Consider the following 55,804-nt stretch of genomic DNA (forward strand, 5'->3'; position numbering starts at 1 on the left):
TTTCGGATTTATTAAAAAAACCTAATCCCGCAGGGTTGCCGGCTATATTGCTAGCATCTCCACCCAGAGAAGCGTGATTGCCGCCTACTCCTTGAAAGCGTGCACTTCCACTTTGAGTAATGTCCGAAAACTGAAGGGCGGTATTGGAATATAAGCGGCTTTGGGCGTATGCTTGTCCCGTAAATACTCCTAAGGCAGCGACTAATAAAAGGTGATTGTGGGTTTTCATGGCAGATTTGTGAGTGATTATGAAGCGTCTAATTGATTGTCAAATATACATTTATGGACGAATAAAAAACCTCGCTATTCCATAACAGCGAGGTTCTCTATTTAACATACTATTGGTCATTTTTCTGTTTGATTCACAGAGTACTCGCTTATGATATTAGTTACGAGGACCGCGCGACGAGCCACTACTTCCTGAGCTTGATCCGCCGCTGTAGCTGCCACCACCACTGCTGCTGCTACCACTCCAGCTACTACGTCCGCTACTGCTGCTGTTGTTATTGTTCCAGCTATTGTTGTTGCTGCTACCACTATCCCAGCTGCTTCTACGGCTGCTTCCTTGCGATGAGTTAGAGTTCCAGCTGTTGTTGCTGCTTGAGCGTTGTGAATTGTAAGACCCGCTTGATTCGCCATAGCTGCGGGTAGCGCCTCCGCGAGTTCCTGACGAATAGCCGCTGCTTTGTTGGCTATTGCTGTAGCTACTTCTACCACCCGAATTGTTGGAATAGCTATCATAGCTACGATTGGCTCCCCCTCTTGGGCGTGAGTAGTAAGCCTCACTACTTGAAGTACTAGTACTGCTGCCGCTACGGTCAGTGGGGTCATATCCTTGACGACGTGGTTCGGTATAGCGAGCACTGTTATTAGAGTTGCTGTTGTAAGCATTGCTAGAACGACCTACACGATTGTAGTAATCGGTACCAGTACGACGACGACCATCTACGATTTGAATGTTGTTGGAAGGGCCATTGTACCAGGGGTTACCAAAGCCGCCACCGTAGAACCCGTTACCATAAAATCCATTACCATAGCCCCATCTGTCAAATCCGCCATAGCCCCAGCTCGAATAAGGAGACCCCCAGCCAAAGCTCGAATATCCCCAAGGCGAAAAGAAGGGGTCATTCCAAGCATACATAGAGCCCCATCCCCAGCTGTTCCAAGGGTTGTTCCATCCCCAAGAATTCCAGCTGTTCCAAGGGTTATACATTCCAAATCCATAACGATTTCCAAAATAGGTACTCATACCATAATTGAAACCCATCATGAAAGAGGTGTTGGAGTTCCAGCTATTCCAGCCCAATCCACCGTAGCGATAGGGGTTATTCCAGAAGCCGCCCCAGTTGAGATCCCAAGCAGCGTCGCGCCCAGCACGATAGCCCTCCGAAAATCCTGCACTGTAACCAGCATCAGGGCCGATGTTACGAGCAATACCACGTGAGCTTAGATAAGACTCGTCATAGTAGTCATTCTCGTTTATGTTGTTGTTATTGGGAAGTTGTTTGCCCGAACGATAATCAGGATTAAGATTACGGTAATCCAGTTTTTCTTCATCCGAACGTCCAGCCGCCGTTGCTACAGCTACACTAGAAGAGTTGCCGTAGAGGTCGTCATACTCAGCATCGTCTCGTGTGGCGTACTGTTTTGAGCTACAGCCCCACAACCCCACCAAGCCTATTGCCGATAAAAGAGTAAGTGAACGGAAGGTTTTCATGGTTATTTGGATATTTTAAGTCTGTCAGTTATAAAAGGAAAAAGGTGTGTAACTATACTATAAACGCTATTTTAGCTGATATTGATTCAGTTTTGACACAAATTTAGGATAAAAAAGTATCTTTGCAAGAGTTTTTTTTGAAAAAACAGGGCTGTTTTTGTCTTTAAAATCGCTGAAAATCAAAGAATTAAGAATGTCATACCAACACTTAATCGTACAATGGGCTGATTTTGAGTAAGATGTTTGAAAAAGTGTAAAATAGACGTTTAAGTTTTTGATTTTCAATGCAATGAAAGGTAGCCCAATTTCTAATGAAATTCTAATCTCTATAAAGTGACTGAAAGACAAAAAAGCGAGTAAAATTTCGAAAATCAACACATAATTTTAAAGGATAAACCCTAAAAAGTAAAGTAATGGCAAACGCGATTCCGAGCCGTAGTGAGAATTATTCAGAATGGTACAATGAAATTGTAAAAAGAGCTGATTTAGCAGAAAACTCTGCCGTAAGAGGGTGTATGGTCATCAAGCCTTACGGGTATTCTATTTGGGAAAAAATGCAACGAGCACTTGATGATATGTTCAAAGAAACGGGGCATACCAATGCTTATTTCCCGTTGTTTGTCCCGAAAAGCTTATTTGAAGCAGAGGAAAAAAATGCCGAAGGCTTTGCCAAAGAATGCGCCGTCGTAACTCACTATCGTCTCAAGGCTGACCCCAATAAACCGGGTAAGCTCATCGCTGACCCTGACTCAAAATTGGAGGAAGAACTCATCGTGCGCCCTACGAGTGAAGCCGTAATTTGGAATACTTACAAAAACTGGATTCAATCGTATCGCAATCTACCCATTCTAATCAATCAGTGGGCCAACGTGGTGCGTTGGGAAATGCGTACTCGCTTGTTTCTTCGTACAGCTGAGTTTTTGTGGCAGGAAGGCCATACGGCCCATGCTACGTCCGATGAAGCAATGGCCGAAACTCGTCAAATGTTGGAAGTATATGCTCGCTTTGCCGAAGAGTGGATGGGAGTACCCGTGATCAAAGGCTATAAGACTCCCAATGAGCGTTTTGCAGGAGCGGAAGAAACCCTCTGCATCGAGGCAATGATGCAAGACGGAAAGGCTTTACAAGCAGGTACTTCGCACTTTTTGGGACAAAATTTTGCCAAAGCTTTTGATGTGAAATTCCAAAGTAAAGCGGGTGTTCTTGAGTATGTGTGGGGAACTTCTTGGGGCGTAAGTACTCGGCTAATGGGGGCATTGGTAATGGCGCATTCGGATGATGCGGGGTTAATATTACCGCCTAAGTTGGCACCTATTCAAGTGGTGATTGTACCAATCTATCGTAACGACGAGCAATTAGCCCAGATTTCTGACAAAGTGAAAGAGATAATGGGTGAGCTTCGTAAAAAAGGGATAAGTGTCAAATTTGACGATTCGGATGCCAACAAACCAGGCTGGAAATTTGCCGAATATGAACTACGAGGTGTACCTGTGCGTTTAGCAATGGGAGCACGAGACCTTGAAAATGGTACGGTAGAAGTAGCTCGTCGAGATACGAAAGAGAAAAATACCGTAGCATTGGAAGGAATTGTAGCGTATATTGAAGAATTACTTACTGATATTCAACAAAATATCTACAAAAGAGCCCTTGCTTTCCGGGAGTCAAATACTTATAAAGTGGATGACTATGAGGAGTTTAAAAGAATGTTGGACGAAAAAGGCGGGTTTATCTTGGCACACTGGGACGGCACTTCCGAAACAGAAGAAAAAATCAAAGAAGAAACCAAAGCCACGATTCGCTGTATTCCGTTTGATGCACCGCGCGAAGAAGGAAAATGTATTTTGACGGGCAAGCCATCAAGTCAGCGAGTGCTTTTTGCGAGAGCGTATTAATTAATGTCAAGTAGTCATAAGTTGTAATACCAGACAAGGCTACTGAGCAAAAAAATAAGAATTAAAAGTTTTAGGTTGATTGGATGTTGATAGATTGATTCAGCAAAGACAACTTAAAAGCCCAAAAATCAATTCAATCAATCATCCAATAACAATAAAAAATGAGCGTAGCAAAATCAGGTAATACCGTTCAGGTACACTACAAAGGAACATTGACCGACGGAACGGTCTTTGATTCATCAGAAGGACGTCAACCCCTAGAGTTTCAGTTGGGTTCAGGAATGGTGATTCCTGGATTTGACAACGGTATTCAAGGAATGGCGATAGGAGAGAAAAAAACGGTTCATATTCCAGTGGAAGAAGCGTATGGCCCTTCTCAAGAAGAGTTGGTTATTCCTTTTAACCGCAACGAAATGCCTGCTGATATTCCTTTTGAAGTAGGTATGCAACTCAATATGCACCAAGATGGCAACCCTCAGCCTATTCCTGTAACGGTAGTTCAAGTAACGGATGTACAGGTAGTAGTGGATGCTAATCACCCTTTGGCAGGCCAAGATTTAATCTTTGAGATTGAATTAGTAGCAGTAAGCTAATCAGGGGCCTTTTAGGTTTTCTAAAAGAAAATCTGGCTAAGATTTATATTCAATTAAAGCCTTCTTTCCTAGCTTTTAATCATGAGGCGATGGGAAGGAGGCTATTTTTTATGGCTATATTTTTCGTTGATTTGTTGGTACAAACTCATCGGAACTTTTGATTCTACCTCAGGCACTTTAGGCTGAGGGCGTACCCAATCCAAGTATCCTTTGGCCCAAGCGTATGCTAAACCGAGTGCCAAAATCCCCACAAAAATCAACATTTCGGTCAGTGAAAACCACCCCCATAAGCCGTCGGTTTGCTCGATGAGATTTGCTTGGCCAAATACCACCGCCCAAGGAAATAAGAAAATCAATTCTACTTCAAACAACAAAAATACCAACGCTACCACATAAAAACGAATATTGAAAGGAATGTTGGCATTGCCGAGTGGGTCTTCTCCTGATTCATAAGTACTAAGTTTTTCTTCGTTGGGGCGGGCAGGGCGCAGCAACTTTGCGATTCCCAACATCGACAGAATGAGGACAATAGCGGTAAGAATAAACAAAAAAATGGTGCCAAATTCTGATAGCATATCAAGCGGTAGTGTTGTAGCGGGAGTTTGAGGGGGTAAAGATACTAATCGAAGGATAGAATTCTTGGAGAAGTCCAAAAAAAGACTGGCTCACGTAGATACATGTCCAGTCTTTTGGAGTAAGCAATGGAAGTATACTATTTGACAAATAGCATTTCACGGTATTTTACTAAAGGCCAGTCTTCGTCATCAATCAGAAGCTCAAGCTTGTCTACCTCATAGCGTATTTTTTCAAAGAAATCTTTTACTTCAGAACCATACAAAATGGCTCGTTCGGCGATAGAGTCCGTATTGTTGGCCCTTTTACGTGCTTCAGTCATGTCTTCCACGGCATTTTTGATGATAGACACTCGCTTCGAAATCTCCCTGATAAGTTCTTTCAGAGGCTGAGCTTCTTCAATTAGCTCAAGTTCTACCAATGACTTGGCTGTTTGAGCCAATTGATGTTGGTACTTGACCGCCGTTGATACCACATGATTAAGAGCCAAATCACCTATCACTCTTGATTCAATCTGGACTTTTTTGATGTAGTTTTCCAGCTCAATTTCGTAGCGTGCATGAACCTCTCTTTCGGTCAAAACACCCATTTTTTCAAACACCTGAACTGCCGAAGGCTCTATATATTTGCCGAGGGCTTTAGGAGCTGAGGCAATATTAGAAAGCCCACGTTGGGCAGCTTCTTGTACCCAATCGTCCGAATATCCATTTCCTTGGAATAAAATACGTTTGGTCTGGCGATAGTATTCTTTTAAAATATCCACAATCGCTAGCTCTTTCTTTTCTCCACTTTCGAGGCGAGCTTCAAGTTCTTTACGGAAATCTTGTAACTGATTAGCCACAATCGTGTTTAGGACAATCATCGGAGAGGCACTATTGGCACTGCCACCCACGGCACGGTACTCAAACTTATTGCCTGTAAAGGCAAAAGGCGAAGTACGATTACGGTCGGTATTGTCGCGCATAAGGGGAGGTGTGCGCGTAATCCCCAACTTATAAAATACATTATCTCCTTTTTCAAGTTGTATCTCGCCGCGATTTTCGAGGGTTTCGAGCAAACGGATAAGCTCATCCCCTAGAAAAATAGAAACAATAGCCGGTGGAGCTTCGTTGGCACCTAAGCGGTATTCGTTGCCGGCTGAGGCAATCGATGCCCGCAGCAAATCAGCATGGTCGTGCACGGCTTTGACGGTATTCATCAAAAACGTAAGGAAGCGAAGGGTTTCTTTGGGTTTACTACTCGGTGCTAGTAGGTTGACACCGGTGTCGGTCATCATCGACCAGTTGTTGTGTTTGCCGCTTCCATTGATACCCGAAAAAGGTTTTTCGTGGAAAAGAACTTTGAAGTGGTGCTTTTCGGCAATTTTATGCATCAAGTCCATCAACAAGGCATTATGGTCAATGGCCAGATTGAGTTCTTCAAAAGTAGGGGCGCATTCAAATTGCCCGGGAGCGACTTCATTGTGACGGGTACGCACCGGAATCCCCAATTTCCAAGCCTCATATTCAAATTCGACCATGAAGGCATTGACCCTCGGCGGAATAGAACCAAAATAATGGTCTTCTAACTGCTGACCTTTGGCGGGCGAATGCCCAAATACTGTGCGACCTGCCATCACTAAATCGGGTCGTGCGTAGTAGAGGGCCTTATCTACTAAGAAGTATTCTTGCTCTGGACCTAGGGTAGCTGTTACTTTTTCTACGTTACGGTCAAAATAATACATTACAGAGGTAGCGGCTTTGTCGAGTACGTGTAATGCACGTAAAATGGGCGTTTTATAATCCAGCGCTTCCCCTGTGTATGAAATAAAAACCGAAGGAATACAAAGCGTTTTGCCACCGGCGCCATTGTCCATCAAAAAAGCAGGTGAGCTTGGATCCCAGCCTGTATATCCTCTCGCTTCAAAAGTAGCCCTCAAACCTCCACTTGGAAATGAAGAGGCGTCAGGTTCTTGCTGAACCAAAGCACTGCCCTTGAATTTTTCGATGGCTTTGCCTTGGGAAGTAACATCAAAAAAAGCATCGTGCTTTTCGGCAGTACCTCCCGTAAGAGGCTGAAACCAATGTGTATAATGGGTAGCACCTTTGGAGGTAGCCCATGATTTCATGGCGGCGGCTACTTCGTCGGCGATTTCTCGGTCGATTCGAGAACCTGATTTGATAGCATTCGAAACTTTATAATAAGCCTCTGGCGTGAGCAAGGCTTTCATGATATCATCATTGAAGGTATAAGAACCGTAATAGTCCGCTACTTTGTCGCTAGGGGGAGAAACACTTATTGGGGTACGGTTGTAGGCCGTTTCGATGGCCTTAAATCGCATATTTGCCATATTGGTTTTTTAGAGTTTTAAATGAAAGGAGTATTTTTGGAACACGCACCAAACATAAATTTTTTTTGTTTGACAGACAAAGTTATTTGTATAAATCCTGTCGAAATCAGAAAGACAAGAAAGATTTAAAACTTACTTTGAGAAAAGGTATAAAATCCAACTATTTTCAAAAGTATCTGTTTTTATAGCGGGGGATTTTGCAGAAAATTTAAAAATATGGCACCAATCACCCTGATTATCATTAATTTTGCAGTATGAAAAAAGTAGCGTTTTATACCTTGGGATGTAAGCTCAATTATTCCGAAACCTCAAGTATTTCTCGGATGTTTGAGCAGCGAGGTTATCAAAAAGTAGCCTTCAATGACACGCCCGATATTTTTATTGTCAATACCTGCTCCGTAACCGACAACGCCGACAAAAAATGCCGTAAGATTGTACGAGAAGCGCAGGCCATCAACCCTGACGGATACGTAGCGATTATTGGATGTTATGCTCAGCTCAAACCCCAAGAAATTTCGGAAATTCCGGGAGTAGATGCGGTATTAGGAGCTGCCGAAAAATTCCGTTTGATTGATTTGTTAGACGGATTTGTGAAAGAACCCACCCAAGATAAGGGCAAAGTATATGCTTCACCGATAGAAGAGGCTATCGAATATCACGTGTCTTACTCGCTCAACGACCGTACCCGCACGTTTTTGAAAGTTCAAGATGGCTGTGATTATCCTTGTGCGTATTGTACTATTCCGTTGGCAAGGGGCAAAAGCCGCTCCGATACCATCCAAAATGTACTCAAAGCTGCTCACGAAATTGCGGCTAGGGGTGTGAAAGAAATTGTTCTCACAGGCGTAAATATCGGTGATTTTGGTTTGCAAGACGGGCATCGCAACGAAACCTTCTTGCAGCTTATCCAAGCCCTTGATGAAGTAGAAGGTATCGAGCGATTTAGGATTTCTTCAATAGAGCCTAATTTGTTGACTGACGAAATTATCGCCTTTGTAGCGCAATCAAAGCGGTTTGTGCCTCATTTTCATATTCCCTTACAATCGGGTTCTAACAAAATATTGGGACTCATGCGTCGTCGTTATCGGCGTGAATTGTACGTTGAGAGAGTAGCCAAAATTAAGGAATTAATGCCTTATTGCTGTATCGGAGTGGATGTGATTGTAGGACACCCCGGCGAAACCCAAGAGGCATTTCTGGAAACATATCAATTTCTGAACGAGTTGGATATTTCGTATCTCCACGTTTTTACTTACTCGGAACGACCTAACACTGCAGCTCTCGAGATCAAGCCTGTAGTGCCACAGTCTCAGAGAGCTGAGCGTTCTAAAATGCTGCACATTCTGTCAGATAAAAAACGACGTGCCTTCTATGAAAGTCAGCTTGGTAGTGTACGAACCGTGCTATTTGAAGACGAAGTAGTCAATGGGTATATGCAGGGTTTTACCGAAAACTATGTCCGTGTCACTGCTCAATATGACCCTCTTCTTATCAATGAACTCAAGACCCTTCGTTTGACCCAGATTATCAATGATGGGCTGGTTGAAGTAGAAGAAGCGGCTGCTGAAGTTTTGATTCACTAGTATTGTCTCAGTAAGCCGCAATAGAAAGCAGTACCAAGGTACAGGCTTCTAGGACTTCAATACCGTTTTTTTCTAATAGTGTTTCAAATTCAACGTTTTCAGTACCAGGATTGAAAATGACGCGCTTAGGGTTGAGAGCCACCACATAATCATACCATTCGGGTTGGTTTTTGGGGCCAATGTACAGAGTTACTGTATCTATGTCGGTGAAGGTTGGCTTACCAGTTAAAATAGGATTGTTGGCCACTGTACCTTCTTTCAAACCTAACATTACAATGGGATGCCCATGGCTGGTTAAACGGTGGGCTGCCATGAAAGAATAACGTTCAGGATTAGTAGAAGCACCAATAATAAGTGTTTTTTTCATTTTTAGATTTATATCTATATATTTCAAACAAAAACCCTCGCAACTTGTTTTACCAGTACACTAACAAAGAATACGGCAAAACAGTTGCTACTTTGAGAATTACAACTACTTGAACTATGAGCGAGACTAAAATTGTGAAATACTGGAATGAGAAATGGGTGCCCATTGAGTTTGAAGTTGAGAACCCACCCCGCTATGAAGTATCAAATTATGGCAGATTGTGTAGCTACCAAAATGGTGAAAAAGAAGGCACGATCATCAAAGGTTCGGTAATACAAGGGTATCGTTCGCTCAATATTCGTATTCCGGGAGGTAAAACCATCAACCGATATGTCCACAAACTGGTGGCTGATATTTTTGTAAAGCGCGAAAGTGAAAGCCACAAATTTGTGATTCATCTTGATTTTGATAAGCAAAACAATCGTGCCGATAATCTGAAATGGGTCACCAAAGAGCAGATGATTGAGCACAACCGTAAAAATCCAGCCGTCATAAATCGCAAAATTCCTACGCGTACTCGCAACTACAAACTGACCGAAATGAAAGTCAGAATGATTAAGAAGATGCTTAAAAGCGAAAAAAGTCGCTTGAAGATGATTGCTAAGCAATTTGGAATCACGCACACGCAACTCAATCGGATTCGTTCGGGAGAAAACTGGAAACACGTCACAGTAGACGACGAATAGCCCCTACCGAAAGAAACCTGAAGGAGACATTTTAGCCTCCAATGGTTGACATTGATTCCGACACTAAACCTGCTTTTCGTTTTCCTTCGGCTTCAAAGCCGTCTTTTGCCCTATGTTGCAAAGCTTCAAAAACCCGGCTTTGAATCGCTTCATCGCTTAGGCCTTGGCGTAGTAAATCTTTAATATTAAACACCCCATCGTCGTATAGACAGGTCTTGAACTGCCCTTGAGGGGTAATACGAAGGCGGTTGCAAGTACCACAAAAAGTACGGCTAAAAGCTGCAATGATACCAATTGTGCCTTTGTGACCGGGAATTTGATAATGATAAGCCGTAGAAGCGGCAGGGTCGGGGAGCTTATAGATGTCAGGGTAATGCTTTTTGAGTTCGTCCAATATCTTGCGATAGTTCCAAAACTCCTGGTATTCGTGGGCACCATCGCCATTGAAGGGCATCTCTTCAATAAATCTCACACTTACATTGTGGGTGCGGGTGAGCTCAGCCATTGGTATGATATCCTCAATATTCTTTCCTGACATGACTACAGCGTTGACTTTGGTTTTGATATTTTGTGCCTGAAGCGCTTCAAAAGTTTCCCAAACACGTCCAAACTCATCGCGGCGGGTGATGTCAAAAAAACGCTGACGGTCGAGCGTATCTAGGCTTAAATTGACCGACTTAATGCCAAGGCGTTCAAAATCAGGTACTAAGGGTGCGGTCAGTACGCCATTGGTAGTGATGTTGATTTGGCGCAGCCCGTCGATTGTGTTTATTCTTTCCAAAAACTCCAAAATTCCTCTTCTTACAAAAGGCTCTCCACCGGTGATACGCACTTTGTCGATGCCCATCTGGACCAACAACCGCACCACCCGTTCCATTTCTTCCCAAGTCAACAAGTGAGGTTTAGGGACGTAGTTGATGCCCTCTTCTGGCATACAATAAAAGCAGCGCAGATTGCAGCGGTCAGTGACGGCAAGCCGGAGATAGCTAATGGGACGTCCGTGATTGTCTAAGAGATAGTTCATAAGAAAAGGTACCTTGTCATTCAAAGTAAACAACCAAAAAAATGAGAAACAAGTTTTAGCGAGAATGATTTAGGGTAGGAGAGAAGTACTATGGATTTTGAATCTGAATCAATATTCTTAAGCGCAATTATAATAGAAGCAACTATGAAGAAATTGCTCATAAAGAGAACTCTAGAGATTTAGTCTCTTTTAAAATAATTCTAAAAACGCTGTATCCTTTCATGGAACTTTTGGGAGGGGCAAAATGGTTTCTTCACTAAACATACAATATCATATATCAATTCGAACCGGCGGACCGGTTAACATAAGAAAATGGGAAAGGCTCTTGAAATTACAGACGCAAACTTTGCAGAGGTAGTCGAAAATTCTGACAAGCCAGTATTGGTGGACTTTTGGGCAGAATGGTGTGGTCCTTGCCGTATGGTAGGCCCAGTAGTAGAAAAAATCGCAGAAGCTTACGAAGGCCAAGCTGTGGTAGGTAAAGTAGATGTGGATATGAACCCTGAGACAGCCATGAAATTTGGCATTCGTAGTATCCCTACGTTGTTATTCTTCAGAAATGGACAACTTGTTGACCGTGTCGTAGGAGCTGTGCCACAAGTAACATTGGAAGATAAACTTAAAGCGCAGATTGCGGTAGAGGCATAAATGAGTGCGCATCTATTGCTGCTTTAAAGCTATAAAAAGAAAGCCCCGCATTGGCGGGGCTTTTTGTATCTATTAGCAACTTGGGAATGAAAGATTAGCCTTTCAACTGACCACGCAAAGCACGTGGGATTTCAACTCCGGCGATTGGCAACGAAGCGTTGTTAAGGATTTTGAAACCTTCCACTTTCAAATGCCCAACTTTTACGGATTTGCCCAAATCAAGTTCAGTTACAGGTACATCCACATAGTCAGGGATGTTATCAGCCAAGCCTTGAACTTTGATTTTAAGAAGTTTTTGTACAAGTTTACCACCTTTGGTTACTCCTACGGCAGTACCTACAAAACGCACTGGAACGTCTACTTTGATTTCTTTTTCGTTGTTTACTGCCAAGAAATCAGCATGCAAGATAATATCACTTACTGGGTGATACTGAACATCTTGCAAAATAGCATAATGAATATCGCCTTCAATATTCAAAGTTACTTTGTATACATCAGGAGTGAAAAGAAGTTCACGGAATAGATACATAGGAGCTGCAAAATGGATTTGCTCTGCTCCACCATATAATACACATGGTACCAATGCCTCTAGACGCAACTCACGTGCTTCTTTTTTGCCGAGATTCGCTCTTTTAAACCCTACAATCTCTGTACTTTTCATAATTATTTTTGTCCCCTACCCCAAAGGGAAGTTTTGAGTGAATCATACCTTGGGGTATAAAAAAGGTATGTAGTTGATAAGGTAGAATTGTATCTACGTTGGATTTATAAACAATGAACTAATAGATTCATGATCACGGATACGACCGATGGCTTTGGCAAATAGCTCCGACACCGACAATACCTTGATTTTGGCATTTTCTTCGCGTAGAGGAATCGTATCGGTTACGATAAGCTCATCCAATACGGAACCACGGATGCGCTCATGAGCCGGCCCTGACATCACGGGGTGCGTACAAATAGCTCTAACCGATTTGGCTCCTTTGCTCATGACAAGTTCGGCTGCTTTACAAATAGTGCCACCTGTGTCAATCAAGTCGTCAATAAACACCACATTGGCATCTTTCACATCTCCAATCACCTGCATTGATGCTACTTCATTGGCACGTTTGCGGTATTTGTCACAAAGAATGATGTCAGCGTTGAAGAATTTTGCAAAATTACGAGCTCTAGCCGCGCCTCCCACGTCGGGCGAAGCTACTACTAGATTGTCTAATTGTAGGCTTTTGATATAAGGAACAAATACGCTTGTGCCTTCGAGATGCACTACCGGAATATCAAAAAAACCTTGAATAGCACCAGCATGTAGGTCGAGTGTCATGATTTGCTCGGCACCAGCGGCAGTGAGAAGGTTGGCCACTAACTTGGCCGCAATCGGAACGCGCGGTTTGTCTTTGCGGTCTTGGCGTGCATACCCAAAATAGGGGATGACAGCGGTAATTTCGTGGGCTGAGGCACGTTTGGCCGCATCAATCATGAGCAATAGCTCCATGAAATTGTCGGATGAGCCAAAGGTAGATTGTACCAAAAAAACATCACAACCGCGAAGAGATTCTTCAAAACTTGGCGACAGCTCTCCGTCACTAAATTTGCGAAGGTTATAACCTCCTAAGTCTCTACCATAATGCCGGGCGATTTTTTCGGCCAGGTAATTAGAGTGCGAACCAGAAAATATTTTAATCGGATTGAAAGAGGCCATGCTCTGAGAAAATTTCCGCAAAGGTACGGAAAACCTTTCTTAAATGCGAAGTTTGAAGGAAATTTTAGGAAATCAGTTTTGAACGCTTGCTTTTGGAAAGAATGTATCGCACAATCCCAACGGCGGCGTAGGCCGCTCCGATGCCAATAACACTGCCCACTAATACATCAAAAGGATAATGCACGCCTACATAAATGCGGCTATACGACACAATAGCCGCCCAAGGAAAAAAGAACCATCCCACCCAAGCAAAACGATGCCCTACTAGCAGCCACAACGCCATTGCTAACCCAAAACTATTGGCTGCGTGGGAGGATGCAAAACCGTACGTGCCTCCGCAACTTTCCACTACAAGATGAATTTTGTTAGACAAATAACTCACATAACAAGGACGCAGACGCTCGACCCAAGGTTTGAGTAAGCCTGAGGCCGCTTGGTCGGCAAACAAAATAGTCAGAATCAATGCGCCAATCATGCCCGCCGCTGCTTGCTTGTATTGCCAAATCAGCCAAATGATAAGCAGGGCATAAAGTGGAATCCAAGTGTTACGCTGCGTAACCCAATACATCAAGGTGTCGGCCCAAGGAGCGTGAGCACCATTGAGGGTTAGAAAAAGGCGCGTATCTAATTCTTGGATTTGGTGGAGCATTGGAGAAAAATATTTTAGTTTAAGCCCATTTTTTCTCGTACATCGGCTATTTTTTTTGCGGCAATTTCGCGCGCTTTAGCTTCACCTTCTTGCAGTTTTTGCTCAAGGGCTGCGGGGTTTTCGGTATAATAATATTGAAACAATTCCCGCTCTTTGGCAAAACGTGTTTTCATAACCTCATACAGGGCTTGCTTGGCGTGACCATAGCCATAGCCTCCTTTGAGGTAGTTTTGACGCATGGTTTCGGTTTCGGTTTCGGTGGCTATGAGCGAAAACAGCTTAAATGTAATATCCGTATCGGGGTTTTTAGGCTCCTCCAGAGGAGTAGAGTCTGACAGTATCTTTTTTGTTACTTTTTGAAGTTCTTTTTCTGACAAGAAAATATCAATGTAGTTTCCGTAAGATTTGCTCATTTTTTGGCCATCAATTCCCGGAATTGTCATCAAACGCTCGTCAATTTTACCCTCTGGAATTACAAACGTTTCGCCATAAGTACGATTAAACGTCTCGGCCATATCGCGGGTGATTTCTAAGTGCTGTTTTTGATCTTTTCCTACGGGTACAAAATTGGCATCATACAAAATAATGTCGGCGGCCATCAATACAGGATACACAAACAACCCCGCGTTGACATCCGCTAGGCGATCAGATTTGTCTTTGAATGAGTGAGCATTGGCCAGCATAGGGTAGGGAGTCAAACATGACAAATACCACGTGAGCTCTGTATGATACGCCGCCACGCGCGATTGTCGATAAAAAACTACTTTGTCGGTATCGAGGCCACAGGCAAGCCAAGCGGCCGCTACTGCACGCGTATTGTCTTTGAGGAGTTGACCATCTTTGATCGTAGTAAGCGAATGCAAATCAGCAATAAACAAAAAAGACTCATTGCCAGATTGTTGAGAGAGTTGGATAGCGGGCAAAATCGCACCCAAAATATTGCCTAGGTGTGGCTTGCCGCTGCTTTGAATACCAGTTAAGATTCGTGACATTGTACGCAGATTAGAGTTGAGAAACTTACAAATGCCCCAATAGGCTCTGTAAAGCGGGACAAAATTGCTATTTTTAGGCCAAAATATGAAATCTGATGTTGACACAGCCTACTTTTCAATTCCTGAAGGATTTAGCCGAAAACAATAACCGAGAGTGGTTTGCCGAGAATCGTGCCCGCTATGAAACCGCCAAAAAAGAGTTTGAAAAATTTGTAGAAGCCTTATTGAAGGGTGTAAGCGAATTTGAAGCCTTACCCAATACTACTGCCAAAGATTGTATCTTCCGTATCAATCGTGATATTCGTTTTTCGAAAGATAAATCTCCTTACAAACAATGGTTTAGTGCGGCGATTGGGCCGGGAGGAAGGCATTCGGGGCGTATCGATTTTTATGTACATATCCAAGCAGGAGAGTCGTTTTTAGGGGCAGGAATGTGGAATCCTACGCCCAAGCAGTTGGCCAAGTTTCGGCAAGAAATTGATTTTAATCCACAAGCGCTGAAATCAATCATCGAAACGCCAGAATTTAGGGATTATTTTCCCGAAATATGGGGCGAAACCCTCCAACGTCCGCCCAAAGGCTATACCGAAGACCATCCCGACGTGGAGCTGCTGAAACGCAAACAGTTGTTTTTCATGCACAAATACACCGACAAGGAAGTGATGTCGGCAGGATTTGTGGCAGAAGTGATCAAAGGAAGTCGCTTGATTAAGCCTTATTGTGATTTATTAAACTATTTGTTTTTTGAAGAAACAGAAGAGACTTTTGAACTGTAAGGACGCTCATTAAAATTTTTTGTATCTTTATTCTAACTTTTAACTTACGATTTGTAATGGGTTTAGTATATGCTGAAATAGAGCTAATCAATGCAGGTGATTTAGAATTAGCTAGGAGATTTTATATTGGAGAAGACGAAATAAAACGGATGAGGGTAACGGGCCTGGTAGATACAGGCAGCTATATGTTGTGTATCAATGAGTCGATTCAGGCGCAGATGCAATTTCCGGTTATGGAAAAGCGTATTGGACAAATGGCCAATGGTGAGCGTATTGAGTGTGACGTAGTGAGCCAAGTAGAGTTGCGTTTTAAGAATCGCCGCACCATTTGTAATGCCATGATTTTGCCCGGAGATAGTGAAGTGCTTATCGGAGCTATTCCGCTCGAAGACATGGATGTTTTGATTCATCCTTTACGCCAAGAATTGATTGTCAATCCAGAACATCCTTATTTTGCACAAATGAAATTAAAAAATGTAAAATAAGTGATTGATTTTAAGGGTGTTTAATAGAAATAGGCTGCATTTAAAAAAAATGCAGCCTATTTCTATTTTTGTTTTTTTATATTTGCATCGAAAATAATCCTCACCATGAACATACCTATTTTTTCTTCTAAACAATTGTACGAAAAATATTTCTTCTGCAAGGAAATTTGTACTCTTAAATAAAGCTCACTGGCGTATTAAATCTAATTTTTCACTTAAATATCAATTCCACATGTTCAAAAAAAGTGTACTATTTTTGATTCTGTTTGTATCGTTTATGGCTTGTAAATCTGATAAAGACGAAGCCTGTATTGCCCCTTCTATCGAAAAAAATATCGTCAATACTTGGAAAGCAAGTATAATAGAAGATAATAAAGTAACCGATACTGGAGAGATGATTTTTTTAGCTGATGGTACAGTAAAAGACACTAAAAATATTATTGTAGGAGAACCTATAGATTCGATTACTTGGAAAGTAGTAGATGGAAAGGTAGAAATGGAATTTTCGGATGATGGTATATCAGTTGGATTTGGGTATTTTATAAAAGAAAATAGCTGTAATAAAATTGTTCTTCTTTCAGGGTTTTTTACTTTAGAACTGACCAAATAGTTTTACTTGTCAATACGACCCTCGGCAACGCTTTGAGCGTTGCCGAGGATGTTTAAAGAAAGACAGTTGCTATTTTTTGAAATCTTGAATATCATTATAAAGAGTAATGGACTTCAATACATTGTCCCATTCTTTGCCTCCAAATATCATCCTAAACCACTTTTTGTCTTTGTTTTTATAGTTGATATTGAAAAATAGCCAAAGAGAAACCAATACAAACAAAAGTGTAATGGCCAGGTTTACAATAAGATAAGACTGATTATTGACACTAAACATCTCCTTGCGTAGATAAAAGGTGCTCCAAACGGGAAGCTGCAAAAAAAGAATCCGTGCCACCCAAAGAGAAGAAGAGCGTAGAGATGTGAGCTTTTCTTGGGTAGCTACTACTGGGTCGCTGATATCGATTTGATGAATGACAATCAATTGATACAAATAAATAAAAAGAGCTAGTTTGGTTAATATGACCTGAATACCTGCCGAAATCAAAAAGAATAAACTTGCTACTTCGAATAGCTGCCAAAGAATGGTATCTATCACAAATACCCACCCAATACCTGCCAACATTGCAAATATTTTGATTGGTTTTATAGAGTTTAGCAAACTGGCAGCTTGCATTTTTGTGATGCTTTCAGTGTTTTTTTTGTTAATCAAAAGGCTTTCCTCTAACCGATTGTTATAAGATTGCCATAGTTCTTTAAGTGCTAATTCTTCCATTGTTTTAAAGATTTTGTTTAGAAAATCGTTGTCTTAGTTTTTCTTTTATTCGACCTACTTTTGTAGAAACATTGCTGACCGATAGTCCCAAAATATCAGCTATTTCGGTTTGACTTTTGTCTTCTAAATAAAGCAATATCAGTGCTTTGTCGAGTTCTTTGAGTTCGTCGATAAATTTTTCGAGTAGGCTCAATTGGTGCTCTTTTTCGGAAGATTCAAGCGCGGGAAGTTGATAAAAGTCTTCGTTGAGCGAAATGAGATTTCCCTCTCTAACAACCTTCTTCCGATGAAACGAAATCGCTACGTTTAGGGCAATACGGTACAGCCAGGTAGACAATGCAAACTGTGGATTATATTTGGGAAAATGCTGCCAAACTTGAATCAGAATCTCTTGCAGGAGGTCTTGGCGGTCGTCTTCATTTCGACAATACATTTTGGCTACTTTGAAAAAAAGCCCTTTGTTTTGCTGGACGAGTTGCTCAAAAAGTATTTTTTGGTTTTGAGTTTGCATAGGTGATTTTCCTAAGAAACAAGAGATAAGATATCTCCCCAAACAATACTTGAGGATAGGCTAGAAGCGGTGATTTGTTGTTTTTTCATAGAATCGAATCATTGATGTTTAGTTCTGTTTTGCACAATGATTCGCAGAAGGTGCCCAAATCTCACACCTATATTCTAAAATTTTTTGTCTAATACGAAACGCTTAGTAGTTAGGATTCTTTTTTTTGATTTTAGCACGCTTGGGAGCTTTAGGGGAAGAAGTTTCTTCGTCTTCAAAAAAATCATTTTGTGACCTATTTGAAGCGTTGTTTGCGGGATGTATGATGACCGAATGTGTGCCATCCGAATTTATTTTAGTCGTAGTAGGGCCGTTATTTATGATGACTGTATGAGAGCCATCAGGATTGGTTTTGGTGAGGGTATTTCCGGTGCGTACCATGGTAGTATGTGTACCATCGGGATTGACTTCCAGGGAGTGATTGCCATTATGATATATCACTGAGTGAGTACCATTAGGGTTTACTTTCACGGAAGTATTGCCGTTGTGGATAGTAGTGTGAGTACCTTCTGGAGTGACTTGGGTAGATATATTGCCATTGTGGTGAGTCACGGAATGTGTACCGTTTGGATTGACCTGAACCGACACATTGCCGTGATGGTGAATGACGGAGTGTGTACCGTCTGGATTGACTTGAATCGAAGGGCTTTGCGCATGTACAAAATCGACTCCTATAACTGAACAGAAACAAAGAATGAAAGCTTTCATGGATGGCTGATGTAGTTTAGAGGAGATAAGACATTAACTTATGTCGGTAAGTTTGATGATTTTGTGGTTGAAAAATTGGAAGATAGATTTACCATGCAGGCGCAGTTCATCACCTTTCTTAAGGCCGTTGGGAAAATCCATTTCTAAAATCGCAAAATAATCAATCTCTATTTCGGTCGTATCGTCTTTATGCTGAAAAGATTTGATAAACTGACGCCGTTTGGAAAAGTAGCTTTTTGCGACTTCGGCTTGTTCTTTAAAAGCGGCTAGGCCAGTTAGCGTCATATTTAATTGGCCGTGAGAGATATTTTCAAATACAATGTTGTTGTCAAAATCACCCACCATTTTGTCGGTATCGTATTCGTTGTAGCCTTCTACATAGTTACGAATCATTTGTTCTCTATTAATCATGATTTTTGGAGGTTAAGCATCTGGTTTTCAGTGAGATTACGAAGGTGTGGCTTTTTTCTGAATTTTTCCATTTTCAAAAGTCGCTTCGTATTCGATTTCGTCGAGTTTGTTGAATCGAATCCAATGACCGTGTTTTTTTCCGTGGTAAAAATTGCCCATTTGCCACAGCTGCCCTGTAGCTCTGTAAAATTTCCATTCTCCTTGCATCACGCCATGAAGCGCAGCGCCTTGCGCTTTGATAGTTCCGTCTTTGAAATAGTAGGTCAGTGTATCACCTTGCTGCTCGTGCATTATCTGACCGTTGTTATAATGATTTTTGGTATTCATCTATGAAGAGGTTGAAGATGAGGAGATTATTTGATTATTTGCATTTTGCAAGTGTATGCTCCGTAATTTGTCTTTAAAACAACAATATAGTTTCCATTTGCCAACGTGTGAGTATCTAGCAGATAGCTATGCTCTCCTTCTGGATAATATTCTTCTAATAAGGGTTTAATTTTAGCACCACTTTCATTGTACATAGAAAGACTTATAGGGGAAGCTTTGGGAAGGCTAAACTTAATTTGAGCCATATCGGTGGTGGGATTTGGGAAACTTTCTACTTGAATTTTAGAAGAAGGTGCTGTGGAGTTGATTGCTAAAATTACAACCGCTACCTCCTCTGAAAGCGTACTTTCGCAGCCTTCAGGACTTGCCAAAACTGAGTATTTTCCACTTAGTTGGGGTGTATATACCTGAGAGGTAGCTCCAGTTATGGGGACATTGCCGATATACCATTGATATCCTTTCTGACTAGTCGAAGCAGTTAGTTTTAGACCATCTTGCGTAATAGAAGGCTTTGTTTGTTTATTTTTTACTACCCATCCATTTGAAGTAGTGGTACATGTTGCTTCAGTAGCCGTAAGAGTGTAAGTTCCTGACTGGGTGATGATGAGGGTGGTGGTGTTTTCTCCAATTAATTCCTTGTCATTTAATTTCCATTGTAGCTTAGGTGACGTACCCGACACTGATGCTTCTAAGGTGAGACGTTCGTTGGGACAAATACTATTTAGAGGTGAATTGATTTGAACTGATAAGCGACTAGCTTGTAGTACGATTGGTTGGGAAGCGGAGTTACAGCCATTGGTAGTGGCAATGACTCGATAATTACCAGGTTGAGAAGCCACATAGCTACTATTATTGGCACCGTTAATATTTACCTCATCTTTTTGCCATTGGTAACTTACCTCATTTTGAGCTATTACTTCCAACGTAATAGAAGCATCCTTACAAATGAGGGTTGAGGCTACTGCTTTGAGGGAAGGTGGGGATGGCGGTATGACACTCAAATCAAACGGAAATTCATTAGAAAAACTTTTATCGCTCGAAACCACGCGCACCCGATAGCGATTTCCAGAAACTATGTTGGTAGGAATGGTAATAGTGCTCGAAACGTTTCCTCCCACAATCTCCCCAACTTTTAATGGAGAATTGAAATTGCCATTTACATCAGACAGTTCAATGGCATATACGCCCGAAATGCCCGTTCCTAAATTTAGAACTTCTATAGCTGCGGTGGTACTTGGACAAAGTTTAAGAGAAGATATACTATTGATTCCAACCCATCCCCTTAGATTGGCTTTTTGAGTTAATTGTTGATAAATTTCATCATCAATAGGAAAGTTGAGGGTTCGAAAATCTTCCCTAAAATCTTTCCCATATGCGGCAGAAATGGCGGCTACCATTAGGGTTGCTCTAAATTTACTAGCAATCTCGGAGTTGGTATTTTGGGCAAATTTATTTCTAGTATCTGCGTCAAATACATTTTGGATAAATTTCATAAGCCTCTGAGTAGGGATACGATAGCCTGTTTTGAGAGTGTTGCCATATTCCAAAAATTTATAACCAAGAGTGATAAAAGTTCCAAACGTTTCATCAGAGGGAGTAGAAGGATCATTCCAGGAAGAATATTTTTTGCCCTCATCTATATACTTTTGATATTGACTTTTGGCAAATGAAAAGGAACCATTAACATCTTTTTTTATGGCTTCTACTACCAAAGGACTGATGCCAAAATAAGAAGGATTGTTTAATATTTCGTAGCCAGTAGCATGTTGAAAAATCTGTGCTAATGATTCTGAAAATATAGCATTGGCCAGACCATCAATCTTTCCGCCTGAAATATAAGAGGAAGGTGTATTCAACGTAAAATTGTGCCCCATTTCATGAAAAAGAGATGAATAAGGTATCTCACTATTGAAGGTGCCCATGATGAGGCCTACTGGTTCTGAATACCAAAGCGAATATCCCCCGCCGTTTCTGGTAGGGTCCAGTAGGATAGCTTGTTTGTATTGATTATTAATCTTTAGTACATCTTGATTGACAAAATCGTATTGAATAGCGGCACTTACTTCCATGACGTACTGAATAACATTTCTAGGTGTACCACTAAAATCAGCGTCTTTGAAAGGGGATAAAATATTGGGTATCCCATAACTTGGCAAACGAGTACTCTGTAAATTAACAGAGGTCGGGATTTCTACGGCAAGGGAGGGGGGCAGTTGGATAGTACGAGTAACCGAGATAGACGATGTGAATATAATATTTAATAGGACAAAATCAGTACTGCCATTGCTGTAAGTGGCAGTGACTTTTAGAATATAGTCCTTTGTCTTGTCGGCATAGGTATGGCTTGTTGGAAAAAAACCGGTGGAAGAGGTGCCATCTCCCCATTCAAATTTGAAAGGAATAGTAGGAGCTTTGGAGTCAACTCCATTTACCTCAACAAAGCCAGTGGTTTGGTTGAGAGATGACACAGAAGGATTTAAAGTACTAGCGCCTTTGATGATTTTGTCATAACTGAAGTTTTGGGCACTAGAAAAATAGCTTGTCACAAAAGCTATTAAAACAAGTAAAGATTTTTTCATATCGTATTCTCTAATTTGAAGCACCGTAGCTATAAATAGCTCAATACAACAAATATAATGATTGTTAGAATTTTACATAGGAGTTGAAAACAAAAAAACAGGCTTGTCATTCGGAACAAGCCTGCTTCAAAATAAATGCTTTTTTTGTTTTAAGGAGTCGTGTTAAGCTATTTCCAAATGAGTACTTACCGCAATCCGGTTCCAAGTATTGATTGTGACAATAACCATCAGGATTTGGGCGATGATTTTTTCATCAAAAAATGCCTTGGCTTTAGCGTATGTTTCGTTTGAAAGTCCTCCTTGATGAATCAGTGTCACTTCTTCGGTCATGGCCAAAATGATTTTTTCTTCTTCCGTAAATAGGCTGGTTTCGCGCCAAGCATTGAGCAAAAAAATGCGTTGGGGTGTTTCACCATTCTTCAAGGCATCTTTGGTGTGCATATCAATGCAGAAAGCACAAGCATTGATTTGAGAAGCTCGGATTTTGATAAGTTCTTTATGAGTTTTTGCGAGTTGGATAGTTGCTAAATAACCTTCTAATCCCAGCATTGCTTTGTAGGCTTGTGGCTCTGTATGCTGGATATTTATTCTCTTTTCCATGGTCAATGATGTTTGGTGTTTAATGATGCAACAAAGGTAGAGACCAAGAAATCAAAAAAACTTAAACCAGTTTAAGAAAGCTTTTTAGCCCTGATTTCGCTGAGATATTCGGGCGTAAAACCTAGAAAAGAAGCAATCAGGTACTGAGGAATCCGCTGCACAAAGGCCGGATACTTTTGTACAAGTTGATGATAAAATTCTTCCTTGGAAAAAGAATATAAATACTTGATACGCATCTGCGAAGCGGCAAAGGCGCGTTGGTACACAAACCTAAAGTAGCGTTCGAGTTTAGGACACTGTTCTAGTAGTTTGTCTTGGTTGGGCTGATGAACCACCAACACTTCCGAATTTTCTACGGCTTGGATGTAAAATTCGGAAGGCAATTGCTTTTCAAACGCTAAGTGGTCGGTAAGCCACCAAGTTTCAATGGCAAATTCGGTGGTTTGTTCTGTGCCTTTTTCGTTGATAAAAAATTTCCGAAGGCATCCTTTTAGTACAAAAAAGTGGGATTTGCAGATTTGCCCTTCTAGCAGCAGGTTTTGTTTCTTTTTGACTTTAATTATCTCCACAAAGCCCATTACCTCTTGAAATTCATTTTCATCAATTTCAATAAATTTTTTTAAGTGCGATTTAAAAATGTCCGACATTATAGGAATAAAATTGCGTGATTCTATTGCACTGTCTAGCGCTGCTTTTGTTTATTGTTTCCACAATGTTAGTGGAAGTAAGTTGTTTATAATCAATAAAATACAGGAAAGTAAAATAAAGGTTAAACTCCAGAAATTCAATTTTTTTAGGAAATGTTTTTCATTTTGTAAACATACAAACAACGATATGCTTGCTCCTAAAGGTAACATAAATGTACCGAACGCTAATATCATATTGCCGATAGTTCTGTCGCCAATGCTCATAAAAGGCTGAGTAATCATAAACGGAATGGCTATAAGCAAAATAAGGATTGATAAAAAACAGGCTAGGAGTGGATGCTTTAGGAAGGAATGCGGACGTTTGATACTTTCAAAAGTACTCCAAAGTAAGACATACAATATACTTAAAATACCCAATGATAAAATAATGGCTATCGCTAATATCTGCCAGCCATTGACTTTCCTGAGGGTTAATAAGCCATTGCTAATGAATTTTCTGTTTTTTTCATTGGCATAAAAATAATGCGAAGCTTCCACTTTATCTTGTGCCCTGAAAAGATTTTTTCCTAAATAATGTAAGTGAATCGCCTGTTTTTGAAAAGGTTTAAACTCGGCTCCATCGTTGGTGATTTCTACTTTTGTAAACGAACCTACAAAGTCTAACAAGCCAAAAGGCTCTACTTTCGTAATCAATGGTACATAATACCCCGCCCAAGCACCTAAATCGTTGGTATTGATGGAGGGCGTTTTAGGAAAAGCAATTTTGGGGATTTGGAGATGTTGAATAAGTATTTCGTTAAATTGTTCATAATTAGCACTTTCGCTGTCCATGTTGTAGGCGATGAAAAAAGCCTTTTTTTCTTTTGGAAAAATATAAAACATGGCTTTGTAGCCGATGATATTGCCCGAATGACTAATTCCTATTACCTGATGACGGTCGCGTTGAGCAGCTCCCAAACTATACCCGACGGGCAGGCCATTGGATGCTGCAATGGTATGAGTAGGTTTGCCAAGAGCGGCCAAATAGGTGCTATCAATAAAAACAGATTGATTAATTTTTCCGTCGCTCATCAAAAACCTCAACAAAAGCCCCATGTCATAGGCAGTGGTGGTAAATTGCCCCGCCGGACGCAAATAAATAGGAAGTGCGGGAGCTTCGGTACCATCGTCAAAATGACCCATAGCGAGGTTGGGGTCGGCATTTTTTCCTACTTGACTCACAAAATGAGTGGTACTTTGGCGCATACTTAGTGGTTTGAGTAAGTGTTGGTCAAGATAGTCTTCGTAGCGCTGTTTTGTGACGGCCTCTATTAGCATGCCTAGTAAAGTATATCCCATATTGGAATAAGAAAATACCGTACCTGGTCTTTGCTTAGTGATGAGCACCTGTTGATTTTTCTCATAAAATGTACTAAGCGCCGTGTCGGCGGTGGCGGTAGTGCTGAAAAAATGCCACAAGCGTAAATCACTTAAGCCAGAGGTGTGGTCCAGCAGATTTCTAATAGTGATAGGATGAGTACTTTCCCAAATATTAAAAAAAGGCACTTTAGGGAGGTACTTTTTGACTGGTTCATCGAGGGAAAGTTTTTGTTGGGTTGCTAATCTCAAAATCCCTAACGCTACTATTGTTTTGGTAATCGAGCCTACGTGTACTTTGTCAGTAGGTTTTAGGGGTTGTTTTGTCGTAAAGGATTTGACTCCGGCACTGTGGGTATAAATAGAGTCGCTAGCTGTCACTGTAGCCCACACTGCCCCCGATAGCTTTTCTTGCTGGAGCAGTTGATCGATTTTTTTTGGTAAATTATTTTGAATTTGGGCGTAAACGTTTTGACATAATGCGAGAAGAATGATAAATACAGGAACGAATCTTTTAACTTTCATAGGGAGTTGTTGAAAACTTTTCGGTTTTGCGGACTGATTGCGGTATGATAAAGCCCCAATTTCATCATCTTTGGTCGATTAATCAAAAGGAACACTTGGCCTTTTGATATTTTTATTTAGAAAAGCATGACTTTCTTGAGAAGTTAAGAACAGTCCCAAGTAAATACGCAAAATAAAAACCCCACGTCGCATCGGTGCTCCGACTTTAGGCTAGGGTCTAAAGAAGAGCACAACATAGGGCTTTAGCCTTGATTTTTATCGCATTGTCATCAAAAAAATCAGGGCTAAAGCCCTCGTTATATCCTTCTTATTTATAGGCCCCAGCCTAAAGGCTAGGGTTAGAAGATAACATTTATTGTATGAATTAATTTTGCTTAGTTACTCAAGTAAATACGCAAAATAAAACCAGACTTTGCGGGAAATATAAGCAAAAAGCTCATTCTGGGTATGGATAGCTGAGTAAGGTTCAAAAATTTTTAGAAGACAGATAAGAATGAATTAAATTTTGTCTTTAACTTTGTTTTACAAAGTACTTTTAAAATTTAATTTTTATGGCAATTGCTGATAAATTAGACGTTCTACATGCAGGAGTAAAGAAAAACCGATGGTTTCGCTATTTTGCTATTTTCAATCGGATTGTTTTGGCGGCGGGCTTCTTGCCGTCGGGCTATGTCAAAATAGCAGGGGAGCGTTTTACGTCTCTTTCCAACAATCACCCAATGGGTCATTATTTAGAAGCACTACATCATACGGGCTACTACTATACTTTTATCGGTGTGGTACAGATGACGGCGGCGTTTTTTTTGCTTATACCCCGCATGGCTACGCTAGGCGCGGTGCTTTATTTTCCGTTGATACTAAATATTACTATTTTGTCGTATGCCGTGCGGTTTGATGGCTCGTTGTTGACTTCTCCCTTAATGGTCTTGGCCAATTTGTATCTTCTTTGCTGGGATTACGACAAATTGAAGTTTATTTTTCCTTGGAGTCCCCCTACGCATTTGGAACTGGAAGCGAAAAACTCTCCATCGGTTTCTAAATTTCCGGCGCGTTTTTTTGCAGGCGTGGCCTTAATATTGATAATAGTAGTAACTGCGATTGGAAATGCTTTCGATATTAGACCTCGCAATACACCTCCAGAATGTAATACACAATGTCAGCAGAGCCCGAATCCCAAGGCTTGTCAGGATTTTTGTGAGTGTATTCATGGGCAAGGACAGCCCCTTGATAAATGCCTTGATGCTTATCACAAAGCGATAGAAGATAAGTAATGAATTGTTTATAATGTATTGATTATTAGTGTGTTTGAAAAGACTCCCCAAAAAATAAAAACTTTTTGGGGAGTTCCCTATTTCCATGCTTGTCTTCGCCCAACCATCCACACAAACTGAATGAAATTAAACTCCATTTGGTCAAACATTACTTTTTTGCCTTCGGCTTTGAGGTGGAGATTAGGCGTATAGCGAAGGTTGGTACGCAACAACCACGTTTCCGAACGACTAATGCGAATATCCCAGCCAAAAATGACGCCTAATGCTACTTTTTTAGCTTCGTATGATTTGGAGATGCCGTTGTCAGTATCCGTAAAGCGCAAGTCTTCATAGGCTAAAGTAGGGCCGACGTAAGGCACAAAACCGTGGTAATCGCCCAAAAATTTGTAAGTTTCAAAGGTATATGAACGGCGTTCGTAATTGAGGTGTACGCCATAGCCGCTCATGCCGTAGCCTAATTTACGATACGAAACGCCCACGTTCATATCAGCATGATGAAAATATCTCCCTAAGGCCATATCGGGAATGAGCGCTCCTGGGCTTGCCTGTTTTAGAAAAGGATGTTTCTCTTTAACATAGTCTGATTTTGATATTTCAAATGTTCCAGAAGGCCCGATGCCCACGTACCAGCAGTTCAAGCGGTTGCGGGCTTGTAGTTTTTTCACGCCCATTTTCATGTATTTTTCGCCGTATTTAGAAGCCAGACCTCCGTTGGAATTAATCCAATAACTCAAGCCCACGTTGAACGACCACGGGGAAACTTCAAGCGCCCCGTATTGGGTACGTGACAATGGATATTGAAAATCAGTATGGCGCTGGTAGTTCAGCCCCGCTTGAAACAACATCTTGCGAGTAGCATAAACTGCCCCAACCTGAAAAGGGAATACTGTTTTACTAACCGAAGGAACCGTTCTGTAAGGCAGATTAGGCTCTTTTGAGACTTGGGCAAAACCGATTCCTTTGAGTGTAATCCCTACAAAAGGACGTAGTTTTCCTTCAGCAACTGCCCACGGGAAAAATCGTGCCCCTGTCTCTACTCCTTCACTGTAAGAGACGTTAGCTAATTCGGCTGGGATTTTTTTACCCAGTCGAGCTACGGGAATCGCTACATAAAAATCCGCATGTCCCCAAAAGTGCGTTCCCCCCAATAAAATACGCGGTGAGGTAGTTCCCCCAAAATCAACCGATGACAGACCACTCGGACTGAGGTATTGTGTTGTTCCGCCTGTGGTCGTAAAAGCGTCTATTCCAAAGTAGGATTTGGCAAATGACGTCCGAACTTTTAAGCGTTCTACTGTTGTGTCTTTTTCGGCGGTTTGCGCTTGGGCTGAAAAAGAATGAAGCACCGCACAAGCAGCAAAAGCAAAAATACTTCTTTTGAGAGTGGCTGTTAGGTTCAATAAAGCTTCCATAAAATAACGGGTTTGTGTTTTTGACTGACACAAACGTAGAAGCCTAAAAATGCTTGTCCAAAAAAAAGGGACGTTTGCCTAGGTTTTGGGACAAATGACCCTTTTGGGGGCTTTTATCCCTTATTTTGGGACAAATGACAAGCTATTTTTTAAAATAATCAGCAATCAAATCGGTGTAACGACGAGCAACGGGCAGCGGATATCCCACGTTTTTGAGTTGTAATTTATAGCCTTGGGCATTGCCCGTGATTTTAGATACTTGCTTTAAATTTACAATAAATGAGCGATGACAGCGCACGATGTCGCTGTTTTGGATCTGTTCTTCTAGCCGACTAAGGCTACTCCGAATCAGCATTTTTTGAAGGTTATGTTCCTTTAAAAACACTACCTCAGAATAATTACTGGCCGACTCAATAAACAACAGTTCGTCGGGCGAAAGGCTAAAGGTGTCTTTGAGATTTTCGGCAATTAACGTAATGGTTTCCTGCGATTTGGGCGTGGGATGCTTTTCCGTATTTGTTTTAATCTCTAGTTTGTCGGTGGCATATTTTCGTTGTAGGCGGGTATAATCCAGTAACGTAATAATGGTGGTAGGAATGATGCCAATGGCGACGGTAATGCATATCCATGCAAAAAGTTCTTTGAACTGAAATGAACTCACAAAAAACAATTGGCTATAAAGCCAATTACCTACAGAAATAACGACCAACACAATAACTACACCGAAGATTTCTTTTCCGACAGTCCAGTTGGCCTCAGAATACCAATTTCTGAATAAAACAGGCATTATAAAACTAATACCTGCAAGACATGTAAAGGTCACTAGCCCGTACCCAGCTAAAATCCAATTTTTATCGGGATGCTGCCAATACGACGCGCCAAAAGGCTGAAAGACAATCAAAAATAGTGCAATAAAAAGACCAGCCCCTGCCGACACCAAGAGCCAATAACGAGAATATAGGGCATTGTGAGGGTAGGGTTGGGAAAGCAGCGAAATCATATCAGATAGAAAAAAAGCCACTCCTAAGAATGGCTTTTTTGTAAAAAAATCAGTAAAAGCTTATACACCTTGTGAGGTCAACTTAGCGCCTAAATATTCGCGGTTGAGGCGGGCGATGTGCTCCAATGAAATTTCTTTTGGACACTCCGCCGAGCAAGCACCTGTGTTGGTACACGAGCCAAAACCTTCTTCGTCCATTTGCGCTACCATACGCTCTACGCGCATTTTACGCTCTGGTTGGCCTTGTGGTAACAACGCGAATTGAGATACTTTGGCCGACACAAAAAGCATCGCCGAAGCATTTTTACAAGCTGCTACGCACGCACCGCAACCAATACAAGCCGCCGCTGCAAACGCTTCGTCGGCGTCTTCTTTGGAGATAGGAATGCTGTTTGCATCTTGCGCGTTACCTGTATTGACCGAGATAAAACCACCTGCCGCTTGAATACGGTCAAAAGCGGTGCGGTCAACCACCAAGTCTTTGATAACGGGGAATGCTTGCGCACGCCAAGGTTCTACCACGATGGTGTCGCCGTCGTTGAAACTACGCATGTGCAATTGGCAAGTGGTAATGCCCCCTTTTGGTCCGTGTGGGCGGCCGTTGATGTACATGCTGCACATCCCACAAATACCTTCGCGGCAATCGTGGTCGAAAGCGATAGGTTCTTTGCCTTCGCTGATGAGTTGTTCGTTCAGTACGTCGAACATCTCTAAGAATGACATATCGGGCGAAATTCCTGCAACTTGGTAGGTTTCGATTTTCCCTTCTGTTTTTTTATTTTTTTGTCTCCACACCTTCAAGGTGAGGTTCATATCTCCTGCTGACATTTTTGTTTTGAAGTTTTTTTTGTCACGCTGTAAGCGTCTATAAACAATAGAACGCGGTTTTTAGACCCTTTCAGGGTGACAAAAGGTGATTACTTGTAAGAACGTTGCGCAATCTTAATGTTTTCGTACACCAAGTCTTCTTTGTGGAGTTCCCATTGGCTTTCGCCTGCATGTTCCCACGCCGCTACATACATGTAGTTTTCGTCATCGCGAAGTGCTTCACCTTCTTCAGTTTGGTACTCTTCACGGAAGTGACCACCACATGACTCGTTGCGGTTGAGGGCGTCGCGGCACATCAACTCACCCAATTCGATAAAGTCGGCTACGCGGCCCGCTTTATCAAGCTCAGGGTTGAACTCATCAACATCACCCATCACCCGAACATCAGACCAGAATTCTTTTTTCAATGCTTGGATTTCTGAAATTGCTTCTTTCAAACCAGCTTCGTTACGTGCCATACCGCATTTATCCCACATGATTTTTCCCAAACGCTTGTGGAATGCCTCTGGCGATGTTTTACCTTTAATCGAAACAAGTTTAGAGATACGGTCTTTCACTTGTTTTTCGGCTTCTACAAAAGCAGGGTGATCAGTTGGAATCGCGTTTGTACGAATTTCGTTGGCTAAGTAAGCACCAATTGTATATGGAATCACAAAATAACCGTCGGCCAAACCTTGCATCAAAGCACTTGCACCGAGGCGGTTAGCACCGTGGTCGGAGAAGTTGGCTTCTCCTAAGGCGTACAAACCAGGTACGGTTGTCATCAAGTTGTAATCCACCCAAAGGCCACCCATGGTATAGTGAACCGCTGGGTAAATACGCATTGGTACTTCGTACGGATCTTCGCCTGTGATTTGCTTATACATATCAAACAAGTTTCCGTATTTCTCTTTCACTACGGCTTTACCAAGTTCGGTAATTTTCTCAGCCGATGCGTCGTGGATGTTCAATTTATTAACCTCTCCTTTTCCGTAGCGCTGAATAGCCGCCGAGTAGTCGAGGTAAACCGCCATTTTTGATGTACCTACTCCGTACCCTGCATCACAACGCTCCTTCGCTGCACGAGAAGCGATGTCGCGAGGCACCAAGTTACCAAACGCAGGATAACGACGCTCCAAGTAGTAGTCGCGCTCGTCTTCTGGGATTTGGTTGGCAGGACGATTATCATCTTTCTTTTTAGGCACCCAAATACGACCGTCGTTACGCAATGACTCTGACATCAACGTTAGCTTCGACTGATGATCGCCTGATACAGGGATACAAGTTGGGTGGATTTGTGTAAAGCAAGGGTTGCCGAAGAATGCTCCTTTTTTGTGTGCTTTCCAAGCGGCGGTTACGTTAGAACCCATCGCGTTGGTTGAAAGGTAGAACACGTTTCCGTAACCACCCGTACAAAGCAACACTGCATGACCGAAATGACGCTCAACTTCGCCCGTTACCAAGTTGCGAGCAATGATTCCACGACATTTGCCGTCAATCACTACCACATCAAGCATTTCGTGGCGTGAGTACATTTTAACTGTACCCAAACCTACTTGACGCTGAAGACCCGAGTAAGCCCCCAAAAGAAGCTGTTGCCCTGTTTGTCCTGCCGCGTAGAATGTACGCTGTACTTGTGTTCCCCCGAATGAACGGTTCGACAACAAGCCACCATACTCGCGCGCAAACGGAACCCCTTGCGCCACGCATTGGTCAATGATAGAAGCCGACACCTGCGCCAAACGATAAACGTTTCCTTCGCGAGCGCGGTAGTCACCTCCTTTAATGGTATCATAAAACAAACGATAGGTTGAGTCCCCATCGTTTTGGTAGTTTTTAGCAGCATTGATTCCTCCTTGTGCTGCAATCGAGTGCGCACGACGGGCTGAATCTTGAAAACAAAAAGCTTTTACAGAATATCCTAGCTCAGCCAATGTGGCAGCAGCCGACGCTCCTGCTAAACCAGTACCTACAACGATAATTTCAAGTTTCCGCTTGTTTGCGGGGTTGACGAGCGCTACGGTCGAGCGGTATTTTGTCCACTTATCTTCGAGCGGCCCATCGGGAATTTTGGCGTTCAATTTAGGGGAGGTTGCCATATTTTCTAATTTGGAAATTGAAAAGTTCGGTAATTTAAAAATGAGTTAATCGCGAGAACCTATCATTTTGTGTCAAGAGCACATTCTCACATGAGTCATTTATCATTACATGCTCTTAAAGAAAAAGTATAAAGGCATAAGTGCAAATCCCACCGGAATAATAATCCCAAAAACGCCCGCTCCAAGAAAATTGAGGAGGGGATTGTATTTAGGGTGATTGATACCAAGTGTTTGGAAGGCACTTTGGAAGCCATGTACCAAGTGAAACGAAACGGCAAACATGGCAATAACGTAGAAAAGCACTAAAAGGGGGTTTTTGAACCCTTCCATTACACTGCGGTACAAGTCTTTTACGATGACGACGCGTGTTTGACTTTCTTCTCGTACAAATTCTTCCATTTTTCCTTTGATTTCACCTTCAAAGGGAGTTGAGGTTACTTCTCCTGTAGCGAGGCTTTGTTCGTACTGTGTGTAAGGTACATATCCAAACTTGTATTCAAACCAAAAATTGGACATGTGAACTACAATAAATACTAGCAATACAGTTCCTAAAATAGCCATATTGCGTGAAAACCACGAACTGTTTGCTTTGCCATTGTAGACTACGTAGCGTTGGTTGCCACGAGCTTTACGGTTTTGAGCAGCTAAATAAAGCCCCTCAAAAGCGTGTAAAAGAATAAAGGCATATAAGCCATAGGAAATGGTTTTAACCAGAGGGTTGGTGGTCATAAAAACGGCATAGACGTTGAAGGCCAAGCCATTGTCATTTTTGAATAACTGCAAGTTTCCACTCATGTGGACAAGGAGGAATGAGCACAAAAACAAGCCTGTTAATGCCATGACCAATTTTTTGCCAATGGAGCTTGTAAGTGTTTGAGTAAGCCAAGACATATCTCAATTTGTTAGATTAAAATGATGATTTTTTACGTTTTTCAGCGGTCAAAAGTAGGTCTCAATCAATTTAGAAACAATCTAAAGTCAAACTTTTTTTGGAAATGATGTATAGCTGTTTAAGCGTTTATTTTACAACCTTGTGTCTCATTTTTTTGTTTTGAAAAAAAAGCATAAAAAGACCCTCCAAAAGGCTTTACCATTTAAAATACTGATAAAATTTACACCATTTACTAAAATATTTCGTTTTTTAATCAATAATTGCAAGAACCTAACCAGAAGGTGTTTTTGACCCTTTTTATTCATACTAATTCCCATGAGGCATTTGACTCTACGTTTCTTACTCTTTTTGATGTGTGTGATGAGCACATACTATTCTTATGCAACCCACGTTAGGGCCGGTGAAATCACCGCCAAAAGAAAATCTGATAAAGATTTAACCTATACAATCACCCTCAATACCTACCACGATGAAATAGGAGGGCGTATGGCGAGTGATGGCCAAAACGACGTTACCTTTTGTATCCGACCTTTTGTGGGAGGAACAGGCTCAACGCTTTTGGCAAAGAGACGATTTAGGGGATCTATTAATAATGCGACTTCACTCAATATTTTTGAAGCAGACTTTTCTTTTTCTTCGCCGGGGGTGTATGTGATTTCGGTAGGTATCGAAAACCGAAACGACGGGGTAGTCAATATGAGCAATTCGGTCAATACTCCCTTTTATGTAGAAACTGTACTGGTTATCAATGCTTCTTTAGGTTTAAACAAAACGCCCGTGATGCTCAATCCCCCTTTGGATTCAGCACGTATAGGTCAAAAGTTTTGTCATAACCCTGCGGCTTTCGATGCCGATGGTGATAGCTTGTCTTATCGGTTGTCGATTCCCAAAAGAGGTGAGCCGGGTACTTGTATCAATCGCGTAGTAGATGGCTATCGTGACCCCGCTTTAGGTATCAATCCCGATGCTCGAAATGAATTACAGAATGGCCCCGCTACCTTTACCATCAATCCTATCACGGGCGATTTGTGTTGGGATGCACCCGCTGTGGCAGGTATTTATAATGTGGCCTTTATCATTGAAGAGTGGCGTGATGGAGTCAAGATTGGGGAAGTTGTCAGGGATATGCAAATCGTAGTGGCCGACGGAATCAATCGACGACCTATCATTGATCCTGTTGCTAATGTGTGTGTAGAAGCGGGCAGTACCGTCACACAGATATTCAGAGCAACCGATCCTGATAATAATCGGATGATTTTTTCTGCCTATGGCGGAGTTTTCAATACGACAGCCGACGGCCAACCTATCACCAATCCAGCTGATGCACTCATCGCTCCGAGCTATGCTACTTTTACTCCTACACCTACTCAACCGCAAGCTTCGCCGGCTATTGGTACATTTCGTTGGTTGACCAATTGTAACCACGTACGAGACGCACCTTACGATGTGGTAATCAAAGTAGAAGATTTGCCAGCGCGTACGAGTATTCAATTGGCCTCATTAGAGTCTTTTTCAATCACGGTAGTATCTCCAAAACCTGTGGGTCTGACGGCTCGCGCTTCGGGAGCTGCCGTACCAGGTTTTATCTTAAATTGGACGGCGTATCGGTGCCAACTGCCCGGTGCTCAAATCGCTATTTATCGCAAAGAAGGTTGTAGTGGAGGGACTTTCTCGGCCTGTACCAATCCAGGAGACCCCTTGGCCTTGGGATATACCGAAATAGCAAAAGTAGCTGCCACCGCTACTACTTACACCGACAATAACAACGGCTTGGGGCTGCGCCAGGGAGGAGTACAATATAGCTATCGTATTAGAGTCATATTTGCCTTGCCGCAAGGAGGCACAAGCCCGCTTTCGGACGAAACCTGTTTAGATTTGCCTTCGCAAATTCCGGTATTGACCAATGTGACCGTAGATACAACAAGCAATACGCGCGGGGTGATTACGGTTAAATGGACACGGCCTCCTTTTGCGCCCGGAGATGTACCCGGCCCTTATCAGTACCGACTTTCGCGCGCTACAGGACTCAATGGTACTAACTATGCCGTAGTGGCTACTATCAACACCAATCTGGGTAACAATGCTGATACCATTTTTGTGGATAGAAATCTTAACACTCTTGACAATGGCTATCGCTATCGATTGGAGTTTTTCCATACCCTCAATGGTACTTTGACAAGCTTGGGTACTACCGAAGCAGCAAGCAGTGTGCGATTGGCAGCTTCGCCTGCTTCGCAAGGTGTACGACTTGAATGGCAGGCTTTTGTACCCTGGCGCAATGAAAATCAAACTCACCGCGTGTATAGAGAGGTAAGAAATCGCCCCGGTACTTTTAATCTTATTGCTGAAGTGCCTGTTCAGGGAGCAAATACGTTTACTTATTTAGATAATGGGGTAGACCGCTTTTTGGCAGATGGAAATGCGTCTATCACGTTCTCGACCGATTCAACCTATTGTTATCGGGTCGAAACCGTAGGTACCTATGATAGTCCACGGATTAGGGTAGGGCAGCTTTTCAATTTTTCGCAAGTTTTTTGTGCCTCTCCTTCCGACAGTACCCGACCTTGTCCGCCGGTTCTTACGCTGGACCCTTTGGACTGTAATGATGCCACTACCACAAACTGCCCAGACAAAGTAAGCAATGATTTGAACTGGACTTATCCTAGCAAAGACGCTAACAACAGAGATTGTGCGCCAGCGGCTACTTATAACGTCTATTTTGCGGCTACGTCAGAAGGGACATTCCAGCGAATAGGTCAGACGACCGCACCTGTTACTAATTTTAGACACGGAGGACTGGACTCCTATGCGGGGTGCTATTATGTGACAGCCGTGACACGTTTCAACAGAGAAAGCGAAAGAAGCAATATCGTGTGTAAAGACAACTGTACGACTTATCGATTGCCTAATGTCTTTACGCCTAACAACGACGGCAAAAATGATTTGTTCCAGCCGCTTACTTGCCCTCTTTTTGTTGAATCTGTGGTGTTTGTGGTGTATAATCGCTGGGGACAAAAACTTTTTGAGACAACTAATCCCTCTTTAAATTGGGACGGTAAAACTTCCGACGGACAGGAAGTGGCAGCGGGTACCTATTTTTATCAGGCTACGGTGAAGTTTAAAACCATACAACCAACCAGCGAAGCAGTAGTTATTAAAGGTTGGGTACAGTTGGTGCGATAAACAGATTGGCAGATGCAAAAGGACGTGATTTTATTCGACGGGGTTTGTAATTTTTGTAATGCAAGCATCAATTTCGTGATAGACCACGACAAATCCCGTCGTTTTTGTTTTGCGTCCTTACAGTCTGATTATGGGCAAGCGATTTTGAGAGAGTATCAGCGGAGTGTTCAAGATTTTGACACGGTGCTGTTGGTTCGTGAAGGTAAATTGTACGAAAAATCCACCGCAGTGCTCGAAATCGCCCGTCATTTAGCGGGTTGGCGGTGGCTATATTTATTTAGATTTCTTCCTACTTCGATTCGGGATTTTGTGTATGGCCTCATCGCCCGAAATCGTTATTCGCTTTTCGGCAAAGCAGATGCTTGTCGGATTCCTACTAAAGAAGAACGCGCATTGTTTTTGGGGTGAAATTTGGTGATTTGAAGGTTAGATTGTTTGTTTGCAGACAATAAATCATCTTACAATTCACCCAATACATATGAAAGCATACGTTTTTCCTGGCCAAGGCTCGCAATTTAGTGGCATGGGTAAAGAACTTTACGACACAAATCCACAAGCTCGCATACTTTTTGATAAAGCCAACGAAATTTTAGGGTTTGAGATTACAAAAGTGATGTTTGAGGGCACCGACGAAGAACTCAAGCAGACCAACGTAACTCAGCCAGCTATTTTTATTCATTCGGTTATTTTAGCTTCCACCATTCAAGATTTCAAACCCGACATGGTGGCGGGGCATTCATTGGGTGAGTTTTCGGCTTTGGTGGCGGCTCAGGCACTCTCTTTTGAGGATGGTCTCAAGCTAGTAGCACAACGCGCCGATGCCATGCAGAAGGCCTGCGAACTGAATCCTTCTACGATGGCAGCCGTATTGGGGCTTGAAGATGCCAAAATCGAAGAAATCTGCGCCTCTGTGACGGACGAGGTCGTAGTAGCAGCCAATTTCAATTGTCCCGGACAAGTTGTTATTTCGGGCTCATTTGAAGGGGTGCGTTTAGCGGGAGAAAAACTCAAAGAAGCAGGTGCCAAGCGAGTGTTGCCTTTGGCGGTAGGAGGGGCGTTTCATTCACCTTTGATGGAGCCTGCTCGGGAAGAACTAGCCGCTGCTATCGAAAATACCAATTTTCAGACTCCCCTGTGTCCTATTTATCAAAATGTAAATGCCGAAGCCGCTACCGACGTAGCTACCATTAAAGCCAATCTTATCGCTCAATTGACCGCGCCAGTTCGTTGGACACAATCTGTCAGAAATATGGTGGCTGCGGGCGCTACTGACTTTGTAGAATGTGGGCCGGGCAAAGTACTACAAGGGTTGGTGAAGAAGATTGCCTCCGAAGTGACCACCGCAGGTGTCTAAAAAAAGAATTTTTTTTCAGCTCCTAAGGGTTTGAAAATCAGTTGTAAGAGTTAGAAGGCGTATTTTATTTGTCAAATATTTTCAAAATAGACTTGACACGTAAACTTAAAACTCCTACTTTTGCACCACCAAAATCGGATTGGCGGATGGTGTAACGGTAACACAGAAGATTTTGGTTCTTTTATTCAGGGTTCGAATCCTTGTCCGCCAACCAAAAGTTTAGTATAACTTGTACTACTAGCATTTAAGCCCTCACTAGAGGGTTTTTTTGTTTTAAGCCCTTCACGTTCACCCAACTAAAAAAAGCCCATATAAAAGGTGCACAAAATTTTTAAGAGGGTACACTATGCCGTTAACTAAATTCTTAGAATATATGTCAATTAAGGTACTGGAATTGTAATAAAACTTGAATTTTTAGTTCAAACCCAATTTCAATCCTTATGTTAATCAAAAACGAGAATGAGTATCGTAATCAACTTCAGATTACGCACAAAAAAAGGTTTACTCAAAACTAAACCTCATTACATTTATTGTAGACTTCGCGTAAATGGTGTTCCAGTAAGGTCAGACCTTGCGACACATGTATCATGCTTACCTCACGAATGGGATTCAAAAGCGCAACGAATTAGGGGCTATTCTGACCATGTACGTGAGCAAAATATCAAACTAGATAAATTTAAAAACGACCTTGATTCTATTTACAACGAATTGAGACGTTATGAAAAGCCAATTTCGGCTGAAATTATCAAACAAATCTACCTAAAGAAATTAGACCCTACACCGAGTACGCTCTTGGTCTATTTTAATTTGTATGTAGAAAATGAGCAAAAAGACAGGATAAAGAATTCTACGCTTAGAACATGGCAATCAAGATACAATGTCCTACAAGAATACATCGAAAAGGGACTAAAAAGGAAAGATGTTGATTTACTAGAAGTGACGCCCAAGTGGTTGATGAATTATCAAAAGTACTTGGTGAAACAGAAAGCAAATTGCCTCAATCATGCCGCCCGTGCAGTTGAATCCATTATGAGTGTTCTTGATTATGCAGTAGTAGAGGAGGTATTACCTTATAATTCGACTGTTTCTTTGGAGTTGCCACGCGATGAACGAAAAAAAATCAAATACCTTAACAAAGAACAACTCGAAAAGCTCAGTAGTTGCCCTTATTACTGCGAACGCTTACAGAAGGTGGTAGATTGTTTTTTAGTGCAATGTTATACAGGAATGGCTTATAATGAGCTTTTTTACTTTAATCCTTCAGAACATCTGGAAGATAGGAATGGGATTACTTACATTATCATTTACAGAGGCAAATCCACCGAGCTTTGCAGGATTCCGCTTTTGCCGCAAGCGCGTGAAATCCTTGAGAAGTATAATTACATCTTACCCGTGATTACCAATCAAAAGATGAATGATTTCATAAAAGAAGCAGCCAAGGTAGCAGGATTGAAGAAATGGGAGGAAATAACAACGCACGTAGGTCGTAAAACGTGTGGGTGCTATTTACTCAATGCGGGAGTAAGGATAGAAGTAGTTTCAAAGATATTGGGCCACAAATCTGTAAAAACCACAGAAACGTTTTACGCTGAATTATTTACTGAAAGCATCAGTGATGATTTACGAAAGAACGGATTAATCTAAGAAACAGAAAAGCCCCATCATTGGGGCTTTTCTGTTTTAGTTTCTATTTGCTATCATTTTAAAGTTGTGCTTTTGCGGCTCCTGTTGTGATGCATTCAATGGCCACTTTAATTTGATAGCAAAATCATAGCTCAGGAATGCAAACTTTACAAGTCGACCTTAAAATTTGCTATCAAATTAACTATATATATGGTTACCGCTAACGTTGAAGCATTGGCGATGAGGCGGTATTCGTTGAACGTCCAGTCCGGTGCCGCTGCTGATTAAAGATACAAAAGCTCATTGTTTATTCTATTGCTCAGCCTTATTCGTCTGGCGAAACCGAAGTCGAATAGCGAACAAAAGCTGAGAACATATTCGTCGCCCCGCCATATTGCCAATGCACTGTTAGCGGCAGATTTTCGTCAAGTATCTCTGTCTAAAATGAACTGTTGAATTTCGGCAGTCGTCTATTTTGCTTGTAATATTTGTAAAGCAAAAGTGCTTCAATATATGCTGGTGGTTCGTCTTGCTTTGAATATATAATGTAAAAGTCCAACGTCTTAATATTGTGCTCTGACATTAGTCCTTTAATGTAGTCATTGGTTTGAATATCCTTTTTTGTCATTTTGTCCTTTCCTCTTGATGCCAACAATCTGTTTTGAATAGAGTGGTCACCCAATGTGCCGTCGGTCTTGATTTTTCCTGCCATACCAATATACACGATTTCCTCTGTGTCTTTGTCAATCCAAATGTATACACCGTGCTTTCGTTCAACTTGCTGTCGGATTGTCTGGTTATATAATTCTCGTCCGATGTCTTGGTCAAAAATGCTTTTCTCGATTTGGAAGTTTACAATCGGTTCGTCTACAAACTCCTTAATGATTTCTTTTGCGTCGTCAAGTTTCATTTTTAGAATGTTGTCGTCAATTTGCCGCTAACGTTTTGCAGCAACCCGAAGGTGGCGATTTCGAAGTACTTCACTGTCAACCAAGCAGAAACTTTGATAGAAGTACAAAGCCTGATTTAACCACTGAAACGCCACTTTTGGGTAGGTGCTGTTATGGCTCGTTTTTATCTTGACACCCATACCTTAAACGCCATCATTATTCGGTTTGAAAACTCATACCAACTCATTTCTTGTCTTGAAGGACTCCCCGGCCAAGGGTCTCTCAAAACCACTTTGTCGGGAACAGTATTGTTATACATATCTGTAGAATAGTAAATTGCAGTCAATACGTAAGCGTGTCCAATTCCACCTTGTGGATTTCTTAGTCCTACAATTAGTGGCCATTTATAGGCAAGATTATTTGTTATTTCATTAATACTTGTCACGCCACTTTGACAATAAATTTGTGAAATCCTTCCTTGATAATTTGGTGCCCAGCCGCTAAGTGCATTCATTATTTGTTGTTGTCCTGCGGGTTGGTCGACTAAATTCCCATAAATTTTTTGAACTACCTGTTCTTGGTTAACATAAAGTCCGTGATAATTAAGAACCATTTGAACACAAGCTGCCCAACACCAATTTGTCTGTCGTTGTCTGCCTGAATGTTGTGCTGCTGAGTAAAACTCAAATTCCTGCGATGGAATTCCTGCTGAAAAATAATTCGGTCCAAGTTGAATGATACTTTGTCCGTTAGCTAAGTCTGACAGTAAGATTGTCAAACAAAGAAAAATTTGTCTGATTATTTTCATATGTGTCTGTTTTTAAAATGAGCCATAACGTTTTGCAGCTACCCGAAGGTGGCGATTTCGAAGCCCTTCACTGTCAACCAAGCACAAACTTTGATAGAAGTACACAGCTTGATTTAACCACTGAACCGCCACTTTTGGGTAGGTGCTGTTAGCACCAGTTTTTCTTTCTTCTGTCTTGTTATGCACCACTTGCCAATCTGTATTTGATAATAGCTTTTTTGTCAATTCGGTCGGTAATATCGACTAGGTAGCAAAGTTTGTCACATATTTCACTAACTGTCATTTGATGTTCAGCATTTAACACAAATAGTCCAGCAAAAAATTGAAGAAATTTTTCATCTACAATTCCATTTCGATGAGAATAGAGATGTCGTATTTGCAGGATTTTTTCAATTTCATTTTGTTGTGTGTCATCTATCGCAGCTAATTCACTTATTTGTTTGTTGTCTTTAATAAAACCCTTCACGCTTCCTTTTTGCAATTTACTTAACTTCTGTTTTGACCAGTATCTAACAAAATCTTGAATGTCTGAACAGTTTAACACTTCCTCTATTGTTACTGTTTGTCCTGATTTTAGAGTAGATGGATTTGCTAAAAATATTTCATAAAGTAAGTCTGATAAGTAAGTTTCGAAATTGTCTACAAATGAAGAAAATAATATTCTCGACAGTATTTTCCCCTCTTGATTTGTCGTAAATTGGATTGGGTCGACAGGGTATAATAAAATGCCAAGGTCATCCATAATTTTAAGAATACTTTGATAATGTTCTAATAGCTTAATCTTAGAATTAGTAGCGTTGCTTTTTAATTCTTCAAGTTGAAGATTAATGTCCTTGATTCGGGAATATCCATTTGTTTTAAATACTATTTCTGGTGCGTTAACTAATTTGGAAGATGCTCCAATTCTTTTATAAATTTTATTTTCTAATGAAATTACAGAAGTTGACTTTTCGACTTTTATTACGTAAAGTTTTTTGCCTTTATGAACTACGTATTGATAATGAACTATCGGTTGGGGTGATAAAAGGTCTAATGCTTTATGTGTAATTGTATTTGCGTGAAAATCTTCACTTAAACCATTTATCTCATAGTTATCCGCAACACCAAGCACAATATAACCTCCCTCTGAATTCGCAAATGAGCAAATTAATTGTGCTATATTCTTTGAAGGAGGCAAAACCGCTTTATACTCAAGCGTTTCGCTTTCAGGTATGCCAATCAAATGACCTATTTCATTTTCGATATTCATTTTTACACTGGTATTTTATTTATTCCCGTAGTTTTAAGAATTTTACCTAAAGTTAAATGTCTTGGTATTTCTATTCCGTTATCAATCCAAAGTTCTGCATTGGCATAATCTAAAGTGTCTTTTTCTGAACTATAATAAACAATTACTTCTCCATTGTCCGATGGTCGTACAACAATATGAATTAAAAGACCATCCTTTTTTATGCCGCCAATTACAGTATTTGCAAGTTCTTCCAATTCAGTACAATCGTAATCGGGTTGTTTTTTCAAATGCTCAATTATATTCTTCTTTGCTCTTGCAATAAGTTTTTGAACATAAATAAACATATCTACATTAGGAGTTGAGGTATGATTAAACATTTGAGCTAAGTCTTTATCTTTTAAAGCTTCCTCTAGTTCTTCGATTGAAGTCACCCCAAGACTTACTAGAACATCCTGGGTAATTTCAGATTTCAGATTATTAGCACTTATTCCTTGGGATAATAATAACATCCTTTTCAATTCTGAAATATCATTAGCCTTAAACTCCTTTAATAAATTAGATAGTTCTTCAACTTTTTTAAGGTTATCCAATAACTGAGGATTGGTATCAAGTGCTTGAGCAACTTTTGAAAGTTGTGCCAAATCAGTTTTACTTCGCATAACTTTATATAGACTGTCTTTATCTACTATTGTATTCATAAACAATTCTGCTCTGCGCCTATATAATTCAGAGAAAAGTTGTTTACCTAAGTCTTTATTATTTTCAAACCATTCGGAAAGAAGGCTAATGGATTTAATGAAATCTTCATTTGTATTTATTGAACTTTTTAGTCTTTCATTTATTTTTTCTGTGATTTTGGAAGCAATATCTTTCTTTGTTTTGGGGATATATTCACCAAATAGCACTTTTTTACTAAGTAACTTGTCTCGCCAATCATCACCTAATAAACGAAGAATATTTACGAGAGTGCTATCTTCAATTTCGTCAATAAATAACTCCGATTTCTTTTTGAAAACACCTTTTTGATTAGGTGTAATTGTATGTTTTTCGAATAAAGTCAGGTTTGTTTCGTCACTTAATAAAAATGAGCAAAATGAGTTTAACCATTCAAAAGTTTCTTTGCTTTCTTTGGTTAGAGTTTCTCCTAAATTAGTGATGTTTTCTTGCTTAGCAACAGTAGATGCTAAAACTGGATAGGTTAACTTTTGCCATTCATCCCAAGATAATTCAGCCCACTGAATTACGTGTTTCTTTCTACTTACGAGATTAGGAAACAAATCGTAAGTGAATTGCCAAATTTTTGTTTGAACTTTATCTGTATATGATTTTGCAGGAAACCAAAGTTCCTTTATGGTTTTTTTTTCTGAAGCAGTATCTTCAAGTTCAACTAGCTTAGATTCCAAAAGAAATTCTCGTAAAGGTTTTTGAATGCTTTCCTTATACCAGTATTCATCAAAGTACTTTTCATTAGTTGAAGGGGTTCTCGTTTCAACAATGTGATATAAATCGAAGAAAGGTTTATCAGAGATTTCATTTAAAAGAGTTTTGAAAAGTTCAACAGCTTCTTCAAATAATTCCTGATTTTCTTGAACTTCATCATCATCATTTCCTTTCAGCCAAACCCCATCTCTTTCTGTTTGAGGATTAAAATAGAAACTATTAATTATTAAGGGAAAATGAAAATTTTCAGTTCCAATTAAAGGGAAATCGCAGAATATCTTAGGGGTATCTTTCAAGCTTTTTAGCACATAACCGGTTTCTGATTTTTCAATTTCAGACCCAATGCAAACTCTTTCATTTGATTTTACCAATAAGAGTATCTCTGATTTTAATGAATTGACAGTTTGCGTTATGTGTTTAATAAAATTCTCTTGTTCTTGGTTACTATTTTCAAATGTTATGGTTTTACTAGATGTGTTATCAATTAAATCGACTCTGTGAATCTTAGGAATAAATGCTAAAACGAATGGTATGAGTTTAATGAATTCTTCTACTCCGATTCTTGCTATTTCTTTTTGCTCTATCGTATCAAGTTTGTAGGAAAATGAAGTGTTGAAATTATTTATATCATATGTATCATTAATTTTTTTAGCTGAATTATGAAATTCAGTCCAAGCATTTTCGATTTTTGGAATAAGTTGTGTTGTTGTTTTCCCTTCTCTGTCCAATGGAAACTCAAAGCTGTAAAAGTCTTTACTTTTAGTCTCTAAAACTCCCTTTACTTGTATTACCCTAGATAAAAGATGTGTTGTTAAAAAACCAGTTCCAAATCTTCCTGTCCTTTTTGTCTGCTGCCCTTCTTCAATCTCTTTAGAAGAAATTTGATTTATTAATCCCCGTACGTCTTGCTCTGTGAAATGAACACCATTGTGACGAAATTCAACTTCGTTATCTTTAAGTTCAATTTGAATTGATACGCCTCTGTCATTATAGTCTGCTATACTGTCCTTTGCATTTTGTAAAAGTTCCCAAGCCCAACGACCTTGATTATTCTCTACGGTTTTTTCCAAATCGTGTAGTCGCTTAATTATTTTGTCTGCGATTGAACGATTACCGTCTTCCTTTCTTCCTTCTTCTATAGATTGAATCATATTTGTCGTGATGGTCGTTTTAAAATTGGTGCTAACACAATATAGACGCAACCATTGCGCCTATACCCCAAATATACCCACTTTCAATAAAATGTACCTAATAATTTCATAGGATATTATGCAAATTTTCCCCCAAAATGAGTAACAACTAAACAGACATAGCATTTTTAGCGCAAAATCGCCCATTTTGCTATCATTTTGTGGTTGCAAAAACGTAGCTACAGCTGAAGGTTGAGGAAAAATGCTATCAAAATCATTGCCCAGGAACAAAAAATTTTCAAGTCCGGGCATGAATTTGCTATCAAAAAAACAAACCCCCCCGCCATTGGCAGAGAGGTTTTGTACCACCCAAAAAATAAAACCGAAGAATTAGAAACCTATCCCTCAAATGAAGGATAGATTTACTTTGATAGCAAACAAAAAAAGACGCCCCCTAAACCTCATGAGCCACTTCGCCAAAGGGCTGGACAATGGCCTCATTTGGCAAGGAATACAAGACAAAAAATTCATTCAATCGTGGGCCTTTATGGGCAGGTTTAACCAAATGCGTCGCTTTGGTGTGTTGCAGCTCAGAAAGCAGCTTTCGCGGGCATTTTTGATAAAAAATAGACCTGTTTAGCCCCAATTTCTTCAAGGCTTTGGAAATTGCCCACCCCCTTTCGACCATGTCCAACAAAATAGGAAATGCCTGCTCGTACTTCATGCTTTGAGTTGGTTAGGCTTGACCCAAATCTTGAAGGGTTGACGTCGATTTTTAAACCACCCCGCCAACACCTTCCAATCTTGGCACCACCCCTTTCCATAGCGAAGAATACACCAAAAAGAAAGGGCAGGGAGTTGGATTTCCACCCTCGTAACTTTACCCAAGCCGTCGGTTTGTCGTTGTCCCGTGGGCGTCCCTAGCTTGAATCCTTGGGGTAAGCTCAAAGTCGGTAAGCGGGTAGGACAAACGGGCAAGGCCATTCCCTTAATCTGGTTGTGATGAGGGTAGATGATGATAAACAAAGGGTTTGAGGCACAAACGGGGGATTTCATGGAAAAGGGATTAGTAAATACCAAGACTACGCAGGTAAAGAATGGCACGGTAAGGCAAACGAAGAAACTTTCGGTAGCCCAATTGGTGCAACTGGTGAGCTTGCTCAGGCGTCAACAACCGAAACAAATCGCCCTGACTCAACCCGCATTGTTTTTCATAGGCGGTCAGACTGACGAGTTGAGTTTGGTAGTCAGGCAGGGGAAATACCTCAAGGAGATAATCCAATGCCCCTCTGGTGAGCAATCGCTTAGGACAATAGCCCATTTGTTTCAAACGGGATTGTTCCTCAGGGGTGAGGGCTTGCCAGAGCTGTCCCCTTTGCAATCCCGACGCCTCCTCGTACTCGTAGAAAAAACATCTTTTCATAAAGTGGCTTTACGCTTGTTTTTGCCCTTGTAAAAGGCCAACTGACGCTCAGAAAAAGGTTTCTTTTTGGGGTAATGAGTCCCAAAGACATAATCCCAAAGAGGGGAGGAAACGCCAAAACACTTATGAGCATTGACCAAATGGTGGTATTGGTGATGATACAACAAAGCGTTGGGGACGATAGAGGAATGCGAAAAGAAGTGAATCGCCACGTAAGCCAATACGCCGACCGAGAAGCCAATCCCAAACCAATTCCCCCCACAAGCAGACAAACAAAGCAGGGCGATACCTAAGAGCAAAAAAGGGACTTCGGTAGGTCTTTTGGTGGGGTGTTGGTGGTGAAACTGGTCATGGAGGAGGTAATTAGAGGTTTTACGGTGGAGGACGAATCGGTGAAAAATGTATTCGATAAATGTCCAGAGCAAAGCCCCGAAGAGAAACAGGAAAAGATTCATGGCTGAAAAAGGATAAGAAAGGTAAGACAAAAGATTTATCGTCGAGGCGAACCACTGTTGGAATCGTCATCGGTAGAGCGTCGGGGCGAACCTCCGTTGTCATCATCATCATCTTCCTGCTGAGATTCTTCCTTGTCTGACCCCCTCCGTTCGGAGCCTTCCGTTTCCTGGGAAGGTTCTTGGGTTTTGTTGGTTGATTTACCGTCGGTGTCTTGATTGGCCGTGGTGTTGTTGGGCTTATTGGTCAAAGGTCGAATGAAGAGCAGGTAAAAGAAAACTAAGAGAGCCATGACGATACCCAAGACGGTGAGGATGATTTTAAGCAGGGAGGAAGTGGGTTTGGCGGGTTCTTGCAAGGGCAAACCCCCCAAATAGCGTTGTTGTAAATCATTCATGGGATTGAAGTACATCTAAGATGAGTTGAGCGATAATTTGTAGTTCAGCCACGACAAAATCGTGGGTTAAACCCGATTCAATGGACATGATTTCGTCACCGTCGAGTTGGTAACTAGCGACGACCTTCAAAGGCACGTTAGGATTGTCTTTAAAGACCTTTTGAGCGCGTTTTGCTTCGGCCAACATCTCACGGAGTTGTTGGGGAGGGCATTGGTCTAAATTCTCATGAATAATCATGGCAAAACGGAGTTTGAAGGATTGGGACGGTATTTGTGCAAGGCCGAAAAGGGAAAATGTTGTTCGCCCTCCACAACCTGAAAAGTGTTGGAAATAGGGTCGAGCAACCAAACCTCATCGGTTTCGGTGTCGTAGATGCGGGTAGCCCATTTCTGTTTAGGGGGACGTTGGTAATTCTCCCGAATGACCTCAATCATGAGTTGTCGGACTTGCTTTTTGGCAATGACCTTATCGGGCAATTCGTCGGGGTCGTCGGTGGTTTGTTTGATGACGTACATGTTGGACTCCCTGAGCAACCTCGGCGCCATTTCAGCGTAGTTGTGTCCCTGAAAAATCAGCTCGTTTTCGTTGTTTTTGGGGGTTTTCAGGATACGTTTTCTTTCTTGGGTGAGATTACCTTCAAAGAAGATACCACAGTCGTCAAAGACGATGCAGGTACGTCGGCTGAAGTGCGTCATGAGGTGGCAAAACTCGTCGAATTGTTCTTCATCCCCCCTGACAATGGCCCTGAAGGGATAAGCCAACCAATCCAATTGGGGGATTTGTGGCAGGGTCAAAGGATGCAGGGGGTACTGCAAATAAGAATCGTTGTTGGAGTGGTCAAAAACGACGATAGACTTAGGGCAAACGGGACTCAAAAAAAACTCCTCGGCGAGCTGCATAGCCGTGAAGGTTTTGCCCACGTCGCGGGAGCCAGTGACCAACCAAGTATTACCTTTCAGGTTCATGGGTGTTTGGGTTTAGGTTTGAACTTGGCAACGGCACCCGACATTTTTTCGGCGATGACCTCCTTCCCCGCGCTACCGATTTCGGCGACGGTGATGAGGGTCAAACTCCAAAAGAACTCGTTGGGGCTTTGGAGTTGGAGTTCGCCCCTTAGGTTTTGTTCCCTCATTTGCTGAAAGATGATTTCCTCGTAAATGGCAATGACTTCAAGGTCAGAGAGGATCGCGGATTTGGCTTTTTCAATCTTACGCCGACGTTCGACGGCCTTTTGCATTCCCTGGGCCATCTCACGGTCGTGTTCAGAGAGGGCGGCATCGTTTGATTCGAGTCTTTCGACCATTTCGACCATGAGGTCAGAAGCGGCCATCCCCCCCAACACGTCACGGGCAAAGCGGGAAATGGTTTCGACGTACTTGAGGTTGACGGTAGCTTTCCACTTGGCCATGCTACGGAGCTTTTCTTCCTCGACTTGTGGTTTGACAACGGGCGCAGGAGGCAAGTAAGGAGCCAACAAGGGATTGGCTACCACCGTATCAGGCGAGGGGGTGGACGAAGCTTGAAAAGGTAAGGCATCGGCACGCGGGGGCGTTTGGGAGGGTAGTTCAGCTCTTTTTTGGGCGAGCGAACCTTCAAACATGCGTTTGGTGGCATTGGCGGCGGCTTGGGCGGCATCGTTAGCGATGATACCCAAATACTTTTGTTTAAGGTCAGGAAACATGGCAGTTAACGGGAGAGACGTTTGAGGAGATTGGAGAGCAGTCGGGATACCCCCGCGAAAGCGTGGGATTTGAGCCAGTCGAAGACTTTTTCACGGTAGGCGTCGAGCGTATGGGCAGTTCGGGCAAGGAGTCCCTTTCGTTGCTGAAGCCGCATGATTTCCTCGGCGATGAAAGGCCGCATCCACAGTTGAATCGCTTGGGGGTTTTGGTGGAGCAGACCCATTTGGGCGAGGGTATCGGTGAGCAAACGGAGTTGGACTTCGTTTTGCACCATGATAGGGGGCAATTGCTGTTGGAATTCGAGGGCGGCAATGGCATCCACAAAAAAAGCCTTGGCTAACTCGGGTTCAAACTCCCCAAAATCTTCCACAATGGTTAGGTTATCATCGATGATGACGAGTCTCATGGGATTTGAGGGATGAAGGTCATGAACTGATGAAGAATGGCTTCGGCGTCAAGGTCGATGTCGGCGTTTTCGACGCGTTGGGCGATGTCGCGAATGGCTTCGATGACGGTTGGGTTACAGAAGGCATCGTAGGCGATTTGTTCGGCCGACAAGGGGGCAGGGATGAGTTGCCGAAGCTGTTGGTTTTCGGCTTCGAGGGCTTGCAGTCGGGAGAGCAATTCGGGGGCGGTCGAATGAGTGTCTTGGGGATTGGCGACGAATTGGGCGAGGGCTTCGCGGAAAATGTTGTTGACGTGAGTGGCGCGCATTTGGGCGAGACGGAGGAACTTTTGTTCAAGGGAGATACCGATTTTGAGGGAGACTTGTTGGGTGTAAGACTCACGTGGCGTGTTGGGATTAGGAAGAGGGGGGAACATGGGCGTTAGGCTTGGTTTTGGGCGAAGTTGGGGAGGGGGAAATAAGCTTACAAAGGGGGATAGGTGGAAACATGGGAGAAGCGGGGGAATCCTAAGGAATCCAATGGGAACCCAAGGAATCCAAACAGGAATCGGATTCCTCAAGGAAATGGAGGATTCCTAGGAATCCAAGGAATCGGAATCCTCGAAAAAGGCAGGATTCCTTGAGGAATCCAAGGAATCCTAGGAATCCGATTCCAAAAAGGGGTATATATCAAACAGGAATCGGATTCCTCGAAAAAGTGGGGATTCCTAGAGGAATCCTAAGGAATCCTCGGAATCGGATTCCAAAAGAAGTATGTATCAAACAGGAATCGGATTCCGAAAACATAGTTAGGAATCCGTTGGAAATTTGTAAGGTTATTAGTTGTAAATTACCCTAAAAGTAAGTTTTTTTGTTTGACAAATGTTAATGTAGCACAAAAGCAAACCTCCCCATAGTTCGATGAGACCGCTAGAAGAATTTCAGATACCTTATGAAGTAGAAGTGAATGCGAAGTTGTTAGACCGCAATGGTATATTCTCGACGAAGTATGCCGAATACAAAATGGCGAAGATACGTAGGGAGTTGGGACTACGGTTGATTACGGTGCGTACTTTCTGTGACTACTTCAAAATTGACCCTGTCAGGTTTAGTCGGTTGAAGTGAGGGGGGAATACTGATAAGTGACTAAGTTGATAATACATTTACCCCGCTGTTATTATAGCAAGCTATAAACAGAAATTAAATTCATTTTTCTGAGGGCCAGAAAGCAAAAAGGACTTTGTAAGATTTGTTTTTTCTAAAGCAAACACTGACATTTTCATTCCCCCCCATAATCGTGTTAGGATGATAGCAATTCCAGTATAAAGTGTCTGTTTTTGGCTTGTCGTAAGGCGAAGTGTGAGGAGTCCCTAGTATATCAATAACTTGTGCTTTGCTCTTTCCTATCAAAAATGTCTGATTATTCTGCAAATCTTCAAGCATAGTGTGTCTGATTTTACCACTCAAACTATCACTTTTCCAAATTTCACTATTAAAGGGTTGATTAGGGGGATCCTTAAAAGCATCTTCGAGGAAAGCTAATCCACAGCTTCTAAGTGAGAAAATAAATAGAATGAATAGCGCTATTCTGGTAATAAAAGTGGTAGGATAAATGCTTGAAGAAAAGAGTTTTGACACGATTCGTTTAGCAAAAATCATTATCAGCAATAAGACGAAGGTCAAAAAGAAGTAAACAAGAAACATGTATTTTCAATAGTAATATAAAGCTAAAAAGCTTTAGGATTAAAGTAGCGTTACTCCATTACAAAAGGTGTCTTTGTGTACTTTTCAAAGAATCGGGCTTGGTGGGTTTGCACCACTGGTGAAAACCCACCAAAAAATAGTTACAAAAGTAACAAGTTACAAGATAGCAATTTGTAACTAATTGTAACTTTTTGTAACTATTTTTTTTAAAAAAGTTACATGTCTAATAAAGTGATTATCTGCTACTTACTACTCATTGTAACTTTGTAACTTTTTTAGAGGTACTTTTTTGAAAATCTCACTTTCAGCCCTGCAATACCCCCTTTTGGCTTGTAACTTTGTAACTTTTCTTTTTGGGGATTTAGTTACAAAGTAGTTACACAAAAAAGCCAAGTATCTCATTTTGTGATACTTGGCTTTTTTCGTTGGTTTAAAACGGTAATTCTGGTGGTGGTTCTGGAATTTGTACTTTTCCAGTTTCCCAAATTTCCCGATGGATGCAGTAACATTTACCCACCCGCGATACGGGAGAAAAATCATCGGGAACAATCGAAAAGGCTTTCAAACTGTAAAACTGGTACCGTGTAGATGTTGGGGTAGGCGTATATTCTAAGTCGTTTTTCAGACTCCTGACCAATGCTACACGGTCAATGAATTTGGAGTTGTCTTTTAGCTCATCGGCAAGGTCTTTGGCCGTAAAAGATAATTCCTTCAGATAAGGCCATGTATCGAAACAATCTTGAATGTAATTTCTGATTTCACGCTCAACCACCGAAATGTTGGCATCAATGGCCTCGTCTAGCTCGTTGGTTTTGTACACCTCAAAATCAAAGTACATGCGCCCTTTTTGGGGGTAGTGTAACTCACGGTTCAAAAGAAAATGCAAAAAAGCGGGAATCTCCTCCCTGAGTTTTTGTTGCATGTGGGGGTCTTTTTTCTCCTTGGGGAAAGGCGGTACCGTAAACACGGCGTAGCGCGTTTCTCCCTTCCCGATGTAGAGCGAAGTCCCCACGTTGTTGGTACAAAACACAAACTTGCCAATCCAGTCCGTTTCGTACTCAGCTACGCTTTTTTTCTTGACGATGACCTTTCCCACTTCGGTCGACATGCGTTTGATAGCCTCGGAAGTAGCCTTCTTTTCCAAACTCGTTTCATCGACCACAATCAACAATTTCTCCACAAAAGCACTGTTAAAATCCCCCTGTAAATCAGCATTGCCAAGTTTGACGCTGTTGGATTCAAAAATATCCCTAAGCCACTGACCAAAAGTACTTTTACCCGTTTCGCGTTCCTTGGATTGGAGTAGCAAAATGGGTAACAATTGGGCGGGACGTTGGTAGAGAAGTTGCATGTAGTCCAGGGCAAATTCGAGCTTATCGCCAAAGATGTGTTTGAGCAGGTTGAGCGAGTTTTCGTAGCTACCCGCTTGGGGCTGATGACTCAGCGGATAGTAAGTGTTGTAGCACTGGTTGATTTCGCGTCGGTAGTTGTGGTGAGAGGGAACGAGGCAAAATCCTTTGTAGCGTTTGATGAACAAATGGGCATCTTTACCGTAATCGTCGGTAATGGTGACTTTCTTTCGTTTGTCAAAGACGGTTTCCATTCGTTCCTCTTTGTTGGGCTTTTGGTAGGCTTCGTAGTAATCATCCCCAATGCGCACGAAGTTGTTGATAGCATCCGATACGAGCCGTTTAAGTTCGAGGCCGTTGTATTGGTAGAAATAGCCATTGAAGCGGAATTTTTTGTCGGTCAAAACCTCTTCGTACTTGGAATAGAAAGATTCGGCGTTGTCGATACCAAAGTAACTTTTAAGCTTTTTGAGGCTTTTATCGGTCACATTTTCGATGAAAAAGTAAGGATTTTTGAGCTTGAATTTGAGGAGTTCTTCGACGATTTGGGGGACTTTATCGGCTTGCTCACAAAACAAATCATCAATGCCCTTTTCGGGTCTTTCGGGGTTGAGATGCGCAAAGTAAACGTCACATTCGAGGTGTTTGGTGTACTCACGAAAATTGCGGACGGCACTGTAAAACAAGGTAGGTCTTTTGGCGAGGTCTTTATCTTCGTCATACTCGACGGTAAGGCAGTCATTATCAAGGAGAAAAATCAGGTTTTTGACCTGACATTGACGAATCACGGCTTGTAGTTCGGTGTTGAGGGTGTTTCCTCCATTGGGGTCTTTTTCGTGGGTGTTGTGAATGCCTTGTACGCCCACGCAAGCGAGTCCGTGCATACAAGCTTTGAAGGCTTTGAACTCCCCTTCGGTGACGACGAGGGTTTTAAGCTCGGTACCCTGATGATATGCCTCCAAAATCATGGGCGGGAAGAAAACCTCCGTACCTGCCCCACGTGGGGTGAGGTATTTGGGCATTCCGTTGGTGCATCGAGAGGGGTGTAAACGGGTACGTACATACGCGGCCTCTTGTGATTTTCCTTTGAAGAAGCTCTTCCAACCATTGATACCCGCGTATCGAATGAGAATATCACCGCTTAGGTTTTCGGAGAAAATGGGGAAAGTTTGTCGGGCGTAGTCGTCGGTAAAAGAAGCGGCTGTCAACTCATTGAGTTCGGGGGTGATGGCCAATTGAGCCAACCGCTGTTGGAAATAGGAGGGGACAGGCTCAGGAATAGGAGTAGATTCTATGGGCATTTTAGTATCTTTGAGGGGGGAGAAAGTCACTTCCCACTTTTTAGCTAGATTGATAAGATAAAGCCGATGCGTTACCATCGGCTTTATTGTTGTCCAGTACCTACTTAGAAGGTGGTACTGGAGTGCAATGACACTGGAGGTTGACTCGGTTCTTCTCAAGTTTCTCAAAGAAATCAATCAGGGACTCATAGGAGAAGTAAAGCCCCGACCTTTCGGTAGCAAGTTTACCATTGATGTCTTCGGATTCAATCCAAACCCTCATGAAAGTTTTGAGTAAATAGAGGGCGTCTTTGGGTTCGATGTCGGTCATTAATTGGTCAAGGATTCGGAGGTCGGTAAGGTCGAAGGGGGAGGCGATAAAGTTTTGCATGATATAATAGGCATTAGAGGTTATCATAGATTTTTTGTAGCTGTTGGGTATGTTTAGCTTCCCATAGCTCGACGATAGTTTTGAGTCCTTTGGCGAGTTCGTGAGCGTCAAAGCGAGGGTCGGATTTGGAGCGCATGGCGGCCAAGTTGAGACAGGTTTTGAACTCTTGGGCATCGAGGTGAATCTGTCGGATTTGGTCTTGCAGGTTTTGAGCTTTACGCAAGGTATCAGGAGTCATGTTAGCAACTGATTGGAGGCTTAGGCAGGGGTGAGGGAGTTGGGAGCAGGAAGGGAGTAACCAAACTCTTCGGGCATAGCATTGAGGGTTCTAATGAAGAGGGTACGGAAGTGGAGCAGGTCAAATTTTGGAATAAGGTTGTCAATAACCCAATCGGCATCGGCTTCGGAGAGTTTAGCACCTTGATTCTCCATTTTACGAAGTAAGGTTCGTTCATGGCCGTATTTTTGGGTTTCGTAGGCTTGTTTGAGCCAAGTTCTGGTCGGGTGTCGGTCGCCGAAGTAGGAGAAGAGAGCAGCGGCAAGCTGACGTTTTTGGTTAGGTGTAAGTTGGTTCATCATGGATTTAAACCGTTTGATAAAAAATTGGGTTACATTGTCTTTTTTTGTCAGTTTTTGCGTTAATTTGTCAATGTTTGTCATTAAATGTCGAACAAATGTAAATTTAAAAACTTACAAACTGCAAATTTTTAAACATAAATTTCTATAAATTTTATGAAAGAAATTCATATTGGCCTAGCAATCAAGAAGTTAGCCGAAAAAAGAAAAGTTTCGGCAGAATACATAGCTGAAAGCCTAAAGATAGATAGACAGTCTGTATATGGTACCTACAAGCGTCAGAATGTAAGCCCTAAAACTATCGAAAAGTATGCTCAGGCGATAGGGGTAAGTATTGATGATGTTATGTTTGAAGCTGGTATAAGTAAGTCAGAAAGCTTACAAAAGATTACGAGCTTAGATGAGAATTATTTGCTTCGTAGGTTAGCAGATTTAGAAGCTAGAGAGCAGTTCTTAATGAAGCAAATAACGGAGAAGGATAATGTTATCAGAGTTCTATTGGGAAAGTCGGATAGTGTATTCTTAGCCAGATTTGCTATTTTTTTTATTGCTACAATGAGCAAATTTGGGTACACTATGTTAAGCTAAGGGCTTAAAATGGCTAGTAAACAAGAATATTAGCGTTGGTTCGAATCCTTGTCCGCCAACCAAAAGTTTAGTATAACTTACAGTATCCCAAATAAGCCCTCACTAGAGGGCTTATTTGATTTAAAGGCCCTCCGAATTCGTGCTATCTACTAAATTTTGTCACCTATTTCATCACCATGAGATTAACTATTCCCTAGGGTATGTTATGCTAGTTTTTAAAATACCTAATAAAGGTTGCGGGTTTGGTATTGGAAATAGTATTCTGTCTGCATAGCACCGCTGCTGGACTGACTAGCTCCACTAGCAGAAAAGCTATTGTTAGTTGGCACCTATATCTCAAGTGTTTCTGGTAGCCCGTAAAGTTTAGCGTTTCTTCTGTTTTTAATAACAATAGGCATTTCGTCTTTTCGCCGCCTACTTAACGCCATTCCTCTGTCTGCTAATTTCGCCCAATGTTCTTTTGAATCATAGATATTGTGCATTATCGCTGCTTCAAATCGTGTTCTTTCTCTTTTTTCAGGAACCTGAGCAATAAACACCCGGAATGATTTTAACTGTTTTTCTACGGCATTTAAAATTTCTTCTTTTCGTTCATTAAATTCTTCACGATGTGCCTTAGCGTATGACCAGCCATGCCAAATTTCCACTCGTCTGCCTTGTTCTGCCTCATTTACATTAAATACTGTGTAATTACCACTTTTATACTTTAATGTGTGTTGCCTAAATCTTATTTGTGTAGATTTAGTTACTCCTGCGCAGTAAACTAAATAACCGTCTTTGTATTGAAATGTCCAAAGGTAAATGCCTTGTATATCAGGGGTTTTGGCAAGGTTGTTTTGATTTTCGTATCCTGTCCACGAAAATGGCCCTTCCCATACTACTTTTTTAATTTCTGCCTCTGACGTGTTTTGGTGCTCATTAAAATCTTTCATTTGTTGAGAACTATCTTAGTTCAGGCGTGTTCCGTTAAAATCATCGCTAACGGTTTAGGGATTGCTAGAAGACAGGGCATTTGAAAAATCTCAGCTCTGTAGTTACAAAAATACCCAATAAGACTACAAATTCGGACGGGCGATGCCGTTGAATTTACAACTGTCTGCCCCACTATTGCCAAAAAGATGTGGATAGCTGCTCATTTATCTGTCAAATGCAATTTCCACATCATTTATCATTGCTAGAAAGATTTGATGAAAAAGGTTGTAAAAGTTGCGAATTGATTTGTCAGCATCTGCCGGAAGTTCTAACCCTAAATATATGAACTTGTTGTGGTCTTTATTAAACTTGCTTGGTCTATCCATCGGTTTAGCATCATCCATGAAAACGCCTCCAAATAGCATCAAAAGGTGATTCATATGTATAAATTGCATTACTCGTATACCAAGAATC

At 41.6% G+C, this 55,804-nt stretch carries 60 protein-coding genes and 1 tRNA gene (2 of these 61 only partly in view); 17 read left to right on the top strand and 44 right to left on the bottom strand.

Translation table 11 applies throughout. From position 1 onward, the window contains the following. Both G563_RS0131225 and G563_RS0131230 read right to left on the bottom strand, forming a co-directional pair. Nucleotides 1-229, bottom strand: partial view of an OmpP1/FadL family transporter gene (locus tag G563_RS0131225; RefSeq protein WP_028668797.1) — the 5' end (the start) only. The gene continues 1,349 nt to the left of window position 1, outside the view; the window shows 229 of its 1,578 coding nt (coding positions 1-229); its start codon is at nt 227-229; the stop codon falls past the left edge of the window. Nucleotides 230-385: 156 nt separating this feature from the next. Continuing rightward, entirely contained in the window at nt 386-1,717 is a 1,332-nt protein-coding gene (locus G563_RS0131230; protein ID WP_028668798.1) for a hypothetical protein, read from the bottom strand. 413 nt (nt 1,718-2,130) lie between these two features. Between G563_RS0131230 and proS the strand changes: the two genes are divergently transcribed. Beyond that, nucleotides 2,131-3,609: a proline--tRNA ligase gene (gene proS, locus G563_RS0131240; protein WP_028668800.1), complete on the top strand. Its 1,479-nt coding sequence runs from the start codon at nt 2,131-2,133 to the stop codon at nt 3,607-3,609. A gap of 161 nt (nt 3,610-3,770) precedes the next feature. Beyond that, a complete protein-coding gene (locus G563_RS0131245; protein ID WP_028668801.1) occupies nt 3,771-4,202 on the top strand; it encodes an FKBP-type peptidyl-prolyl cis-trans isomerase in 432 nt (143 codons plus the stop codon). A 101-nt stretch (nt 4,203-4,303) separates the two neighbouring features. Here G563_RS0131245 and G563_RS0131250 read toward each other — a convergent pair whose 3' ends face one another. Beyond that, the gene (locus G563_RS0131250; RefSeq protein WP_028668802.1) at nt 4,304-4,777 is read right to left on the bottom strand and encodes an NADH-quinone oxidoreductase subunit A; all 474 of its coding nucleotides are present in this window, start codon (nt 4,775-4,777) and stop codon (nt 4,304-4,306) included. A gap of 137 nt (nt 4,778-4,914) precedes the next feature. Continuing rightward, nucleotides 4,915-7,104, bottom strand: coding sequence for a glutamine synthetase III family protein (locus tag G563_RS0131255; RefSeq protein ID WP_028668803.1), 2,190 nt, complete (start codon nt 7,102-7,104; stop codon nt 4,915-4,917). 254 nt (nt 7,105-7,358) lie between these two features. Between G563_RS0131255 and mtaB the strand changes: the two genes are divergently transcribed. Next, nucleotides 7,359-8,687 carry a tRNA (N(6)-L-threonylcarbamoyladenosine(37)-C(2))-methylthiotransferase MtaB gene (mtaB, locus tag G563_RS0131260; protein WP_028668804.1) on the top strand — a complete coding sequence of 443 codons (1,329 nt, stop codon included), beginning with the start codon at nt 7,359-7,361 and terminating at the stop codon, nt 8,685-8,687. A 7-nt stretch (nt 8,688-8,694) separates the two neighbouring features. Here mtaB and G563_RS0131265 read toward each other — a convergent pair whose 3' ends face one another. Then, nucleotides 8,695-9,054: a CoA-binding protein gene (locus G563_RS0131265; RefSeq protein WP_028668805.1), complete on the bottom strand. Its 360-nt coding sequence runs from the start codon at nt 9,052-9,054 to the stop codon at nt 8,695-8,697. 116 nt (nt 9,055-9,170) lie between these two features. Here G563_RS0131265 and G563_RS0131270 point away from each other — a divergent pair, with 116 nt between their 5' ends. Beyond that, the gene (locus G563_RS0131270) at nt 9,171-9,740 is read left to right on the top strand and encodes an HNH endonuclease (RefSeq protein ID WP_028668806.1); all 570 of its coding nucleotides are present in this window, start codon (nt 9,171-9,173) and stop codon (nt 9,738-9,740) included. Between the two features lie 31 nt (nt 9,741-9,771). Here G563_RS0131270 and moaA read toward each other — a convergent pair whose 3' ends face one another. Further along, on the bottom strand, nt 9,772-10,764 hold the full coding sequence (gene moaA / locus G563_RS0131275) for a GTP 3',8-cyclase MoaA (RefSeq protein WP_028668807.1): 993 nt from the start codon (nt 10,762-10,764) through the stop codon (nt 9,772-9,774). 312 nt (nt 10,765-11,076) lie between these two features. Between moaA and trxA the strand changes: the two genes are divergently transcribed. After that, a complete protein-coding gene (trxA, locus tag G563_RS0131280) occupies nt 11,077-11,412 on the top strand; it encodes a thioredoxin (protein WP_028668808.1) in 336 nt (111 codons plus the stop codon). 94 nt (nt 11,413-11,506) lie between these two features. Here the strand turns inward: trxA and G563_RS0131285 are convergent, their stop codons facing one another. From G563_RS0131285 to trpS, 4 genes are all read right to left on the bottom strand, one after another. Next, the gene (locus G563_RS0131285; protein WP_028668809.1) at nt 11,507-12,073 is read right to left on the bottom strand and encodes a 50S ribosomal protein L25/general stress protein Ctc; all 567 of its coding nucleotides are present in this window, start codon (nt 12,071-12,073) and stop codon (nt 11,507-11,509) included. A gap of 93 nt (nt 12,074-12,166) precedes the next feature. Beyond that, nucleotides 12,167-13,111 (bottom strand): ribose-phosphate pyrophosphokinase, encoded by a 945-nt coding sequence (locus G563_RS0131290; protein WP_028668810.1) that lies wholly within the window; start codon nt 13,109-13,111, stop codon nt 12,167-12,169. A 64-nt stretch (nt 13,112-13,175) separates the two neighbouring features. Continuing rightward, nucleotides 13,176-13,760, bottom strand: coding sequence for a phosphatase PAP2 family protein (locus G563_RS0131295; protein WP_028668811.1), 585 nt, complete (start codon nt 13,758-13,760; stop codon nt 13,176-13,178). A gap of 14 nt (nt 13,761-13,774) precedes the next feature. Next, entirely contained in the window at nt 13,775-14,752 is a 978-nt protein-coding gene (gene trpS / locus G563_RS0131300; RefSeq protein WP_028668812.1) for a tryptophan--tRNA ligase, read from the bottom strand. A gap of 95 nt (nt 14,753-14,847) precedes the next feature. Here trpS and G563_RS0131305 point away from each other — a divergent pair, with 95 nt between their 5' ends. From G563_RS0131305 to G563_RS0131315, 3 genes are all read left to right on the top strand, one after another. Then, complete coding sequence (locus G563_RS0131305) at nt 14,848-15,528, top strand: DUF2461 domain-containing protein (RefSeq protein ID WP_028668813.1); 681 nt, start codon at nt 14,848-14,850, stop codon at nt 15,526-15,528. Nucleotides 15,529-15,584: 56 nt separating this feature from the next. Beyond that, nucleotides 15,585-16,013 (top strand): aspartyl protease family protein, encoded by a 429-nt coding sequence (locus G563_RS36385; RefSeq protein ID WP_051211326.1) that lies wholly within the window; start codon nt 15,585-15,587, stop codon nt 16,011-16,013. Between the two features lie 232 nt (nt 16,014-16,245). After that, nucleotides 16,246-16,623: a hypothetical protein gene (locus tag G563_RS0131315; RefSeq protein WP_028668814.1), complete on the top strand. Its 378-nt coding sequence runs from the start codon at nt 16,246-16,248 to the stop codon at nt 16,621-16,623. A 69-nt stretch (nt 16,624-16,692) separates the two neighbouring features. Here G563_RS0131315 and G563_RS0131320 read toward each other — a convergent pair whose 3' ends face one another. The 9 genes from G563_RS0131320 to G563_RS0131360 form a co-directional block, all read right to left on the bottom strand. Further along, nucleotides 16,693-17,337, bottom strand: a complete 645-nt coding sequence (locus G563_RS0131320; protein WP_028668815.1) for a hypothetical protein — start codon at nt 17,335-17,337, stop codon at nt 16,693-16,695. A gap of 4 nt (nt 17,338-17,341) precedes the next feature. Beyond that, a complete protein-coding gene (locus G563_RS0131325; protein ID WP_028668816.1) occupies nt 17,342-17,848 on the bottom strand; it encodes an RNA polymerase sigma factor in 507 nt (168 codons plus the stop codon). A 192-nt stretch (nt 17,849-18,040) separates the two neighbouring features. Further along, a complete protein-coding gene (locus tag G563_RS0131330; RefSeq protein WP_028668817.1) occupies nt 18,041-18,604 on the bottom strand; it encodes a hypothetical protein in 564 nt (187 codons plus the stop codon). A 33-nt stretch (nt 18,605-18,637) separates the two neighbouring features. Then, nucleotides 18,638-19,015 carry a nuclear transport factor 2-like protein gene (locus G563_RS0131335; RefSeq protein ID WP_028668818.1) on the bottom strand — a complete coding sequence of 126 codons (378 nt, stop codon included), beginning with the start codon at nt 19,013-19,015 and terminating at the stop codon, nt 18,638-18,640. Nucleotides 19,016-19,051: 36 nt separating this feature from the next. Continuing rightward, nucleotides 19,052-19,342, bottom strand: a complete 291-nt coding sequence (locus G563_RS0131340; protein ID WP_028668819.1) for a toxin-antitoxin system YwqK family antitoxin — start codon at nt 19,340-19,342, stop codon at nt 19,052-19,054. Nucleotides 19,343-19,368: 26 nt separating this feature from the next. Next, on the bottom strand, nt 19,369-21,921 hold the full coding sequence (locus G563_RS0131345; protein WP_028668820.1) for a T9SS type A sorting domain-containing protein: 2,553 nt from the start codon (nt 21,919-21,921) through the stop codon (nt 19,369-19,371). A 162-nt stretch (nt 21,922-22,083) separates the two neighbouring features. Continuing rightward, the gene (locus tag G563_RS0131350) at nt 22,084-22,521 is read right to left on the bottom strand and encodes a carboxymuconolactone decarboxylase family protein (RefSeq protein ID WP_028668821.1); all 438 of its coding nucleotides are present in this window, start codon (nt 22,519-22,521) and stop codon (nt 22,084-22,086) included. Between the two features lie 71 nt (nt 22,522-22,592). After that, nucleotides 22,593-23,168, bottom strand: coding sequence for a Crp/Fnr family transcriptional regulator (locus tag G563_RS0131355; RefSeq protein ID WP_028668822.1), 576 nt, complete (start codon nt 23,166-23,168; stop codon nt 22,593-22,595). Between the two features lie 51 nt (nt 23,169-23,219). Beyond that, nucleotides 23,220-25,049, bottom strand: coding sequence for a serine hydrolase domain-containing protein (locus G563_RS0131360; protein WP_028668823.1), 1,830 nt, complete (start codon nt 25,047-25,049; stop codon nt 23,220-23,222). A 551-nt stretch (nt 25,050-25,600) separates the two neighbouring features. Between G563_RS0131360 and G563_RS0131365 the strand changes: the two genes are divergently transcribed. Then, entirely contained in the window at nt 25,601-26,320 is a 720-nt protein-coding gene (locus G563_RS0131365; protein ID WP_037328694.1) for a DoxX family protein, read from the top strand. Between the two features lie 77 nt (nt 26,321-26,397). On the opposite strand, the gene G563_RS0131370 is transcribed toward G563_RS0131365, so the two are convergent. The 5 genes from G563_RS0131370 to G563_RS0131390 form a co-directional block, all read right to left on the bottom strand. Next, complete coding sequence (locus G563_RS0131370) at nt 26,398-27,732, bottom strand: hypothetical protein (RefSeq protein ID WP_028668825.1); 1,335 nt, start codon at nt 27,730-27,732, stop codon at nt 26,398-26,400. Nucleotides 27,733-27,874: 142 nt separating this feature from the next. Then, nucleotides 27,875-28,753: a LytR/AlgR family response regulator transcription factor gene (locus tag G563_RS0131375; RefSeq protein ID WP_157585750.1), complete on the bottom strand. Its 879-nt coding sequence runs from the start codon at nt 28,751-28,753 to the stop codon at nt 27,875-27,877. A 39-nt stretch (nt 28,754-28,792) separates the two neighbouring features. Then, nucleotides 28,793-29,545 carry a succinate dehydrogenase/fumarate reductase iron-sulfur subunit gene (locus tag G563_RS0131380; RefSeq protein WP_211235326.1) on the bottom strand — a complete coding sequence of 251 codons (753 nt, stop codon included), beginning with the start codon at nt 29,543-29,545 and terminating at the stop codon, nt 28,793-28,795. A 104-nt stretch (nt 29,546-29,649) separates the two neighbouring features. Then, complete coding sequence (locus G563_RS0131385; protein ID WP_028668828.1) at nt 29,650-31,638, bottom strand: fumarate reductase/succinate dehydrogenase flavoprotein subunit; 1,989 nt, start codon at nt 31,636-31,638, stop codon at nt 29,650-29,652. Between the two features lie 105 nt (nt 31,639-31,743). Next, on the bottom strand, nt 31,744-32,529 hold the full coding sequence (locus G563_RS0131390) for a succinate dehydrogenase cytochrome b subunit (RefSeq protein WP_028668829.1): 786 nt from the start codon (nt 32,527-32,529) through the stop codon (nt 31,744-31,746). A gap of 361 nt (nt 32,530-32,890) precedes the next feature. On the opposite strand from G563_RS0131390, the gene G563_RS0131400 reads away from it, so the two are divergent. The 5 genes from G563_RS0131400 (at nt 32,891) to G563_RS0131425 (ending at nt 38,711) form a co-directional block, all read left to right on the top strand. Beyond that, a complete protein-coding gene (locus tag G563_RS0131400; RefSeq protein WP_229598593.1) occupies nt 32,891-35,713 on the top strand; it encodes a T9SS type B sorting domain-containing protein in 2,823 nt (940 codons plus the stop codon). Nucleotides 35,714-35,725: 12 nt separating this feature from the next. After that, nucleotides 35,726-36,121 (top strand): thiol-disulfide oxidoreductase DCC family protein, encoded by a 396-nt coding sequence (locus G563_RS0131405; RefSeq protein WP_028668831.1) that lies wholly within the window; start codon nt 35,726-35,728, stop codon nt 36,119-36,121. A gap of 70 nt (nt 36,122-36,191) precedes the next feature. Beyond that, nucleotides 36,192-37,067, top strand: coding sequence for an ACP S-malonyltransferase (fabD, locus tag G563_RS0131410; protein ID WP_028668832.1), 876 nt, complete (start codon nt 36,192-36,194; stop codon nt 37,065-37,067). Between the two features lie 140 nt (nt 37,068-37,207). After that, nucleotides 37,208-37,281: transfer RNA gene (locus G563_RS0131415), tRNA-Gln, on the top strand. A 245-nt stretch (nt 37,282-37,526) separates the two neighbouring features. After that, nucleotides 37,527-38,711, top strand: coding sequence for a site-specific integrase (locus G563_RS0131425; protein WP_028668833.1), 1,185 nt, complete (start codon nt 37,527-37,529; stop codon nt 38,709-38,711). A 418-nt stretch (nt 38,712-39,129) separates the two neighbouring features. Here G563_RS0131425 and G563_RS0131430 read toward each other — a convergent pair whose 3' ends face one another. The 4 genes from G563_RS0131430 to G563_RS0131445 form a co-directional block, all read right to left on the bottom strand. Further along, on the bottom strand, nt 39,130-39,600 hold the full coding sequence (locus tag G563_RS0131430; protein WP_028668834.1) for a hypothetical protein: 471 nt from the start codon (nt 39,598-39,600) through the stop codon (nt 39,130-39,132). 164 nt (nt 39,601-39,764) lie between these two features. Beyond that, a complete protein-coding gene (locus G563_RS0131435; RefSeq protein WP_028668835.1) occupies nt 39,765-40,388 on the bottom strand; it encodes a C39 family peptidase in 624 nt (207 codons plus the stop codon). A gap of 178 nt (nt 40,389-40,566) precedes the next feature. Next, nucleotides 40,567-41,637: an AlbA family DNA-binding domain-containing protein gene (locus G563_RS0131440; RefSeq protein WP_028668836.1), complete on the bottom strand. Its 1,071-nt coding sequence runs from the start codon at nt 41,635-41,637 to the stop codon at nt 40,567-40,569. 2 nt (nt 41,638-41,639) lie between these two features. Continuing rightward, nucleotides 41,640-44,210, bottom strand: a complete 2,571-nt coding sequence (locus tag G563_RS0131445; protein ID WP_037328701.1) for a sacsin N-terminal ATP-binding-like domain-containing protein — start codon at nt 44,208-44,210, stop codon at nt 41,640-41,642. Nucleotides 44,211-44,652: 442 nt separating this feature from the next. On the opposite strand from G563_RS0131445, the gene G563_RS38560 reads away from it, so the two are divergent. Further along, nucleotides 44,653-44,829, top strand: coding sequence for a hypothetical protein (locus tag G563_RS38560; protein ID WP_169579826.1), 177 nt, complete (start codon nt 44,653-44,655; stop codon nt 44,827-44,829). Between the two features lie 80 nt (nt 44,830-44,909). Here G563_RS38560 and G563_RS0131460 read toward each other — a convergent pair whose 3' ends face one another. From G563_RS0131460 to G563_RS38310, 9 genes are read right to left on the bottom strand one after another with little or no spacing between them, the layout of a single operon-like run. Beyond that, a complete protein-coding gene (locus tag G563_RS0131460; protein ID WP_028668839.1) occupies nt 44,910-45,245 on the bottom strand; it encodes a hypothetical protein in 336 nt (111 codons plus the stop codon). 10 nt (nt 45,246-45,255) lie between these two features. Next, nucleotides 45,256-45,612 (bottom strand): hypothetical protein, encoded by a 357-nt coding sequence (locus tag G563_RS0131465; protein ID WP_028668840.1) that lies wholly within the window; start codon nt 45,610-45,612, stop codon nt 45,256-45,258. After that, a complete protein-coding gene (locus tag G563_RS36390) occupies nt 45,609-46,067 on the bottom strand; it encodes a sterol desaturase family protein (RefSeq protein WP_051211327.1) in 459 nt (152 codons plus the stop codon). The genes G563_RS0131465 and G563_RS36390 overlap by 4 nt, the downstream gene beginning before the upstream one ends. Nucleotides 46,068-46,102: 35 nt before the next feature. Beyond that, complete coding sequence (locus G563_RS0131475) at nt 46,103-46,462, bottom strand: hypothetical protein (RefSeq protein WP_028668841.1); 360 nt, start codon at nt 46,460-46,462, stop codon at nt 46,103-46,105. Then, nucleotides 46,455-46,700: a hypothetical protein gene (locus tag G563_RS0131480; RefSeq protein WP_028668842.1), complete on the bottom strand. Its 246-nt coding sequence runs from the start codon at nt 46,698-46,700 to the stop codon at nt 46,455-46,457. Before G563_RS0131480 ends, G563_RS0131475 begins: the two co-directional genes overlap by 8 nt. After that, nucleotides 46,697-47,428 carry a hypothetical protein gene (locus G563_RS0131485; protein WP_028668843.1) on the bottom strand — a complete coding sequence of 244 codons (732 nt, stop codon included), beginning with the start codon at nt 47,426-47,428 and terminating at the stop codon, nt 46,697-46,699. Before G563_RS0131485 ends, G563_RS0131480 begins: the two co-directional genes overlap by 4 nt. Beyond that, nucleotides 47,425-48,144: a hypothetical protein gene (locus G563_RS0131490; protein WP_028668844.1), complete on the bottom strand. Its 720-nt coding sequence runs from the start codon at nt 48,142-48,144 to the stop codon at nt 47,425-47,427. Before G563_RS0131490 ends, G563_RS0131485 begins: the two co-directional genes overlap by 4 nt. A gap of 5 nt (nt 48,145-48,149) precedes the next feature. Next, nucleotides 48,150-48,551, bottom strand: coding sequence for a hypothetical protein (locus G563_RS0131495; protein WP_028668845.1), 402 nt, complete (start codon nt 48,549-48,551; stop codon nt 48,150-48,152). Beyond that, nucleotides 48,548-48,967 (bottom strand): hypothetical protein, encoded by a 420-nt coding sequence (locus G563_RS38310; protein WP_028668846.1) that lies wholly within the window; start codon nt 48,965-48,967, stop codon nt 48,548-48,550. The genes G563_RS0131495 and G563_RS38310 overlap by 4 nt, the downstream gene beginning before the upstream one ends. A gap of 484 nt (nt 48,968-49,451) precedes the next feature. Between G563_RS38310 and G563_RS38315 the strand changes: the two genes are divergently transcribed. Then, entirely contained in the window at nt 49,452-49,655 is a 204-nt protein-coding gene (locus G563_RS38315) for a hypothetical protein (protein ID WP_157585752.1), read from the top strand. 81 nt (nt 49,656-49,736) lie between these two features. On the opposite strand, the gene G563_RS0131510 is transcribed toward G563_RS38315, so the two are convergent. From G563_RS0131510 to G563_RS0131530, 5 genes are all read right to left on the bottom strand, one after another. Beyond that, nucleotides 49,737-50,168, bottom strand: coding sequence for a hypothetical protein (locus G563_RS0131510; protein WP_157585754.1), 432 nt, complete (start codon nt 50,166-50,168; stop codon nt 49,737-49,739). 496 nt (nt 50,169-50,664) lie between these two features. After that, entirely contained in the window at nt 50,665-52,962 is a 2,298-nt protein-coding gene (locus G563_RS37405) for a DUF5906 domain-containing protein (protein ID WP_051211328.1), read from the bottom strand. Nucleotides 52,963-52,984: 22 nt separating this feature from the next. Beyond that, entirely contained in the window at nt 52,985-53,281 is a 297-nt protein-coding gene (locus tag G563_RS0131520; protein WP_028668848.1) for a hypothetical protein, read from the bottom strand. Next, nucleotides 53,268-53,492: a hypothetical protein gene (locus tag G563_RS0131525; RefSeq protein ID WP_028668849.1), complete on the bottom strand. Its 225-nt coding sequence runs from the start codon at nt 53,490-53,492 to the stop codon at nt 53,268-53,270. The genes G563_RS0131520 and G563_RS0131525 overlap by 14 nt, the downstream gene beginning before the upstream one ends. Before the next feature lie 20 nt (nt 53,493-53,512). Next, entirely contained in the window at nt 53,513-53,833 is a 321-nt protein-coding gene (locus G563_RS0131530) for a hypothetical protein (protein ID WP_157585756.1), read from the bottom strand. A 153-nt stretch (nt 53,834-53,986) separates the two neighbouring features. Here G563_RS0131530 and G563_RS0131535 point away from each other — a divergent pair, with 153 nt between their 5' ends. Then, nucleotides 53,987-54,418, top strand: coding sequence for a helix-turn-helix domain-containing protein (locus G563_RS0131535; RefSeq protein WP_028668851.1), 432 nt, complete (start codon nt 53,987-53,989; stop codon nt 54,416-54,418). Between the two features lie 329 nt (nt 54,419-54,747). On the opposite strand, the gene G563_RS0131540 is transcribed toward G563_RS0131535, so the two are convergent. Continuing rightward, entirely contained in the window at nt 54,748-55,350 is a 603-nt protein-coding gene (locus G563_RS0131540; RefSeq protein ID WP_051211329.1) for a hypothetical protein, read from the bottom strand. Nucleotides 55,351-55,554: 204 nt separating this feature from the next. Continuing rightward, nucleotides 55,555-55,804 carry the 3' portion of a hypothetical protein gene (locus G563_RS0131545; RefSeq protein ID WP_028668853.1) on the bottom strand. 164 nt of this gene lie beyond the right edge of the window, so only the last 250 of its 414 coding nucleotides appear in the window; its start codon lies beyond the right edge, outside the window; it ends in the stop codon at nt 55,555-55,557.

The organism is Runella zeae DSM 19591 (assembly GCF_000423565.1).
In the GTDB taxonomy this organism is placed as follows: domain Bacteria; phylum Bacteroidota; class Bacteroidia; order Cytophagales; family Spirosomataceae; genus Runella; species Runella zeae.

What these genes read in the sequence shown, in the direction of transcription:
- G563_RS0131230 (WP_028668798.1), bottom strand. Translation starts at nt 1,717, where the DNA reads ATGAAAACCTTCCGTTCACTTACTCTTTTATCGGCAATAGGCTTGGTG.
- proS (WP_028668800.1), top strand. Translation starts at nt 2,131, where the DNA reads ATGGCAAACGCGATTCCGAGCCGTAGTGAGAATTATTCAGAATGGTAC.
- G563_RS0131245 (WP_028668801.1), top strand. Translation starts at nt 3,771, where the DNA reads ATGAGCGTAGCAAAATCAGGTAATACCGTTCAGGTACACTACAAAGGA.
- G563_RS0131250 (WP_028668802.1), bottom strand. Translation starts at nt 4,777, where the DNA reads ATGCTATCAGAATTTGGCACCATTTTTTTGTTTATTCTTACCGCTATT.
- G563_RS0131255 (WP_028668803.1), bottom strand. Translation starts at nt 7,104, where the DNA reads ATGGCAAATATGCGATTTAAGGCCATCGAAACGGCCTACAACCGTACC.
- mtaB (WP_028668804.1), top strand. Translation starts at nt 7,359, where the DNA reads ATGAAAAAAGTAGCGTTTTATACCTTGGGATGTAAGCTCAATTATTCC.
- G563_RS0131265 (WP_028668805.1), bottom strand. Translation starts at nt 9,054, where the DNA reads ATGAAAAAAACACTTATTATTGGTGCTTCTACTAATCCTGAACGTTAT.
- G563_RS0131270 (WP_028668806.1), top strand. Translation starts at nt 9,171, where the DNA reads ATGAGCGAGACTAAAATTGTGAAATACTGGAATGAGAAATGGGTGCCC.
- moaA (WP_028668807.1), bottom strand. Translation starts at nt 10,764, where the DNA reads ATGAACTATCTCTTAGACAATCACGGACGTCCCATTAGCTATCTCCGG.
- trxA (WP_028668808.1), top strand. Translation starts at nt 11,077, where the DNA reads ATGGGAAAGGCTCTTGAAATTACAGACGCAAACTTTGCAGAGGTAGTC.
- G563_RS0131285 (WP_028668809.1), bottom strand. Translation starts at nt 12,073, where the DNA reads ATGAAAAGTACAGAGATTGTAGGGTTTAAAAGAGCGAATCTCGGCAAA.
- G563_RS0131290 (WP_028668810.1), bottom strand. Translation starts at nt 13,111, where the DNA reads ATGGCCTCTTTCAATCCGATTAAAATATTTTCTGGTTCGCACTCTAAT.
- G563_RS0131295 (WP_028668811.1), bottom strand. Translation starts at nt 13,760, where the DNA reads ATGCTCCACCAAATCCAAGAATTAGATACGCGCCTTTTTCTAACCCTC.
- trpS (WP_028668812.1), bottom strand. Translation starts at nt 14,752, where the DNA reads ATGTCACGAATCTTAACTGGTATTCAAAGCAGCGGCAAGCCACACCTA.
- G563_RS0131305 (WP_028668813.1), top strand. Translation starts at nt 14,848, where the DNA reads ATGTTGACACAGCCTACTTTTCAATTCCTGAAGGATTTAGCCGAAAAC.
- G563_RS36385 (WP_051211326.1), top strand. Translation starts at nt 15,585, where the DNA reads ATGGGTTTAGTATATGCTGAAATAGAGCTAATCAATGCAGGTGATTTA.
- G563_RS0131315 (WP_028668814.1), top strand. Translation starts at nt 16,246, where the DNA reads ATGTTCAAAAAAAGTGTACTATTTTTGATTCTGTTTGTATCGTTTATG.
- G563_RS0131320 (WP_028668815.1), bottom strand. Translation starts at nt 17,337, where the DNA reads ATGGAAGAATTAGCACTTAAAGAACTATGGCAATCTTATAACAATCGG.
- G563_RS0131325 (WP_028668816.1), bottom strand. Translation starts at nt 17,848, where the DNA reads ATGCAAACTCAAAACCAAAAAATACTTTTTGAGCAACTCGTCCAGCAA.
- G563_RS0131330 (WP_028668817.1), bottom strand. Translation starts at nt 18,604, where the DNA reads ATGAAAGCTTTCATTCTTTGTTTCTGTTCAGTTATAGGAGTCGATTTT.
- G563_RS0131335 (WP_028668818.1), bottom strand. Translation starts at nt 19,015, where the DNA reads ATGATTAATAGAGAACAAATGATTCGTAACTATGTAGAAGGCTACAAC.
- G563_RS0131340 (WP_028668819.1), bottom strand. Translation starts at nt 19,342, where the DNA reads ATGAATACCAAAAATCATTATAACAACGGTCAGATAATGCACGAGCAG.
- G563_RS0131345 (WP_028668820.1), bottom strand. Translation starts at nt 21,921, where the DNA reads ATGAAAAAATCTTTACTTGTTTTAATAGCTTTTGTGACAAGCTATTTT.
- G563_RS0131350 (WP_028668821.1), bottom strand. Translation starts at nt 22,521, where the DNA reads ATGGAAAAGAGAATAAATATCCAGCATACAGAGCCACAAGCCTACAAA.
- G563_RS0131355 (WP_028668822.1), bottom strand. Translation starts at nt 23,168, where the DNA reads ATGTCGGACATTTTTAAATCGCACTTAAAAAAATTTATTGAAATTGAT.
- G563_RS0131360 (WP_028668823.1), bottom strand. Translation starts at nt 25,049, where the DNA reads ATGAAAGTTAAAAGATTCGTTCCTGTATTTATCATTCTTCTCGCATTA.
- G563_RS0131365 (WP_037328694.1), top strand. Translation starts at nt 25,601, where the DNA reads ATGGCAATTGCTGATAAATTAGACGTTCTACATGCAGGAGTAAAGAAA.
- G563_RS0131370 (WP_028668825.1), bottom strand. Translation starts at nt 27,732, where the DNA reads ATGGAAGCTTTATTGAACCTAACAGCCACTCTCAAAAGAAGTATTTTT.
- G563_RS0131380 (WP_211235326.1), bottom strand. Translation starts at nt 29,545, where the DNA reads ATGAACCTCACCTTGAAGGTGTGGAGACAAAAAAATAAAAAAACAGAA.
- G563_RS0131385 (WP_028668828.1), bottom strand. Translation starts at nt 31,638, where the DNA reads ATGGCAACCTCCCCTAAATTGAACGCCAAAATTCCCGATGGGCCGCTC.
- G563_RS0131390 (WP_028668829.1), bottom strand. Translation starts at nt 32,529, where the DNA reads ATGTCTTGGCTTACTCAAACACTTACAAGCTCCATTGGCAAAAAATTG.
- G563_RS0131400 (WP_229598593.1), top strand. Translation starts at nt 32,891, where the DNA reads ATGAGCACATACTATTCTTATGCAACCCACGTTAGGGCCGGTGAAATC.
- G563_RS0131405 (WP_028668831.1), top strand. Translation starts at nt 35,726, where the DNA reads ATGCAAAAGGACGTGATTTTATTCGACGGGGTTTGTAATTTTTGTAAT.
- fabD (WP_028668832.1), top strand. Translation starts at nt 36,192, where the DNA reads ATGAAAGCATACGTTTTTCCTGGCCAAGGCTCGCAATTTAGTGGCATG.
- G563_RS0131425 (WP_028668833.1), top strand. Translation starts at nt 37,527, where the DNA reads ATGAGTATCGTAATCAACTTCAGATTACGCACAAAAAAAGGTTTACTC.
- G563_RS0131430 (WP_028668834.1), bottom strand. Translation starts at nt 39,600, where the DNA reads ATGAAACTTGACGACGCAAAAGAAATCATTAAGGAGTTTGTAGACGAA.
- G563_RS0131435 (WP_028668835.1), bottom strand. Translation starts at nt 40,388, where the DNA reads ATGAAAATAATCAGACAAATTTTTCTTTGTTTGACAATCTTACTGTCA.
- G563_RS0131440 (WP_028668836.1), bottom strand. Translation starts at nt 41,637, where the DNA reads ATGAATATCGAAAATGAAATAGGTCATTTGATTGGCATACCTGAAAGC.
- G563_RS0131445 (WP_037328701.1), bottom strand. Translation starts at nt 44,210, where the DNA reads ATGATTCAATCTATAGAAGAAGGAAGAAAGGAAGACGGTAATCGTTCA.
- G563_RS38560 (WP_169579826.1), top strand. Translation starts at nt 44,653, where the DNA reads ATGAGCCACTTCGCCAAAGGGCTGGACAATGGCCTCATTTGGCAAGGA.
- G563_RS0131460 (WP_028668839.1), bottom strand. Translation starts at nt 45,245, where the DNA reads ATGAAATCCCCCGTTTGTGCCTCAAACCCTTTGTTTATCATCATCTAC.
- G563_RS0131465 (WP_028668840.1), bottom strand. Translation starts at nt 45,612, where the DNA reads ATGAAAAGATGTTTTTTCTACGAGTACGAGGAGGCGTCGGGATTGCAA.
- G563_RS36390 (WP_051211327.1), bottom strand. Translation starts at nt 46,067, where the DNA reads ATGAATCTTTTCCTGTTTCTCTTCGGGGCTTTGCTCTGGACATTTATC.
- G563_RS0131475 (WP_028668841.1), bottom strand. Translation starts at nt 46,462, where the DNA reads ATGAATGATTTACAACAACGCTATTTGGGGGGTTTGCCCTTGCAAGAA.
- G563_RS0131480 (WP_028668842.1), bottom strand. Translation starts at nt 46,700, where the DNA reads ATGATTATTCATGAGAATTTAGACCAATGCCCTCCCCAACAACTCCGT.
- G563_RS0131485 (WP_028668843.1), bottom strand. Translation starts at nt 47,428, where the DNA reads ATGAACCTGAAAGGTAATACTTGGTTGGTCACTGGCTCCCGCGACGTG.
- G563_RS0131490 (WP_028668844.1), bottom strand. Translation starts at nt 48,144, where the DNA reads ATGTTTCCTGACCTTAAACAAAAGTATTTGGGTATCATCGCTAACGAT.
- G563_RS0131495 (WP_028668845.1), bottom strand. Translation starts at nt 48,551, where the DNA reads ATGAGACTCGTCATCATCGATGATAACCTAACCATTGTGGAAGATTTT.
- G563_RS38310 (WP_028668846.1), bottom strand. Translation starts at nt 48,967, where the DNA reads ATGTTCCCCCCTCTTCCTAATCCCAACACGCCACGTGAGTCTTACACC.
- G563_RS38315 (WP_157585752.1), top strand. Translation starts at nt 49,452, where the DNA reads ATGAGACCGCTAGAAGAATTTCAGATACCTTATGAAGTAGAAGTGAAT.
- G563_RS37405 (WP_051211328.1), bottom strand. Translation starts at nt 52,962, where the DNA reads ATGGTAACGCATCGGCTTTATCTTATCAATCTAGCTAAAAAGTGGGAA.
- G563_RS0131520 (WP_028668848.1), bottom strand. Translation starts at nt 53,281, where the DNA reads ATGATAACCTCTAATGCCTATTATATCATGCAAAACTTTATCGCCTCC.
- G563_RS0131525 (WP_028668849.1), bottom strand. Translation starts at nt 53,492, where the DNA reads ATGACTCCTGATACCTTGCGTAAAGCTCAAAACCTGCAAGACCAAATC.
- G563_RS0131530 (WP_157585756.1), bottom strand. Translation starts at nt 53,833, where the DNA reads ATGATGAACCAACTTACACCTAACCAAAAACGTCAGCTTGCCGCTGCT.
- G563_RS0131535 (WP_028668851.1), top strand. Translation starts at nt 53,987, where the DNA reads ATGAAAGAAATTCATATTGGCCTAGCAATCAAGAAGTTAGCCGAAAAA.
- G563_RS0131540 (WP_051211329.1), bottom strand. Translation starts at nt 55,350, where the DNA reads ATGAAAGATTTTAATGAGCACCAAAACACGTCAGAGGCAGAAATTAAA.